The sequence below is a fragment of the Hymenobacter seoulensis genome, assembly GCF_054780535.1.
The window spans coordinates 1,320,564-1,378,234 of record NZ_BAAGWD010000002.1; the positions used below are offsets into that span (position 1 = coordinate 1,320,564).

General features: G+C 56.1%; 47 protein-coding genes (2 of these 47 cut by a window edge). 28 read left to right on the forward strand and 19 right to left on the reverse strand.

Annotated features, from left to right (window positions below):
* On the forward strand, positions 1-509 hold the final stretch of the coding sequence (locus ACYVHC_RS13445) for a dipeptide epimerase (RefSeq protein ID WP_460614244.1). 529 nt of this gene lie to the left of the window's left edge; 509 of the gene's 1,038 nt are visible here — the last part of the coding sequence; its start codon lies beyond the left edge, outside the window; the stop codon is at positions 507-509.
* A 66-nt stretch (positions 510-575) separates the two neighbouring features.
* Here ACYVHC_RS13445 and ACYVHC_RS13450 read toward each other — a convergent pair whose 3' ends face one another.
* On the reverse strand, positions 576-1,154 hold the full coding sequence (locus tag ACYVHC_RS13450; RefSeq protein ID WP_460614245.1) for a DUF6799 domain-containing protein: 579 nt from the start codon (positions 1,152-1,154) through the stop codon (positions 576-578).
* 193 nt (positions 1,155-1,347) lie between these two features.
* On the opposite strand from ACYVHC_RS13450, the gene ACYVHC_RS13455 reads away from it, so the two are divergent.
* On the forward strand, positions 1,348-1,797 hold the full coding sequence (locus ACYVHC_RS13455) for a MarR family winged helix-turn-helix transcriptional regulator (RefSeq protein ID WP_460614246.1): 450 nt from the start codon (positions 1,348-1,350) through the stop codon (positions 1,795-1,797).
* Positions 1,798-1,843: 46 nt separating this feature from the next.
* Entirely contained in the window at positions 1,844-2,491 is a 648-nt protein-coding gene (locus tag ACYVHC_RS13460) for a YceI family protein (protein ID WP_460614247.1), read from the forward strand.
* An 89-nt stretch (positions 2,492-2,580) separates the two neighbouring features.
* Here the strand turns inward: ACYVHC_RS13460 and ACYVHC_RS13465 are convergent, their stop codons facing one another.
* Positions 2,581-3,138, reverse strand: coding sequence for a hypothetical protein (locus tag ACYVHC_RS13465; RefSeq protein WP_460614248.1), 558 nt, complete (start codon positions 3,136-3,138; stop codon positions 2,581-2,583).
* A 263-nt stretch (positions 3,139-3,401) separates the two neighbouring features.
* On the opposite strand from ACYVHC_RS13465, the gene ACYVHC_RS13470 reads away from it, so the two are divergent.
* The 5 genes from ACYVHC_RS13470 (at position 3,402) to ACYVHC_RS13490 (ending at position 9,051) form a co-directional block, all read left to right on the forward strand.
* Complete coding sequence (locus ACYVHC_RS13470) at positions 3,402-3,683, forward strand: ATP-dependent Clp protease adaptor ClpS (RefSeq protein ID WP_460614249.1); 282 nt, start codon at positions 3,402-3,404, stop codon at positions 3,681-3,683.
* A 99-nt stretch (positions 3,684-3,782) separates the two neighbouring features.
* The gene (recR, locus tag ACYVHC_RS13475) at positions 3,783-4,397 is read left to right on the forward strand and encodes a recombination mediator RecR (protein ID WP_460614250.1); all 615 of its coding nucleotides are present in this window, start codon (positions 3,783-3,785) and stop codon (positions 4,395-4,397) included.
* 203 nt (positions 4,398-4,600) lie between these two features.
* Complete coding sequence (locus tag ACYVHC_RS13480; protein WP_460614251.1) at positions 4,601-6,592, forward strand: glycosyltransferase; 1,992 nt, start codon at positions 4,601-4,603, stop codon at positions 6,590-6,592.
* A gap of 89 nt (positions 6,593-6,681) precedes the next feature.
* Positions 6,682-7,902, forward strand: a complete 1,221-nt coding sequence (locus ACYVHC_RS13485; protein WP_460614252.1) for a pyridoxal phosphate-dependent aminotransferase — start codon at positions 6,682-6,684, stop codon at positions 7,900-7,902.
* Between the two features lie 129 nt (positions 7,903-8,031).
* Positions 8,032-9,051, forward strand: coding sequence for a bifunctional heptose 7-phosphate kinase/heptose 1-phosphate adenyltransferase (locus tag ACYVHC_RS13490; protein ID WP_460614254.1), 1,020 nt, complete (start codon positions 8,032-8,034; stop codon positions 9,049-9,051).
* Between the two features lie 69 nt (positions 9,052-9,120).
* On the opposite strand, the gene hemE is transcribed toward ACYVHC_RS13490, so the two are convergent.
* Together hemE and ACYVHC_RS13500 are read right to left on the reverse strand one after the other, a co-directional pair.
* Positions 9,121-10,146, reverse strand: a complete 1,026-nt coding sequence (gene hemE, locus ACYVHC_RS13495) for a uroporphyrinogen decarboxylase (protein WP_460614256.1) — start codon at positions 10,144-10,146, stop codon at positions 9,121-9,123.
* A gap of 549 nt (positions 10,147-10,695) precedes the next feature.
* Entirely contained in the window at positions 10,696-11,322 is a 627-nt protein-coding gene (locus tag ACYVHC_RS13500) for a MarC family protein (RefSeq protein WP_460614257.1), read from the reverse strand.
* A gap of 150 nt (positions 11,323-11,472) precedes the next feature.
* Here ACYVHC_RS13500 and purE point away from each other — a divergent pair, with 150 nt between their 5' ends.
* On the forward strand, positions 11,473-12,030 hold the full coding sequence (purE, locus tag ACYVHC_RS13505) for a 5-(carboxyamino)imidazole ribonucleotide mutase (RefSeq protein ID WP_460614258.1): 558 nt from the start codon (positions 11,473-11,475) through the stop codon (positions 12,028-12,030).
* A 101-nt stretch (positions 12,031-12,131) separates the two neighbouring features.
* On the forward strand, positions 12,132-13,307 hold the full coding sequence (locus ACYVHC_RS13510) for an endonuclease/exonuclease/phosphatase family protein (protein ID WP_460614259.1): 1,176 nt from the start codon (positions 12,132-12,134) through the stop codon (positions 13,305-13,307).
* Here ACYVHC_RS13510 and ACYVHC_RS13515 read toward each other — a convergent pair.
* Positions 13,290-14,441: a flavin-dependent monooxygenase gene (locus ACYVHC_RS13515; RefSeq protein WP_460614260.1), complete on the reverse strand. Its 1,152-nt coding sequence runs from the start codon at positions 14,439-14,441 to the stop codon at positions 13,290-13,292. The genes ACYVHC_RS13510 and ACYVHC_RS13515 overlap by 18 nt on opposite strands.
* Positions 14,442-14,616: 175 nt before the next feature.
* On the opposite strand from ACYVHC_RS13515, the gene ACYVHC_RS13520 reads away from it, so the two are divergent.
* Complete coding sequence (locus tag ACYVHC_RS13520) at positions 14,617-15,045, forward strand: hypothetical protein (protein WP_460614261.1); 429 nt, start codon at positions 14,617-14,619, stop codon at positions 15,043-15,045.
* Positions 15,046-15,150: 105 nt separating this feature from the next.
* On the opposite strand, the gene dnaK is transcribed toward ACYVHC_RS13520, so the two are convergent.
* The 4 genes from dnaK to ACYVHC_RS13540 all read right to left on the reverse strand — a co-directional run bounded on the left by dnaK (position 15,151) and on the right by ACYVHC_RS13540 (position 19,735).
* Positions 15,151-17,091 (reverse strand): Hsp70 family protein, encoded by a 1,941-nt coding sequence (gene dnaK, locus ACYVHC_RS13525; protein WP_460614262.1) that lies wholly within the window; start codon positions 17,089-17,091, stop codon positions 15,151-15,153.
* Between the two features lie 261 nt (positions 17,092-17,352).
* A complete protein-coding gene (locus tag ACYVHC_RS13530) occupies positions 17,353-18,240 on the reverse strand; it encodes an alpha/beta hydrolase (protein WP_460614263.1) in 888 nt (295 codons plus the stop codon).
* A 74-nt stretch (positions 18,241-18,314) separates the two neighbouring features.
* Positions 18,315-19,262, reverse strand: coding sequence for a pseudouridine synthase family protein (locus ACYVHC_RS13535; protein WP_460614264.1), 948 nt, complete (start codon positions 19,260-19,262; stop codon positions 18,315-18,317).
* Positions 19,263-19,330: 68 nt separating this feature from the next.
* Positions 19,331-19,735, reverse strand: coding sequence for a hypothetical protein (locus ACYVHC_RS13540; protein ID WP_460614265.1), 405 nt, complete (start codon positions 19,733-19,735; stop codon positions 19,331-19,333).
* Between the two features lie 223 nt (positions 19,736-19,958).
* Here ACYVHC_RS13540 and ACYVHC_RS13545 point away from each other — a divergent pair, with 223 nt between their 5' ends.
* From ACYVHC_RS13545 to ACYVHC_RS13555, 3 genes are all read left to right on the forward strand, one after another.
* Entirely contained in the window at positions 19,959-21,743 is a 1,785-nt protein-coding gene (locus ACYVHC_RS13545; RefSeq protein ID WP_460614266.1) for a glycoside hydrolase family 10 protein, read from the forward strand.
* A gap of 205 nt (positions 21,744-21,948) precedes the next feature.
* Positions 21,949-23,127 carry an acyltransferase family protein gene (locus ACYVHC_RS13550; RefSeq protein WP_460614267.1) on the forward strand — a complete coding sequence of 393 codons (1,179 nt, stop codon included), beginning with the start codon at positions 21,949-21,951 and terminating at the stop codon, positions 23,125-23,127.
* Positions 23,128-23,184: 57 nt separating this feature from the next.
* Positions 23,185-23,691 (forward strand): DUF2059 domain-containing protein, encoded by a 507-nt coding sequence (locus ACYVHC_RS13555; RefSeq protein WP_460614268.1) that lies wholly within the window; start codon positions 23,185-23,187, stop codon positions 23,689-23,691.
* 104 nt (positions 23,692-23,795) lie between these two features.
* Here ACYVHC_RS13555 and ACYVHC_RS13560 read toward each other — a convergent pair whose 3' ends face one another.
* Positions 23,796-25,421 (reverse strand): 3-(methylthio)propionyl-CoA ligase, encoded by a 1,626-nt coding sequence (locus tag ACYVHC_RS13560; RefSeq protein WP_460614269.1) that lies wholly within the window; start codon positions 25,419-25,421, stop codon positions 23,796-23,798.
* Positions 25,422-25,796: 375 nt separating this feature from the next.
* Here ACYVHC_RS13560 and ACYVHC_RS13565 point away from each other — a divergent pair, with 375 nt between their 5' ends.
* Positions 25,797-29,360: an Ig-like domain-containing protein gene (locus ACYVHC_RS13565; RefSeq protein WP_460614270.1), complete on the forward strand. Its 3,564-nt coding sequence runs from the start codon at positions 25,797-25,799 to the stop codon at positions 29,358-29,360.
* A gap of 548 nt (positions 29,361-29,908) precedes the next feature.
* Positions 29,909-32,650, forward strand: coding sequence for a S8/S53 family peptidase (locus ACYVHC_RS13570; RefSeq protein WP_460614271.1), 2,742 nt, complete (start codon positions 29,909-29,911; stop codon positions 32,648-32,650).
* A gap of 53 nt (positions 32,651-32,703) precedes the next feature.
* Here ACYVHC_RS13570 and ACYVHC_RS13575 read toward each other — a convergent pair whose 3' ends face one another.
* From ACYVHC_RS13575 to ACYVHC_RS13585, 3 genes are all read right to left on the reverse strand, one after another.
* Positions 32,704-35,904, reverse strand: a complete 3,201-nt coding sequence (locus ACYVHC_RS13575; protein WP_460614272.1) for a glycoside hydrolase family 3 N-terminal domain-containing protein — start codon at positions 35,902-35,904, stop codon at positions 32,704-32,706.
* Between the two features lie 233 nt (positions 35,905-36,137).
* Positions 36,138-37,160 carry an alkaline phosphatase D family protein gene (locus ACYVHC_RS13580; protein ID WP_460614273.1) on the reverse strand — a complete coding sequence of 341 codons (1,023 nt, stop codon included), beginning with the start codon at positions 37,158-37,160 and terminating at the stop codon, positions 36,138-36,140.
* Positions 37,161-37,336: 176 nt separating this feature from the next.
* Positions 37,337-38,086 (reverse strand): superoxide dismutase, encoded by a 750-nt coding sequence (locus ACYVHC_RS13585; protein WP_460614274.1) that lies wholly within the window; start codon positions 38,084-38,086, stop codon positions 37,337-37,339.
* 207 nt (positions 38,087-38,293) lie between these two features.
* On the opposite strand from ACYVHC_RS13585, the gene ACYVHC_RS13590 reads away from it, so the two are divergent.
* On the forward strand, positions 38,294-39,583 hold the full coding sequence (locus ACYVHC_RS13590; protein ID WP_460614275.1) for a carboxypeptidase-like regulatory domain-containing protein: 1,290 nt from the start codon (positions 38,294-38,296) through the stop codon (positions 39,581-39,583).
* A gap of 77 nt (positions 39,584-39,660) precedes the next feature.
* Here ACYVHC_RS13590 and ACYVHC_RS13595 read toward each other — a convergent pair whose 3' ends face one another.
* On the reverse strand, positions 39,661-40,377 hold the full coding sequence (locus ACYVHC_RS13595; protein WP_460614276.1) for an SDR family oxidoreductase: 717 nt from the start codon (positions 40,375-40,377) through the stop codon (positions 39,661-39,663).
* Between the two features lie 486 nt (positions 40,378-40,863).
* Here ACYVHC_RS13595 and ACYVHC_RS13600 point away from each other — a divergent pair, with 486 nt between their 5' ends.
* The 3 genes from ACYVHC_RS13600 to ACYVHC_RS13610 all read left to right on the forward strand — a co-directional run bounded on the left by ACYVHC_RS13600 (position 40,864) and on the right by ACYVHC_RS13610 (position 45,037).
* Entirely contained in the window at positions 40,864-42,171 is a 1,308-nt protein-coding gene (locus ACYVHC_RS13600; protein WP_460614277.1) for a hypothetical protein, read from the forward strand.
* A 208-nt stretch (positions 42,172-42,379) separates the two neighbouring features.
* Complete coding sequence (locus ACYVHC_RS13605; protein ID WP_460614278.1) at positions 42,380-44,230, forward strand: DUF885 domain-containing protein; 1,851 nt, start codon at positions 42,380-42,382, stop codon at positions 44,228-44,230.
* A gap of 297 nt (positions 44,231-44,527) precedes the next feature.
* Complete coding sequence (locus ACYVHC_RS13610) at positions 44,528-45,037, forward strand: DUF4126 family protein (protein WP_460614279.1); 510 nt, start codon at positions 44,528-44,530, stop codon at positions 45,035-45,037.
* A gap of 93 nt (positions 45,038-45,130) precedes the next feature.
* Here ACYVHC_RS13610 and ACYVHC_RS13615 read toward each other — a convergent pair whose 3' ends face one another.
* Entirely contained in the window at positions 45,131-45,451 is a 321-nt protein-coding gene (locus tag ACYVHC_RS13615; protein ID WP_460614280.1) for a hypothetical protein, read from the reverse strand.
* Positions 45,452-45,715: 264 nt separating this feature from the next.
* Between ACYVHC_RS13615 and ACYVHC_RS13620 the strand changes: the two genes are divergently transcribed.
* Positions 45,716-46,444, forward strand: a complete 729-nt coding sequence (locus ACYVHC_RS13620) for a Dph6-related ATP pyrophosphatase (RefSeq protein ID WP_460614281.1) — start codon at positions 45,716-45,718, stop codon at positions 46,442-46,444.
* A gap of 6 nt (positions 46,445-46,450) precedes the next feature.
* On the opposite strand, the gene ACYVHC_RS13625 is transcribed toward ACYVHC_RS13620, so the two are convergent.
* Positions 46,451-48,025, reverse strand: coding sequence for a hypothetical protein (locus ACYVHC_RS13625; protein WP_460614282.1), 1,575 nt, complete (start codon positions 48,023-48,025; stop codon positions 46,451-46,453).
* A 412-nt stretch (positions 48,026-48,437) separates the two neighbouring features.
* Here ACYVHC_RS13625 and ACYVHC_RS13630 point away from each other — a divergent pair, with 412 nt between their 5' ends.
* From ACYVHC_RS13630 to ACYVHC_RS13640, 3 genes are all read left to right on the forward strand, one after another.
* On the forward strand, positions 48,438-48,833 hold the full coding sequence (locus ACYVHC_RS13630; protein WP_460614283.1) for a thiol-disulfide oxidoreductase DCC family protein: 396 nt from the start codon (positions 48,438-48,440) through the stop codon (positions 48,831-48,833).
* A gap of 38 nt (positions 48,834-48,871) precedes the next feature.
* Positions 48,872-49,876, forward strand: a complete 1,005-nt coding sequence (locus tag ACYVHC_RS13635; RefSeq protein WP_460614284.1) for an MDR/zinc-dependent alcohol dehydrogenase-like family protein — start codon at positions 48,872-48,874, stop codon at positions 49,874-49,876.
* Positions 49,877-49,987: 111 nt separating this feature from the next.
* Positions 49,988-50,269: a hypothetical protein gene (locus ACYVHC_RS13640; protein ID WP_460614285.1), complete on the forward strand. Its 282-nt coding sequence runs from the start codon at positions 49,988-49,990 to the stop codon at positions 50,267-50,269.
* A 95-nt stretch (positions 50,270-50,364) separates the two neighbouring features.
* Here the strand turns inward: ACYVHC_RS13640 and ACYVHC_RS13645 are convergent, their stop codons facing one another.
* Together ACYVHC_RS13645 and rfaD are read right to left on the reverse strand one after the other, a co-directional pair.
* On the reverse strand, positions 50,365-51,765 hold the full coding sequence (locus ACYVHC_RS13645) for an FAD/NAD(P)-binding protein (RefSeq protein WP_460614286.1): 1,401 nt from the start codon (positions 51,763-51,765) through the stop codon (positions 50,365-50,367).
* A 229-nt stretch (positions 51,766-51,994) separates the two neighbouring features.
* Positions 51,995-52,960, reverse strand: coding sequence for an ADP-glyceromanno-heptose 6-epimerase (rfaD, locus tag ACYVHC_RS13650; protein WP_460614287.1), 966 nt, complete (start codon positions 52,958-52,960; stop codon positions 51,995-51,997).
* 223 nt (positions 52,961-53,183) lie between these two features.
* Here rfaD and ACYVHC_RS13655 point away from each other — a divergent pair, with 223 nt between their 5' ends.
* From ACYVHC_RS13655 to lpxB, 4 genes are all read left to right on the forward strand, one after another.
* Positions 53,184-54,125, forward strand: a complete 942-nt coding sequence (locus ACYVHC_RS13655; RefSeq protein WP_460614288.1) for an ABC transporter substrate-binding protein — start codon at positions 53,184-53,186, stop codon at positions 54,123-54,125.
* Entirely contained in the window at positions 54,122-55,123 is a 1,002-nt protein-coding gene (locus tag ACYVHC_RS13660; protein WP_460614289.1) for a FecCD family ABC transporter permease, read from the forward strand. Before ACYVHC_RS13655 ends, ACYVHC_RS13660 begins: the two co-directional genes overlap by 4 nt.
* A gap of 142 nt (positions 55,124-55,265) precedes the next feature.
* Positions 55,266-55,685: a 6-pyruvoyl trahydropterin synthase family protein gene (locus tag ACYVHC_RS13665; RefSeq protein WP_460614291.1), complete on the forward strand. Its 420-nt coding sequence runs from the start codon at positions 55,266-55,268 to the stop codon at positions 55,683-55,685.
* Between the two features lie 152 nt (positions 55,686-55,837).
* A complete protein-coding gene (lpxB, locus tag ACYVHC_RS13670) occupies positions 55,838-56,947 on the forward strand; it encodes a lipid-A-disaccharide synthase (protein ID WP_460614292.1) in 1,110 nt (369 codons plus the stop codon).
* Between the two features lie 94 nt (positions 56,948-57,041).
* On the opposite strand, the gene clpX is transcribed toward lpxB, so the two are convergent.
* Positions 57,042-57,671 carry the 3' portion of an ATP-dependent Clp protease ATP-binding subunit ClpX gene (gene clpX / locus ACYVHC_RS13675; protein ID WP_460614293.1) on the reverse strand. Its footprint extends 594 nt past the window's final position, so the window shows 630 of its 1,224 coding nt (coding positions 595-1,224); its start codon lies beyond the right edge, outside the window; it ends in the stop codon at positions 57,042-57,044.

Here is a 57,671-nt window from a genome sequence, read left to right on the forward strand (position 1 = left end):
CGGGGCGGCCGCTTATCATTGATGGCAACGAAGCCTGGCCTGATGCCGACAGCTTGCGCTACAGCTGGGAAAGTATTCAGCAATTGCCGGGCCTGCACGTGCGCCTGCTCGAGCAGCCCATGGACGCCGCCTGCCACGATGATTACCGCGCGCTGAAGGGCCAGCTCAACTGCCCCATATTCGCCGACGAATCGGTAACCGATGACGCTGACTTCGCCGCTATTGCCCGGCAGTTTGATGGCGTGAACATGAAGTTGATGAAGGCCGGCGGCTACCTTAATGGGCTGCGCATTCTGCGTGAAACCCGGACTCACGGCCTCCAAACCATGCTCGGTTGCATGGTCGAAACCTCCCTAGGCATCTGGTCGGCGCTGCAGGTGAGTAGCCTTGCTGATGTGTGCGACCTAGATGGCTTTCTGATTGTGCGGGATGAGCCGTTTGGGCTGGTGCGCGAGACGGAAGGCCGGCTGGAAGCCGTAGCGCAAAACAACGAGGTGCCAAACCAATAGTACAAAAGCGCATGTTGGCTTCGTCCTACTGGTTTGGCACCTCGCACGGCGCTTCCGCTTCGCGGATTACTTCAGCTTGGCGTCGATGGCCTGAATTTTCTGGTCAATAGCCGATGTTTCGGTAGGGCTTTTGGCGTTCGAGCTCAGCAAGCTGATTTTTTGGTTCAGCAGCTGAATTTTCTCCGCCATCAGGCTGATTTTGGTGTTCATCTCCGTGAGACGGCTTTCCATGGCAGCCGGGGTAGCGGGGGAGGGGCGCGGGTCGATGTACGTGTCGAACTTAGCCGTGGCGGGCACGGAGTTGTCGCCGCGGGCCTGAGCGGCGCTGGCGGGGGTAGCAAACACAATATCGCCGTTGGGACGCACGTAGTCGCCTTCTTTCAGCGTGGTTTTCTTGCCGCCGGGTAGCTCAACAATGCCGCTTTTGTAATTGATTTTCGTTCCGTTCGATAACAGCACGTTTTTTGTAAGCGGAGTTGGGCGCTTGCCCTGTACCAGCACCACCTCCCCGTTTTGTAACATAAACCGGTCGGAGGGGTTGGTAGCAACGGGGCCGGCTACTGTGGAGCTGGCCGCGGTTTGAGCCGTAGCAGCCGAAGCAGTTAACAAGCTGAAGGCTACGATGGGGAGCAGCAGTTTCTTCATGATAAGTAGGGAAGAGAGAATGAATGCGCTTGCTTACGGTATTTGCGGTGTGGTGTTTACATTTTTCTAATGTGCTCACTCGCAGACCATAGTTAAGGAGGATTATTATTTTTGATCAAATTTTCAGAACTGTGTTGTTACATTAAATGTATGTACATATATTTGCAACGCATTCTGGCATTTCCATATGCTTATGAAGATAGAGGACGAAATCAAACAGCCCGCCTTTAAGGATCAACACCAGAAAGCCTACATCAATCTGGTGTTTACAGCCGGGTGGCTGCAGCTGCGGCAAGGGGCCATGTTTAAGGAATATGGTCTTACACTGCCTCAATTTAACGTTTTGCGCATTCTGCGAGGACAGCACCCTAAGCCGGCTACCGTGAATCTGCTAATTGAGCGAATGCTTGATAAAACCAGCAATGCTTCTCGCATTGTAGATAAGCTGGAAGCCAAAGAGCTGGTTACCCGCAAAGTGTGCCCTAGCAACCGCCGCGCTGTGGATATCCGCATAACTGAGGCGGGCCTGGAGCTGCTGCGCCGCATTGATGCGGTGATGGACGTGCAAAGCAACGGGCTTCATAACCTTACTCCTGAGGAAGCTGCTCAGCTCAGCGACCTACTCGATAAAGTCCGCGACTAGCGGTTACAGATTTTCCCTATTGCCATTTTCTTTTTCGTTAAAACCCATGAAAAAAATCATTCTGCCAGCTCTGCTGGCTGCCTCGCTGCTGGCTGCTCCGGCCTTCGCTCAACAGCCAGCGGTAAAGAAAACCAACGCGGGCACCTCTAAGGCTGCCTCTACCGCCTACAAAGTGCAGCCACAGCTGAGCACGCTGGGTTGGGTAGGCAAAAAAGTAACGGGCCAGCACAACGGCAACGTGCAGATTCAGGGCGGCGACGTGCTGGTGCGTGGTAACCAAATCGTAGGCGGTACTTTCACCGTTGACATGAACTCGCTGAAAGTTGAGGACATCAAGGAGAAAGAGTACAACGATAAGCTGGTGGGCCACCTGCGCTCCGATGACTTCTTCAGCATCGACAAAAACCCAACTTCGACGTTCAAAATCACGAGCCTGGCTCCGCTGAAAGGCGATGCTAACGGCAACAACGCCACTGTTACCGGCGACCTGACCATCAAGGGCATCACCAAGCCTGTTTCGTTCCCCGCTAAAGTAGGTGTGAAAAACGGCGTGGCTTCAGCTAGCGGTACCGCTACCATCGACCGCACGAAGTACGACATCAAGTACGGCTCTAAGTCGTTCTTCGAAAGCATCGGTGACAAAGCCATCATGGATGAGTTCACCATGAGCTTCAACGTAATTGCCAAGAAGTAATTCGCGGCATCGGTACTAGGTGCCGAAACAGTAAAAAGCCCCGTCAACAGCTGTTGGCGGGGCTTTTTGGGTTTAAGCGGAAACGCTACCTAGTCGGGCAGCTCCAACTCCCGGGGTAGCTCAAACTTGAGGCTGCGGCTTTTAGCGCGGGCGTGTAACTGCTGCAAAAAGTCATCAACCTCGGCTTTGTACTCCAGCCACAGGTCTTCGTGCAGGTTCTGCAGAATCAGTTGGGTAGTGCGCGCCGCCAACCGGGCCGTGCTGGTATAGAAACCCGCGTACACGCTCTCAAACTGGCCCGTATAGTTTTCAAAGATGTGGCGTAGCGTGTAGAGGTTCAGATCTACCTCCAGGCGCTTGTCTTTGGTGATGCGGCGGGCGCGGGCTACTTCCTTGGTGGCTTTCTGGAGAGCTTTGGTGAGGCTGCGGTTGAGTAGGCGGCCGGTAGCGCCCACCGAAAACAACTCATGAATCTGATCGGAGGCTTGCTCAAACACGGTTTCGCTGGTCACGTCGGGTAGCAGCTCAAAGCAGAGTGTATCGTAGAGCTCGGCGTCGCGGCGCGCGGCGCGCAGGAGCAGGGCTTCCTTCTCTTTGTCAGACAGGCGTTTGAGGGCGCGCTTGAACTCAGCGGACGGAACAGGCATAAGCAGAAGGGAGGCAAATAGAGCGGAACGGAAGAATAGAACAGGAAAAGTACGTACGGAACGCAAAAATGAACTGACCCGCCAAGTGCAGCGGCCAGGTTCCGCACACTTTAGCAACACAAGAGGCCTAGCAGGCTACCAGCGTATTTTTCAGCTATAATCTTTCCGAAACCGGGAAACGATTCAGCCTTTCAGCGGGTTATACTAGGCCGAGTCAAACTAAGAAATCCGGCTTTCTGCCTGTTTCTCCGTATTTTTGTGCCATGAACACCAATCCACAAATCGAGTACGACGAGGACGTTCTGCTCCTGGAAGAAACCATCGATGTGCGTGACCTGATCGTGTACAATGATGACATCAATACCTTCGACCACGTTATCAAAACGCTGATTGATGTGTGTGGCCACGGGCCGGAGCAGGCAGAGCAGTGCACGCTGCTGATTCATTATAAAGGCCAGTGCACCGTAAAGCACGGCTCTTACGACGAGCTGGCCGGCATGTGCACCGCCATTCACGACCGGGGCATCTCGGCCGATGTTATTTAGTTGTCGGGAGGTAGTTGTTAGGTAGGGGCGTTCCCGTACGCTGCACGCCAACGTCCGTCCTGACAACAGGCAACTAAACACGAACTACTTACAAACTGAATGGAATTTCCTTCCAAACTGATCGAAAACGCGGTTGGCGAGTTGTCGAAGCTGCCGGGGGTAGGCAAAAAAACGGCGTTGCGGCTGGCGTTGCACCTGCTGAAGGCCGAAGCTGATACTACAGCTACGTTGGCGGAGGCCTTGGCCAAAATGCGCTTCGAGATTCGGTACTGTGATACGTGCCACAATATTTCAGATACGCCGGTGTGCAGCATTTGCGCCAACCAGCTCCGCGACCAAAGCACGGTTTGTGTGGTATCGGACATCCGCGACGTAATTGCCATCGAAAATACGGCGCAGTACCAGGGCATGTACCACGTACTGGGCGGCGTGATTTCGCCTATCGAGGGTATCGGGCCTAGTGACCTAACCATTGACTCGTTGGTGGAGCGCGTAACCAAAGACGGTTCGGAAATTCGAGAAGTGATTTTGGCCATCAGCCCCACCATGGAAGGCGACACCACGGCATTCTATCTTTCCCGTAAGCTCCGCGACCTGCCCGAGCTCAACGTCAGCACCATTGCCCGCGGCATCCCGATGGGCGGGGAGCTGGAATACGCCGATGAAATTACCCTGGGCCGCAGCATTGTAGAACGCCAGCGCCAAGCGCGGTAACCGCGCTAAAGCAACCGCAGGCGCATTTTCAGGCTATCTTCGAAACTATTAAGCCCCGAAAAACAATAACCCCCTGATGCTTGTCCGAGTGTCAGGGGGTTATTGTTTTTCGGGGCCTAGTACTTTTGCCAGCTGGTTTGCGTTGCGCCACCTCAACATTAACCGGCACTCTGTGTACCTTTCGTGGTATTTGCCTTTTTCTTGTGCCGCCCACCATTACGCTGTCCGTCGTTATTGTTAACTACAACGTGTGCTTCTTTCTGGAGCAGGCGCTGCTGTCGGTACGGTGGGCTATAGAAAAGTTTGGGCAGCCAGTGGAGGTATTCGTGGTGGATAATAACTCCGTGGATGGCTCGGTAGCCATGGTGCAGGCGCGCTTTCCGGAGGTAATTCTTATCGAGAACAAGGAGAACCTGGGCTTCTCGAAAGCCAATAACCAAGCCCTAGCCCAGGCGCGCGGCCAGTATGTGCTGTTGCTCAACCCCGACACCGTAGTAGAGGAAAACACGTTCCGGTTGTGCTGCGAGTTTATGCAGCAGCACCCTGAGGCCGGTGGGCTAGGGGTGAAGATGCTGGACGGGCAAGGCAAATTTCTGCCCGAGAGCAAGCGCAGTCTGCCCACGCCGTGGGTAGCGTTTTACAAGATTTTCTGGCTTTCTAAGCTGTTTCCGAAGTCGCGGCGGTTTGGGCGCTACCACTTGGGTTTCCTGAGCCCCGAGCAAACGCACGAGGTGGAAGTGCTCAGTGGCGCGTTTATGTTTATGCGCAAAACGGCCCTAGACCAAGTAGGGCTGCTGGATGAAGATTACTTTATGTACGGCGAGGATATTGACCTCTCGTACCGGCTCACGCAGGGCGGCTGGAAAAATTATTACTACCCCGGCACGCGCATCATTCATTACAAAGGCGAAAGCACCCGGCGCACCAGCGTAAATTATGTGTTCGTGTTTTATCGGGCCATGGTGATTTTTGCGCGGAAGCACTTTGCCGCCGAGCAGGCCGGCACGTTTAGCTTCCTGATTAACCTGGCCATCTGGATTCGGGCCGGCGCGGCCATTGTGCAACGCTTGCTGATGCAGGCGGCCCTAGTGCTACTGGATGCGGGCCTGATTTACGCCGGCATGTACTTTCTGAAAACGTACTGGGAGCAAAACCACCGCTACGTAAACGAACCGTACCCGGCCAACTACCTGGAAGTAGCCGTGCCAGTATACATTGCCGTGTGGCTGCTGTCGGCGTTTTTCAGTGGGGCCTACGATAAGCCCACCCGCGCCGGTCGTATTGTGCGCGGGGTGTTTGTGGGCACAGTGCTTATTTCGGCGTTCAGCAACTTTCTCGATGCCTGGCGCTTTTCCAAAGCCCTGATTGTACTAGGGGGCGTGTGGGCTGCAACCGCCCTGTTGTCGCGGCAGCTGGTGTTCAACTTCATTCGCTACCGCAAGTTCAGCCTCTCCACGCATTACCTGAAAAACGTAGCCATTGTAGGCTCTCAGGCCGAAAGCCGGCGGGTGCGGCAGCTACTGGATCAAACCGGCGTACCGGCGCGGGTAATCGGCTACATTGAGCCCAATGAATCGGAAACAACCGCCGGCACGCATCCGGATGATTTACTAGGGGAGGTGCGCCAACTGGATGATATTATCCGCATCTATGGCCTGAACGAGCTGATTTTCTGTGGCCGCGACTTATCGGCCAGCCAGATCATTGAGCTGATGGTAACGCTAAACAGCCAGCCGCCAGTAGCCTACAAAATCCTACCGCAGGGCAGCGAATACATCATTGGCAGCTCGGGCCGCAACTCGCCTGGCAACTATTATGCGCTTGATATCACCCTGAACCTGTTCCGGCCCGCGCAAGTGCGCAACAAGCGCCTGCTCGATATTGGGGTGAGCTTGCTGCTGCTCTTTACCGCGCCTGTCATCATCTGGACGCAGCAACACAAAGCCGGCTTTCTGCGCAACTGCCTGCGCGTGCTCAGCGGCTTCCGCACGTGGGTGGGCCTCCGCTATGCCGCCGACCCAGGCCGTGGTGCTCGCGCCATCATTTCACCTGCTGAAGCAACCCGCACCAAAGCCGCGGCCCTAACTGAACCTACGCGCCGGCGCCTGGAGCTGCTCTATGCCAAGGACTATGCCCCCAGCACCGATATGCGCTTGCTTTTGCGCCGCTTCCGGTGGTTGGGCCGGGAAAGCTAGCTAGCGGGTGCCGCCAGCAAGAGCGAAATTAGCGCGACACTCCGTACCTTCCGCGTACTTTTGCGGCCGTCCCTAACCACCCAATTCCCATGTCTGAAGCTACTGCCCTCGCGCCCCTAATTCTCTCTGATCGTATCAATGCCATGCAGGAGTCGCAGACGATTGCCATGGCCAAAAAAGCCCGTGCGCTGGCCGCCGAGGGCGTAGATGTGATTAGCTTAAGCTTCGGAGAACCTGATTTTCAGACGCCGCAATACATCAAGGACGCCGCCAAGAAAGCGCTGGATGAGGGTTACACCTTCTACACCCCCGTGCCCGGCTACCCCGATCTGCGCCAGGCCATCTGCGACAAGTTTAAGCGCGATAATCACCTCGACTACAAGCCCGAAAACATAGTAGTAAGCACCGGTGCCAAACAGGCCCTGGCCAATGCCGTGTTGAGCCTGGTAAACCCCGGCGACGAGGTGATTGTGTTTTCGCCGTATTGGGTAAGCTACGAAGAGATGGTGCGGCTGGCCGAGGGCACGACGGTACAGCTGATGGGCTCTCTGGAAAACGGCTACAAAGTGACGGCCGCCGAACTGGAAGCCGCCATTACGCCCCGTACCAAGCTGGTTATGTACTCATCCCCCTGCAACCCCACGGGGGCTGTGTTTTCGCGCGAGGAGTTGCAGGCTATTGCCGAGGTAGTGGCTCGCCACCCGCAGGTGTACGTGCTGGCCGACGAGATTTACGAGTACATCAACTTCGTGGGCGAGCACACCAGCCTGGCGCAATTTGAGGAAGTGAAGGACCGCGTAATCACCGTCAACGGCTTCTCGAAAGGCTATGCCATGACGGGCTGGCGCGTGGGCTACTTGGCAGCACGCAAGGAAATTGCCAGCGCCTGCGAGAAAATGCAAAGCCAGATTACCTCGGGCACGTGCTCCATTACGCAGCGTGCGGCTCTGGCCGCCTTGCAAGGTGGTCGCTCCTCCGCCGACGAGATGGTGGCTGCCTACCGCCGCCGCCGCGACCTAGTGTTAGAGCTCGTGAAGTACATTCCCGGCTTCCGCACGCCTACGCCAAGCGGTGCGTTTTACATCTTCCCCGACGTGACGGGCTACTTCGGCAAAACCACCCCGAGCGGCGAGGTAATCAACAGCGCCTCTGACTTGACCATGTTCATGCTCAATGATGCGCACGTAGCGGCCGTAGATGGCGGCGCTTTCGGCGCACCCAACTGCATCCGATTCAGCACGGCCGCCGCCGATGAAAAGCTGCGCGAAGCGTTTATTCGCATCAAAAACAGCCTGGCTAAGCTGGTTTAACCCAAAAAGACACCTAGTGCAGCGCGGACTTTGTAGTTACAGTGCCCCACGTTTGGGCGGCGCTGGTTGCCTGCAAAGTTCGCGCTTGCAGGCTACCTTTGCGGCTTCGTTTACCCTGAATCTGCCGTAATGCCTGCTGCTGCCGTTCTACCTGCTTCCCTACCTGAGTTATTTGCCGCCTTCAACCACCTCACGGTGCTCATTGTGGGTGACGTGATGATGGATGCCTATGTGTGGGGCAAGGCGGCCCGCCTCTCGCCGGAAGCTCCGGTGCCGGTCGTGAACGTGAGTCGTACTGAGCAGCGCTTGGGCGGGGCCGCTAACGTAGCCCTGAACGTTCAGGCCTTGGGCGCAACGCCGCTGCTTTGCGCCGTAATCGGCGATGACCAGGGCGGCGACCAGCTACTAGGGCTGCTCCAGACCTCAGGCCTTTCCGCTGAGGGCATTGTGCGTTCCTCATACCGGCCAACTACCGTGAAGCAGCGCATTCTGGCCCACGGTCAGCAGTTGCTGCGCATCGACTCCGAGGTAGAAACCAACCTAAACCCAACCGAAAACGCCGAGCTTACCGCCCGCTTCGAGCAGTTGCTGAGCAAGGCCGACGTTGTCATTTTCGAGGACTACGACAAGGGGGTACTGAACGAAGCCAGCATTCAGCACTTTATCGGGCTGGCGCGGCACCTCAATATCCCAACTGTAGTCGACCCCAAGAAAAAGAACTTTCTGGCCTATAGTTTCTGCACCCTGTTCAAGCCCAACCTGAAAGAGCTGCGCGAAGGCCTGAAGCTGGAATTTGGCGACACCGATGCCGACCGTCCGCACTTCGAGAATGCCGTAGCCAAACTGCGCGAGCTGCTGGTGCCGGAAATTGTGCTGGTTACGCTCTCGGAGCGCGGGGTATTTGTAGAAAATGGCGCCTTAGAGCGCACCTACATCCCGGCCCATTTGCGCACTATTTCTGATGTATCGGGCGCCGGCGACACCGTTATCAGCATTGCGGCGCTGTGCGTGGCCCTAGGTCTATCGGCGCCGGTAACCGCCGCGCTGGCCAACTTAGGTGGTGGGCTGGTGTGCGAGCAGGTAGGTGTGGTGCCCATTGAAAAGCAGCTGCTTTTGGCCGAGGCTGAAGAGGCCGGTTTGGCATTATAAGCAGGCTAGTACATATAAAAAAAGCGTCCGACTGAACTCAGCCGGACGCTTTTTTTATGGCCAGTACACTTACCGGCGGCTGTGTTCCTTTACTGTTTCAATAAAGACTTTCACGTTATCGGGATTGGTATCAGGGTACACGCCGTGGCCTAGGTTGGCAATGTGGCGGTGCTTGCCAAACTGGTCGAGCATCTGGAGGGTAGCGGCGCGCACCTGGGCCGGAGTACCGTAGAGAGCACATGGGTCGAGGTTGCCTTGCAGGGTTTTGTCGCCTACTAGGGGGCGCACGGTGCGTGGGTCCTGGTTCCAGTCGAGGCCGATGGTGCGGCAGGGCAGCTGGGCAAAGTCCTCCACGGCCCAGAAAGCGCCTTTAGCAAATACAGTTACCGGCACTTCCGGAATAGCCGCGCATATTTCAGCAATGTAGCGCGTGCTAAACTCCTTATAGTGCGCGGGCGGCAGAATGCCGGCCCACGAGTCGAATACCTGAATAATGTTGGCCCCGGCTTGCACCTGGGCGCGCAGGTAGGCAATGGTTGTAGCCGTTATTTTGCGTAGCAGCTCGTGGGCCAGTTCAGGCTCGGTGTAGAGCATGCGGCGGGCTTTGCTGAACGTTTTCGAGCCGTGGCCCTCCACCATATAAGCCAGAATCGTCCAGGGGGCGCCGGCAAAACCGATGAGCGGTACGCGGCCGTTAAGCGCGCGTTTGGTTACCCGAATGGCTTCCAGTACGTAGCCCAGGTGCTCCTCGGGGTCAGCGATGCGCATGCGGGCTACGTCGTGCGCGGTTTTGATAGTTTCAGGGAACAGCGGCCCGCGGGCTTCTATCATCTCGTAGGTCAGGCCCATGGCTTCGGGCACCACCAGAATATCGGAGAAGATGATGGCGGCATCTACATCCAGCGCATCAACGGGCTGAATGGTAACCTCAGCGGCTAGTTCAGGAGTTTCTACCAGTTCCTTGAAGCCACTGAGGCGGGCGCGCAGGGCGCGGTATTCGGGTAGGATGCGGCCAGCCTGGCGCATAAGCCAAACGGGGGTGCGCTCAGTTTCTTCGCCACGGGCGGCACGGAGGAGGAGGTCGTTCTTCAGCATAACTGCCGCAAAGATAGGCCGTCTTGATTTGAGAAATAGTATTGAATCCTATAGGTCAAGGGATAGAAATAGGTCCTTTCATAACATAAGTGACCAAGCGCTTTGGTTCAGATAACCTATTTATCACCCATTCTTGATCTTCCGGTGGATGCTGTTTCCGAATCCTTTGTAAAGCAGCTTCATCCAGCTTTTTATACACGAAACTGATAAAAACATGGGTAAGGGTATCGACCATAATAGTTGTATCCCGAACTAGCTCATTCTTATTATTTGTGACCTTAACTCTATGTAGCCCAGCCTTAGCCAACAAGCTGTATATGTCAGGGTTGTCCGCAATTCCTGTGTAGCGAAAAGTATCTTGTGCTACTACCGTCGTGTCCCACTCTATGCGTAGATCAGTAGCCAACTGCGACTCACTACCGTTCTCAACGTAAAAGCGGACAGGATAAGACTTTATTGGCGCCTCTCGATACGGTAGAGCTGGACTATTACAGCCGTATAGCCAAAGGCATAAGAATAGATAACTGGCTGATTTCATAGCAGAAGCTACTATCGGCTCAACCCTGGAAACAACGCAACAATAGCCGTTGCCAGGAAATTGACGCCAATTGCCAGCGTAATAAAGCCCATGATTCGGGCCAGGGCTGCCATGCCGGGCCGGCCTAGGAAGCGCGTCAGGCGCAACGACGACATGAGGATGATGTAGGCGGCCAGCGCTACCAGCACGAAGCCCAGGGAAATCATGCCCATATCCAGGATGCTGAGCTTCTCGGTAAACAAGCCAATGCACACGGCCATAGAGCCTGGCCCCGACAGCATGGGCATGGCCAGCGGCGTGAAGCTGATATCATCTTTGTGGCGGCTTTCTTCCAGGGTGGCATCCGAAACCTTGGCGCGGTTACCGCCGGGCGTAAGTAAATCGAAGGCGGAGCGCATAAGCAAAATGCCGCCGGCAATGCGCAGGTGATGAATGTTGATGCCGAAAAACCGCAGGACATATTGCCCCGCAAAAAACGATACCAACAGCACCCCAACCATATAAAAACAGGCTCGCAGGCCGGTATTAGCGCGTTCAGCGGGCGAGTCTTCTTCTGTTAGGGTCAGGAACACGGGCATGGCCCCAAATGGGTTCACGACCGAGAAGAGGGTAGTAAAGGTGGCAACGAGAATTTCCATTCGCAGAAAAGCACAGCGGTACTGGGTAAAGGTACGAGCCTTTGAGAATCAGCAAACAGGGAAAATGCTATGTTTATAGGCTCAACCGCCGCTGCGTACGCTCGTAGAAGCCAATCCCGGCCAGGTTAGTCCTGTTTGCTACTCTCTTCCATGCATACCACACTTCCCGCCGCTACCGCGGCCGATGTTCCTGCTCCTCATGATACGCCGCTAGTGGGCATTATTATGGGCTCCCGAACCGATTTGAAAATAATGTCGGCCGCTGCGGAGGTGTTGCAGCAGTTTGGCGTCACCTACGAAATTACCCTGGTTTCGGCCCACCGCACGCCCCATCGGCTGATTGAGTACGCCGAAACGGCGCGCAAACGTGGCATACGGGTACTTATTGCCGGTGGGGGCGGAGCCGCGCATCTGCCCGGCATGGTGGCTTCCCTTACTACGCTGCCCGTGATTGGGGTGCCCATCAACTCCACTACCTCCTTTCACGGCCTCGACTCTATTCTCTCGATGCTGCAGATGCCGGTGGGCGTGCCTGTGGCTACCGTGGCCCTAGATAGTGCCGCCAACGCGGCTGTGCTGGCTACCCAAATTCTGGCCCTGAGCAACGCCCGCCTCACCGATGTGCTGGAAAAGTACCGGACTTCGCTGAAAGATAAAGTTATGCGTACAATTGAGGAGCTTCGTAAAGGTGGTTTCAATGATGATTGAGCCTAGTAGACTGTATCGGAATACTTCTGTTTGACTCTGCCCGCCCCTGATTTTCCACACCCACCTCTCCTCCAGTGCCAGACCTCGACGTTCCCCTTTGGTTGCAATTTGCCCATGGCCTCACGCTGCTGCTGGTAGTGTTGAGCCTGATTGCAACGCTACTACCCCTGCTGCGTGAAACCGCCTGGTGGATTCGGGTTTTCGATTTTCCGCGCCTCCAGATTGTGGGCCTGTTGGCGGTGGTGCTAGGCTTGGGTTTCTTGCTGAAGTGGCACCAGCCGGTAGATGACACGTACCGGGGCCCCATTCTGCTAGGAGTGGTAGCGGTGGCCATCGGGTACCAGGCTTTCCGGATTCTGCCGTACACGCCGGTAGCCAAAAAGCAGGTCGGTGATAGTACCCACAAGGATGGCCGTCGCCACCTGAGCCTGACCATGATGAACGTGCTGCAGTACAACAAGCAAGGCAAAAAGGCCCTGCAGGTGCTCCAGGAAACGAATTCGGACATCATTATGGCAGTGGAAACCGATGCTTGGTGGCTGGAGCAGCTAAAGCCGCTGGAGGAAACGCACCCCTACACCTGCCATGAGCCCTTGGATAATACCTATGGCCTGCTGTTCTTTTCGCGCTTGCCGCTGCAGGGCTGCGAAATAAAGTACCTGCTGGATGATGACGTACCCTCGGTGCATACGCTGGTTGAGCTGCCCGATGGCCAGACCAAGGTGCGGATATATGGGTTGCACCCGAAACCACCAGCACCAGCCGAGTCGAAAACCAGCACTAAGCGCGACGCGGAACTGCTGCTGGTGGGCAAAGCCATCGATAAAAACGATGAGCCCACCATTGTATTCGGGGATATGAACGATGTGGCGTGGTCGCACACGTCGGAGCTGTTTCGCCGCATCAGTGGCCTCATGGACCCACGCGTGGGCCGTGGCCTGCTGCCTACCTTTCACGCCGATTATCACCTGATGCGCTGGCCCCTCGATCATGTATTCGTGTCAGCACATTTCAAAGTAGATGATATGGAGCGCCTGCCGTACGTGGGCTCCGACCACTTTCCTATCTACATTAAGCTCAGCTATGAGCCGCATGACAAGGAGATACAGGAAGAAAACAGCGAACAGGCTGACGCCGATGACCACGAGGAGGCCGTAGAGAAGATTAAGGAAGGCTTTGAGGAAGAAGTAGAAGAAGAGGCTGAGGAGGCCGCCGACGAAAAGCGCAAACAGGAAAAGCTGGTGCAGGCCCGCCAGATGCTAAAGGGCATCATATAGCCACGCCATCTGGCTTCGGCTCACCGCGGCAGGTAGCAGCCGCATCAGGCCGTTGCGCAGGGTAGTAAGCACAGGGTTCTCGAGCTGTCCGACCCGGCCCAATTGCCAGGAGGTTTGTACTACGCGGGTGGTACGCTTCAGGCGGCGCTGCTCAAATTGCAGGAAAGCGGCCGCTACATCGTCAGGGGTTTGCGCTATGCACTGGCCTAGTACTGCCGCGTCTTCAATGGCCATGCCGGCGCCCTGGCCCATATTGGGGGTAGTAGCATGGCCGGCATCCCCGAGGAGCAGCACGCGCCCATACGCTAGGTGCCGTAGCGGCTTCAGGTCCAGAATATCATTCCAGAGCAGCTGATCATCGTGGGTCAGATCCAGTAGTGCCGGAACGGGGGCCTGGAAGCCGGCGAATTCGCGCCGCAAATCTGCCGCCCGATAGGCCTGGTATTTGGGGTTTCGCGGCTTCGCGCTGTTCAGGCAGGCAAACCAGTACACGCGCCCCTGGCCCACGGGTACGTAGCCAAACCGTCGGCCCCGTTCCCCCCACATCTCACACGATTCTCCCGCAGGCAACTGCAGCTCACGGGCATCAACTACGGCTCGCCAGCAGGTGTAGCCAGCATATCGCGGCTCCGTGCTAGGCAAGAGCTGGCGCCGAACCCTCGAGCGAATTCCATCAGCCCCAATTAAGGCATCGGTCATCAAGGAGCTGCCGTCGGCAAAATAGGCCGTGATACCAGCCGCGGAAGTCTCAAAGCGGTCGAATGCGCACCGGAGGCGTACGGTGTCAGTTGGTAAGCCGGCTAGCAGGGCGTGTTGCAGGGCCGCGCGGTGCAGGCCGAGGTTGTCGAAGCCGAGCTGGCTAGTAAATGCCGTAGTATCGGCTGCCTGAAGCAGGCGGCCGTGTTGGTCACGCAGATCAAGGCTTATAACCGGTGCGCCATGCGGCTGCACGGCCTCATGTAAGCCCAGGCTGCTGAGGGCACGCATAGCATTGGCCCCCAGTACTACGCCGGCTCCTACCTCGCGCAACTCCGGAGCCGCTTCCACAACTTGTACTTTGTGGCCCTGCCGGAGCAGGGCGTGGGCTGTGGCTAGCCCCCCAATTCCGGCACCTACAATCAGAAAGTCAGCCATAGTTTGAAGAGTTGGGCAGGGTAGTGGAATAAAGGGATATAACAGGATTATCAATGAAAAAGCGGCTCTACTGTTGGGCTACGTGTATTTTGTGTCATATTATTAGGTAACTAGTATCACATTAGCTGAACTTTGCCTACGTACAGCGTTGTCCTTTCCTCCTGCTCTCCTTTCCATGCCCGGATCTACTACTCAATTTAAATTGCAATTGTACTTTGAGAATCCGTCGGGGCGCTTACTAGAGCATACAGATGGCTATTTGATAGTGCAATATCACCCCGGCAAACGAAATTTTGCTGAGCTGCAAACATTCCTCAACAAAGCGAGCGAACTGTTGCAGCGCCGAAGCTGGCATAAAATCCTCGGCGACCAGCGTGCCATGGCGGCGTTCACGGAAGAGGAGCGCCTCTGGATTACCGAAAACTGGCTTCAGCGCACCTCCATTACTGGCAAGCCCTATTATGGCGCCGTACTGCTCTCGCACGATGTTTTTGCGCGGCTTTCCATGAATCTGGTGATGAATGAAGCGCGCGAATCGAGCCTGATTTACCGCCTGTTTGAGGATGAGGCTGCTGCTATTGCGTGGCTGCGGCAGTTGCCGTAAGTACTAGCCCTAGCGCTGCCTCGAACCGTTGATTAATGCCCAAAAACAAAAAGGCCCGAAGCAATTGCTTCGGGCCTTTTCTGTGCTTCTGAGGCTAGTCAGCAATTACTTGCCTACTTCCTCGTAGTCTACGTCCGTCACGTTGTCGTGCGGCTGGCCTTGCTGGCCATTGCCACCGGGCTGGCCGGCACCACCGAAGGGGTTGCCACCGTCAGCGCCAGGCTGGCCTTCAGCACCACCTGCGGCGTACATCTCCTGCGAAGCAGCCTGCCATGCAGCGTTGATAGCCTCCATCGACGAGTCGATAGCGCTGATGTCTTTGCTCTCGTGTGCCTTCTTGAGGTCCGCCAGGGCATTTTCAACGGCCGTCTTGTTGCCTGCGCTCAGTTTTTCACCGTACTCTTTCAACTGCTTTTCCGTCTGGAAAATCATGGAGTCAGCGGCGTTGATTTTACCGATGCGCTCGGTTTCGGCTTTATCAGCTTCCGCATTGGCGGCAGCTTCATTGCGCATGCGCTCAATATCAGCGTCGGTGAGGCCGGAAGAGGCTTCGATGCGGATTTTCTGCTCTTTGCCCGTGCCTTTGTCTTTGGCCGAAACGTGCAGGATGCCGTTGGCGTCAATGTCAAAGGTTACTTCGATTTGCGGAACACCACGGGGTGCTGGCGGAATCGAGTCGAGGTGGAAGCGGCCGATGGTACGGTTCTGCGAAGCCAGCGGACGCTCGCCCTGCAGTACGTGAATCTCAACCGATGGCTGGTTGTCAGAAGCCGTCGAGAAAGTCTCCGACTTCTTGGTAGGAATGGTCGTGTTCGACTCGATCAGCTTGGTCATCACACCGCCCATCGTTTCGATACCCAGCGAAAGTGGGGTCACGTCGAGCAGGAGCACGTCCTTCACTTCGCCGGTCAGTACACCACCCTGAATGGCAGCGCCCACGGCTACTACTTCGTCGGGGTTAACGCCCTTTGAAGGCTTCTTGCCGAAGAACTTCTCCACTTCCTCCTGAATGCGGGGGATACGAGTTGAGCCACCTACCAAGATTACTTCATCGATGTCAGAAGTGCTCAAGCCAGCGTCTTGCAGCGCCTTTTTGCAGGGCTCCATCGAACGGCGCACGAGGTTATCAGCCAACTGCTCGAACTTCGAGCGGCTCAGCTTTACTACCAAGTGTTTCGGGCCCGAGGCGGTAGCCGTTACGTAGGGCAGGTTAATTTCCGTTTCCGTCGAAGACGACAGCTCTACTTTGGCTTTCTCAGCGGCTTCTTTCAAGCGCTGCAGGGCCATTGCGTCTTTGCGCAGGTCAAGGCCTTCGTTTTCGCTGGCGAACGTTTCCGCCAGGAAGTTGATGATAACTTGGTCGAAGTCGTCGCCACCAAGGTGAGTGTCACCGTTGGTGCTTAGTACTTCAAATACGCCATCACCCAACTCCAGAATCGAGATGTCGAAGGTACCACCACCCAGGTCGTACACGGCAATCTTCTGGTCTTTGTGTTTCTTATCGAGGCCGTAGGCCAGGGCAGCGGCAGTAGGTTCGTTGATGATACGCTTTACGTCGAGGCCGGCAATGGCACCAGCTTCTTTCGTAGCCTGACGCTGCGCGTCGTTGAAGTAAGCAGGAACCGTAATAACGGCTTCCGTTACAGGCTGACCTAGGTAGTCTTCAGCAGTCTGCTTCATTTTCTGAAGCACCATAGCGGAGATTTCCTGGGGCGTGTACTGACGGTCGCCGATTTGTACTGCTACCGTGTTGTTAGAACCGCGCACCAGCTCATAGGAAACGTGCTTCGACTCTTCGGTTACTTCACCGAAGCCGCGGCCCATGAAGCGCTTGATTGACTGCAACGTGTTCTTGGGGTTGGTAATGGCCTGACGCTTAGCGGGGTCACCTACTTTACGTTCGCCTTTACCGTTATCGAGGAACGCCACGATCGAGGGAGTCGTGCGGCGGCCTTCGCTATTCGGAATCACCACCGGCTCGTTGCCTTCCATTACGGCCACGCACGAGTTGGTGGTGCCGAGGTCAATACCGATTATTTTGCCCATGTGAATGGTTGTTATAGAGGAGTTGAGGTGTCAGATACTACATGCGAATTACTCGCACAGGGGGAATTACAAGACGCGTACCAGCCCCAGAAAAGCGGGTTTTTCGTGACAGATTGTCACTTTGGGATACTACACCAGAAGTATTCGCGACGGTCTGGCTTTTACGGGAACTAGTAGGAGAGGATAGCCTGACAGCTGGGCAGCAAGAAAGAATGAGTTTGTGCTGCTAAGTGGTTAGAGGTAGCAAATGCGTTGACGGTTTTAATAAGAGTAGCACCAATCCGCCACTGTCTGTTCCCAGAGTGCCTTATGCTTCCACCAGTAGGGCTCGTGGCCGGACCTAGGAAAATCCTGCCGTCGCTTGGGGCCGCGCAGAGCTGCAAAAACGGCGTCGGTTTCTTGGCGCGTTACGCGTGGGTCGACTTCGCCCCACAGCAGTAAGGTAGGGGTAGTAATCTGGGTGGCATAGCGTGTCGCATCTAGGTCGAAGGCCCAGAAACGGTTCTCGAGGCCGCCCCACAGCACCAAGAGGTTTGCCATTGGGAAGGAGGGCACATGCATGGAGCGGAAGCGGCTTTGAGCCGTTTCGAGCATGCTGCCGTAGGGGCACTCCAGCAGGTTGGCGGTGGGCTTTATGCCAAGCTCGGCTTCAGCCCGCAACGTGGCTACGGCGCCCATAGAGTTAGCATAAATGAATACTAGGCCTGGCCGGCGCTGCAACCACTTGGTAACGGTGGCAACGTCCTCGGCTTCATGGTGCCCTACGGTGCAGACATTGCCTTCCGAGCCACCGTTGCCTGCAAAATCAGTGAGCAGCACATTATAGCCTAACCGACGAAACGTGCTGGCCTCGGTCAGGAGCTTGCTTTTGGAGCTGGTGTAGCCGTGAAAAAGTGCCACCGTACCACGGGCATTGGGCACCGCACTGTACCAACTTTCCAACCGGCCGTTCGGGCTCTGGAGGTAGATGGCGTTGTACGGAAAAGGCGGCCTAGTAACGTTTGCCGGCTTAGGGTTCTTGATGCCCGTGAGCAGCACCCATAGCTTTTGCGGCCCCGAAAGGTGTTCGGGATTGGTGGTGTGCCGGGCAGTTTCAATAGTAAAATGCGTGAAACGCCACGCGTGAAAAGCCGCTACCAAATTGAGCATGAGAAACCCCAACACTATCAGCAACAGGAATTGCCGACGGCGTTGGGGTTTACTGCGAAAAGAAATGCTAGGCATTAACCACGGCCGTTGCGCCCACCACCAGCCGGGCCCAGCTTGCGAGTAGCACCGCCTCGTCCGGCAGGTTTTGGACCGGGCTTGCTACCGGTTTTGCCTGCTGCGCCTTTGCCGCCCGCCGACTTGCTACCGGGGCCTTTGCCGCCGGTTGGCTTGGCATTGAACGTATTTGCTGCGCGGCTTGCGCCGCGGTTACCGGCAGAGCGGCTTTCCGGAGCGCCTTTCTTGGCGCCGCCAGCTGTTCCGCCAAAACCGCCGCGGTTGTAGCCGCCGGTGCTGTTTTGAGCAGGTTTGGCATCGGCAGGCCTGATGCCACCGGGCCAATACTCGGATCCTTTATTGGGCGTTTTGAAGGTGCCGGCTGCGGCCGTTTGGGCCGCCATGTCTTCGGTGAGGGCCTGTACTTCGGCTTTAGTCAGCTCGCGCCACTGGCCGGGCTGCAGGTCTTCTACTTTCAGATCGGCAATGCTGGCGCGTACAAGGCGCAGCGTGGGGTAGCCGACAGCGGCCGTCATTTTGCGCACCTGCCGGTTCATGCCCTGCGAAATCCGGATCTGCACCCAGCTCGTCGGGATGCTGGCCCGAAAACGTACTGGCTTGCTTCGTTCCCACAGCTGCGGTTCCTCTTCCAGCAATACCACCTCAGCAGGGCTCGTATAGCCGGTTTTCAGATCCACGCCGCGGCGCAGATTCTCCAGTGCTTCTTCTGTAGGTACGCCTTCTACCTGTACCCAGTAAGTTTTAGGCACCTTAAAGCGCGGCTCGGAAAGGCGGTGTTGGAGCTGTTTATCGTCGGTGAGCAGCACGAGGCCTTCGGAGTCATAATCCAGACGGCCGACGGGGTAAATATTGGGAATGCTCACGAAATCCTTCAGGGTTTTCCGGCCGGTTTCGTCGGTAAACTGAGTTAGGACTTCGTAGGGCTTGTTGAGTAGAACGTAACGCATGCTACAAAGTACGGCATCTTTCGCCCATCCGTAACTACGGTCAGGCGGGCTTACAAGCCCAAAGGTACCTAGCGTTGCTGCAAACGTTTCTTCCGGATGCTTTCCGCCATAAGCACACGCACCTCTAGGTTAGGGCGTACCACATATTCGCCGCTGTCCTGAATCATGAGGCCATTGCGCATTTCGTCGCGGTAGGCGTGGCGCACTAGGGTTCCGATACGGACGGTGTCAGCGGAGCCTGGAGCCGGCGGGGCCACCGAGCCGTTGATTTGCGCCATCTGGCTCAGGTACAGCAACGAGTCGCGCTTAGTGTACGGGCGGAAGGTAAACTTGCCGGGAAAGTAATTTTTGGGGTCGGAGATGCGGTTTCGCACGAAGTCCTGCACGGCTAGCTCCGCCTGTTGTTCCGTGGTTTTTTTGCAGCTAGCTAGCAGTAGGGTAGCAGGTAGTAAGATCAGAAGGGCGCGGTTCATGCAGATAAAATAGCCTGAAAAATGGGGTAAGATGGGTTGCGCGGCCAACAGGACCTAGTACTGTTTCGGGTTGGCGTGGCTTGAAAACAGATGCCAAACTTAGTGGGCTGGCAATCAGAAAACGGTATTTCCGTTCGGGTTTCGTGCTCTGGCTAGGGTAGTAAACAACACAGCCGCGGAAATAGAGCCGAAACCTGCCCGGCTAATCTGTAATTTTACGCCAATGTTTCGATTATCTGCTGCCTGCCGCTTGCCTGTTGCCCTTCTTTTGCTTGTTCTGTTGCTAGCCCCGTTCAAGGCCGCAACCGCCGCCGATGCGCCGCCAAAGCGCGAGCTGCGCGGCGTCTGGATTGCTACCGTAGAAAATATTGACTGGCCCAGCAGCCGGGCCCTCAGCCCGGAGCAGCAGCGCCGTGAGTATCGCCGCATGCTCGATGAGCACCAGAAAAGCGGAATTAATGCCCTGTTTGTGCAGGTTCGGCCCGCTTCTGATGCGTTTTACCAAAGCAGCCTGGAGCCCTGGAGCAAGTGGCTGACCGGCCAGCAGGGCAAAGCGCCCGCCCCGTTCTACGATCCGCTACCCTTCCTGATTGAAGAAGCCCACAACCGCGGCATGGAGTTCCACGCCTGGTTTAACCCCTACCGGGCCACCATGGATACGGTTACGCGGCGGCTGGCGCCCAACCACCCGTACCGGCAGCACCCGGAGTGGTTTATTCGTTACTCGGGCAAGCTCTTGTATAACCCCGGCCTGCCGGCGGTGCGCAACTACATCAGCCAGGTGATTCTGGACGTGGTGCGCCGCTACGATATTGATGGCGTCCACTTCGACGACTACTTTTATCCGTACCCCGAAGCCGGGCAGGTTATTCACGATGAAGACGCCTTCGCGCGCTTTAACCCCGACCGCCTGCCACTAGCCGCTTGGCGCCGCCAGAACGTGAACACTCTGGTGCGCGACCTGCACGACACCATTCAGCACACCAAGCGCTGGGTGAAATTCGGTATCTCGCCCTTCGGCGTGTGGCGCAACCAAACCTCTGACCCCAACGGCTCAGCCACCAAAGCCTTCCAGGGCTACGACGGCTTATATGCCGATGCGCTGGAGTGGCTGCGCGAAGGCTGGGTTGATTATATATTGCCGCAACTGTACTGGAGCACAGGCTTTAAAGTGGCTCAGTACCCGGTGTTAGTAGAGTGGTGGGCGCGCAATAGCTACGGCCGTCACCTGTACATCGGGCATGGCGCGTACCGGATGCTAGAAAATACCAAATCGGATACCGTGTGGCGCAACCCACGGGAGCTGCCGCGGCAAGTACGCCTGAACCGGACCTTCCCCACAGAAGTAAGTGGGAGCGTGTTCTTTAGCTCAAAGTCCTTGATGGCGAATGCGCTGCATACCACTGACTCGTTGCGGCAGCATGAGTTCCGTTACCCAGCCTTGGTGCCCACTATGCCTTGGCTGGATGCCGTGCCGCCCCGCCCTGCCGAAAACCTCAACATCACCGTTTCGGGAGCCATTAATACGCTTACCTGGCAGCCCAGCCCCGAAGCTGCCGACGGCGACAAAGCCGCCTACTACGGCCTCTACCGCTTCGAGTCCGACCAAACGCCTACCCCCGATGACCCTCGCAACCTACTGGTAGTGCTGCGGCCTCAGCCCGGCCGGGGCCTGGTTTTTGTGGATACCACGGCCCGCGCCGGTCAGGCTTACGCCTATTACCTTACTGCCTTCGACCGCCTGCATAATGAAAGCCGCCCGATATCAGTACGTACTACGGGTCGCGCCGCCGAAATTATAGTGGCCCAAACGGCACCACCTGAGCCGGCTCCTGTTGTGGCATCAGCTCCGGCTCCTAGCCCAACGCCGCCCGCCCGTCCGGTGCCGCGCCCTGTAGTGCCATGGCCAACCCGAGTAGGTAGCGCCACCGGCACTACCACTAAAGTGAAAGTAAAAACTAAGTCCAAGCGTCGCGGCGGCTTCTTCCAACGCATCTTCGGACGGTAAACTCGAAGTAGAAATACTACACATGATATAAAAGCTCCTTTCTTATCACAGAAAGGAGCTTTTTTTACAAAACACTTTCAAATTACTAGCTCTCTTGGTCAGTCAAAGTGTTGTAGGTGTCTTACAGGATAAGTTAAGTAGCTGTGGCCAATAAGTTTTAAGTTTCTGCCACTGTGTGGGTTCGTTAGCTTTCGTATTTTCCCGAATGCAAACCACTACGCAGGCTGCCCAGCATACCACTCATACTACTCCCATCGCAGAAGCATCGCAACCCGGGCGCCTCGTCAGCCTCGATGTATTTCGGGGCATCACCGTCATGGCCATGATTTTGGTGAACAACCCCGGCGACTGGGGCCACATTTATGCGCCGCTGGAGCACGCGCACTGGCACGGCTGTACGCCCACCGACCTGATTTTTCCCTTCTTCCTGTTCATTGTCGGCGTCAGCATTACCTACTCGCTCGATGCTGCCCGCCTCCGGCCCGAAACACACGGCCGCACGATGCTGCGGATTTTAAAGCGGTCGGCCATCCTGTTTGGGCTAGGGCTTTTTTCGGCGTTGTTTCCGGCTTTTGATTTCAGCACGGTGCGTATTCCGGGTGTGTTGGCGCGTATAGCAGTGGTGTTTTTGGTATGTGGCATCCTCTTTCTGAAAACTTCGCGCCGTCAACAGCTCGGGCTGTTGGCGTTGCTGCTGATTACCTACAATGTGCTGCTGCAAGTGGTGCCTGTGCCTGGCTACGGCCCCGCTAACTTGGAGGCCAGCACCAACCTAGGCGCTTGGCTCGACCGCACCCTGCTGGGTGAAGCGCATCTTTGGAAACAAAGCCGCACTTGGGACCCCGAAGGCTTGCTGAGCACTCTGCCAGCCATTGGCACGGGCTTACTTGGCTTGCTGGCCGGTCAATGGCTGCGCCGGAAAGACGTAGAGCCGGCCACCCGAGTAGCCTGGCTGTTTGTGGCCGGAAGTGCTTGCGTACTGCTGGGCCTAATCTGGAACGGCTGGTTTCCCATCAACAAAAGCCTCTGGACGAGCTCCTATGTATTATACAGCGGCGGCCTCGCGCTGGCAACGCTGGCCGGCCTCTACTGGCTTACCGATGTGCAGGGCTACCGCCGCTGGATACTGGCGCCGCTGGTGTTCGGCGTGAATGCCATTACCGTGTTTTTTCTTTCGAGCCTGATTCCGCGCCTGCTGAACATGATACCGGTTACGGGAGCCAACGGGCAGCCAACGGGCCTGCGCAACTGGCTCTACGACACGTTTTTCGTACCATACTTCAGCCCCGTAAACGCTTCCTTGGCTGGCGCGCTGGTATGCGTACTGATCTGGCTGGTAGTGCTGTGGCTGATGTATCGGCGCAACATCATTATTAAGGTTTGAGCCGATAGAGGATCTAGGCGGCGCAGCCTAGTCCGATAATTTCTCGTACTTCGGGAGATGAAAAACTTCCTGATGTTGGCTGCGGTGCTGGCCTTGGTCACCCCGGCTGCTACCGCCCAAACTTCTGGCGCCACTACCAGCACGGCCGCGCCGCTTTCGGCCGGACAGCGCAAAGCTGCTGAAGACTTGTTGGCGGCCACCGACTCTGAAAAGAACCTGGCCACTACCATCGACCGGATGCTGACCTCCCAAATGGAGCAGAACCCGGGAATGAAAGTAGTGGAGCCGGAAATGCGTGCTTATCTCAACAAGTACATGAGCTGGTCCTCGATGAAGGAGGATATGGTGCAGCTCTACGCTCGCGAATTCAGTGAGAAAGAGCTTAAGGAACTAGCCAAGTTCTACCGTACCCCAACGGGGCGCAAAACCATCACCAAAATGCCCGAGCTGATGCAGGCCGGCATGGAAATAGGGCAGAAGCGTATGCAAGAGCACATGCCTGAGCTTCAGCAAGCCATTGCCGAAAAAATGAAGACACAGTCGCCAACACCCGACGTGAAATAGGATCCTGCGGGAACGCTAAGAAAGCGGGCGGTTTATCGTGTTGCTGGCCCTAGGTCCGGCAATACAATAAACCGCCCGCTTTCGCGTTATAATGCTTGTAGGTTTTAAGTGAACTCGTACCCCTCGAAATCTAGTCGGAGCTTGGTTTTAAGCAGTTTGCCGGTAGCCGTGTGAGGCAGCTGCTCCACAAATTCTACAGCCTCCGGAATCCACCAGCGGGCTACTTTTCCTTCATAGAAAGCGAGCAGCTCCTCGGCGCTGATGTCCGTTTCCTGCTTGCGCACCACTACCAGCAGGGGCCGCTCGCTCCATTTGGGGTGCGGTACGCCAATCACGGCCGCTTCCGCCACCGCCGGATGCCCTACGGCCAGGTTTTCGAGCTCAATGCTGGAAATCCACTCGCCACCCGATTTGATGACGTCCTTGCTGCGGTCCGTGATTTGCATGAAACCGTCTGGGTCGATGGTGGCTACGTCGCCGGTCCGGAACCAGCCGCTTCGGGTTAGCTCGCCGGGGTGCTCGGCTCTGAAATAGTCGGCCACAATGAAAGGCCCGCGCACCAGCAAATCGCCGAATGCCGCGCCATCGTGGGGCAGCTCGCTGCCTTCGTCGTCCACAATCTTCATATCCACCCCGAAAATAGAGCGGCCCTGCTTGGTCTGGATAGCAAACTGTTCGTCGGGGCTGAGGCTGAGCTGTTGGGGCTTTAGGGTGCACACGGTGCCTAGGGGCGAGGTTTCCGTCATGCCCCAGGCGTGCCGAATTACTACCCCCAATTCTTCATCAAAGGCCTTCAGCAGCGCTGGTGGGCAGGAGGCCCCGCCCACAATCATTTGCCTGAGGGTAGAAAAACGCAGCTTTTTCTCCCGCATAAACGTCAGCAGGCCAAACCAAATGGTAGGCACGCCGGCCGTAAACGTTACGCCTTCTTGCTCATACAGCTCATATAGGCTGGCCGCATCAAGGCCGGGGCCGGGCATCACGAGCTTGCAGCCATTCATGGGCGCCGCATACGGAATACCCCAAGCATTAACATGGAACATGGGCACCACCGGCAATACCACGTCGCGGGCGGAGCAGTTGAAGCCATCGGGCAGGGAGGCGGCGTAGGTGTGCAGCAGCGTGGAGCGGTGCGAGTACAACACGCCCTTAGGCTGATCGGTAGTGCCGGAGGTGTAGCAAAGCGAGGAGGCCGTATTTTCATCGAATACGGGCCACTCATACGCGCTGTTCTGGGCCGACAGCAGGTCTTCGTAACAGCGCAAGTCGGGTAGGGTAGTGGCTTCCGGCATGTGGGCTCGGCCGGTCATCAGAATCCAGCTTTCTACTGTGGGGCAGCTAGGGGCAAGCTTTTCCACGAGTGGCAAAAACGTCAGGTCGAAAAATATGAGTCGGTCTTCGGCGTGGTTGATGATGTACACCAACTGCTCGAAAAACAGCCTAGGGTTAATGGTGTGGCAAACCGCTCCCATGCCCGAAATGCCGAAATACAGTTCGAAGTGTCGGTGCGTGTTCCAGGCCAACGTGCCCACCCGGTCGCCATTCCGGATGCCTAACTCCGTAAGCCCATTGGCCAGTTGCTTACTACGCTGATGAGCGGCGGCATACGTGTAGCGGTGCATGCCGCCCTCCGGGAGCCGCGACACAATTTCAGTATCAGAATGCCACTTGGCGGCGTGTTCCAGCAGCCCCGCAATACGCAGGGGTTCGTTCATCATGAGGCCTAGCATAGCAACAGAACAGGTTGGAGTGGGAAGTTGCGGATTAAGCTACCGAAAAACCGAGGGTATTCCTTGCCAGGCCACCTATAACAAGCGCGACACTTGCTTCTTGGTAATTTATCGGGCTGCTTCAGTTACTGGTTACCCAACCATAACATTCTAGCCACATGATTAATGATCGTATTTTGTATTATTTCATGTATTTACATATTTATATTTTTATTATATATAGGAATTAATCAACATAATATAATGGTAATACGAACTAATGAAGCATTTAATGGCATACTAAACTCTACCCTGATAAATTTGGCTTAGGCATTTACAGTAGTATTATGTTAATGCTTTATAGTGATGATTTGTACAAGTACTTGATCTGTTTACATGAAAACAACCTTACGATTATTAGGCGCTTTTTGGGCGCTGCTGCCCTTAGGGGCACAAGCACAGGGGGAATGCGGGGCAGCCTCTAACACATTTAATTTTACCACCGCCGCTGCGCAAGATTGGAAGACCCGGTCGGCTAGTGTGGGCGTTACCACATTTACTACCAGTGGATTTAGCCCCACCGGCAACGTTGCAACCTTTGCAACGGTTGGCACTTCGGGAATCAGGTGGGCAGCTGATTATGGTAATCAAACCAACAACACGTCTTCGGTTACCATCACGTTTAGCCGCGCGGTGTCCAACCTCAAGATTGTTGTGAATGGCATTGACCGGAATAGTCAGTCAGGAAACCAAAACGATTATCAGGATGCGGTAACGTTCAATGGCTACACCTCGGATGTGGTAGCTCCTGGCAATCTGATTTCTTTGGCTTCGGCAAATATTGCTCGGCCCACCCGCCTAACCGTGGCTGGTAATACGGTGAGTGACCAGTCAGCGAACAATCAGGGAACCGGAGCCACAACCGTTACCTTTCCGAGCGCAGTTAAAAAGCTGGTTCTTACTTTCGCTAATACGCAAACGGCCGATAATAATCCTGGCAGTCAGGAGGTGGCTATTGCCTCGCTCTCTTGGTGCAAGCTAACGCCTACGGCGGCGAATGATGCCCTGACCGCCTCCTACACTGCAAGCCCAACAATTGATGTAGCTGCCAACGATGCGGCAGATGGCAGCTTCTCGCTGGACTTAAACCCAGCCACCACCGCCATTGATGCAGCTTACACTGACGCGAACGGAATTACGTACAGCGCTTCGGCAGCCGGGGAGATAGTAGTAACTAACTCCAGCAAGTTTGTAGGAAACGCGGTGCTCCCGTATGGTTTCGTTGACAACGCGAATCAGAAGGCAACGGCTAACCTCAGCCTTACGCTGACCAATGCCGCTCCCGTAGGAGCTGATTATCAAGTAACGCGCTCTTACAACACCACTACGGCCATCAATCTGCTGCAAAATGTTACGGATGCAGATGGGGTAGCTACCATATCAGGAGCAACTCTAGACCTTAACCCTGCTCTGGAGCGTCGGCAGGCTACCTACACTATTGCCAACCAAGGCACGTTTACGGTAGATGATAATGGCCTCGTGACATTTGCGGCCAGCAATGGCTTTGTTGGTACTAGTACCCTAGCATATACCATTCAGGATGAGAAAGGGCTGGTGTCAGCTCCGAAGCAGCTGAGACTGGCTACAACGAGTGTGGCCCCAGTGGCCGTGAATGATGCGGCTACCCGCTCTAACACGGCTCGCTCAGTTATCTATATTCTGAGCAATGACACGGACGCCGACAACGATATTGATCCGGCTACGGTAGACTTAAACCCTGCCACTACCGCCCGCGAGACGAGCTTTACGGATGGCAGCAAGGGCACGTACACAGTTGATGAATTCGGCCTGATTTCATTTGCGGCTCAAGGTACCTACACGGGCACCAGCACACTCTCCTACATTGTTCGAGACGCCAAGGGCAATGCTTCTAACGCCGCTACCCTCACGCTCACGGTGGTTCAGACGCTGGCAAACAACGACTCGAACGTAACACCGAGAAACAACGCTGTGTCAGGTAACGTCCTGATCAACGACAACAACCGAGTTGGTACTAACCTAACGGTAGCTACTACAGCGGTTACGGCTCCCACAAAAGGCAGCGTAACCATCTCAGAGGATGGTAACTATACCTACACGCCGAATACTAACTATGTAGGAAATGACTCTTTCGTATATCGGGTAAGCGATGGCGGCCTGTCGTCGGTAGCGACGGTAAATATAACCGTGTACGACCCGGCAGTAGCCTGCACCCAGGCTACCGGCCCCAACCTGCTGAAAAATCCGGGCTTTGAACTAGGCAACACGGGCTTTCAAACCGACTATATATATGTTGCCAACCAAAGCGGTGTTACCAATGAACTGGTTCCGGAGGGTCTGTACGCAGTAGGTACCAGCGCCGCCGACTACCACCCGAACTTTGCCCAGACGGGTAGGAGTGGGAACTTCCTGATGATCAATGGCAGCAACACCATTAAGAAGCTGTACTCGCAGACGATTAAGGTGGAGCCTGGCAAGTACTACAACTTCTCGGCGTGGGTAAACAACATTCTGGCTAACACTACCACTACTACCGCCGACGACCCGGTATTTGGTTTCGTAATCAACGGGGTGGCTACCTCCGAAATTACCTCCATTCCGGAGGCGCCTAACTCCTGGGTAAAGCTCAGCGACATCTGGTTCTCGGGTACCAACACCACAGCTACCTTCGAAATCGTAAACGTATCGATTGTACAAGGCGGCAACGACATGGGCATTGATGATGTGTACTTTGGGACTTGCAACGAGGCACCCAAGGCGCAAGACGACCTTGTGCTAGTGCCTTCTATCGTGCCTACTACTTTCTCGGCTCTCGATAACGACATTGACGATGGCGGCATTGAGGGCAACAGCTTACTGCTATTCAGCTCGAAAGCAGCTACCGGCAACGGGGCCAAGTCTATCGATAAAGCGGAAGGAAAGTTTAACGCAGATGCCGCTACTGGCAGAATTACCTTTACGCCCGCTAGCGGCTTTACAGGCTCTACTAGCATTGCCTACAAAGGAAAAGACGCCGCCAATGCTGAAAGCACGGTGGCTGCTATCACGGTGCGGGTAGGCCCCATCACGGCCGACGACAGCCAGGATATGTCAGGCAGCCGCGTGGCTACGCTTGATGTCGTTTCCAACGACCAAGACGTAGATGGCGTGGACCCTGCTACCGTGGATCTGGACCCTGCTACCCCTGAGCAGGACGTAAACCGCGTGGTGCCTAACGTGGGGGTATACCGGGTGAACAGCGCGGGTGTAGTCACCTTCACGCCCGTTGCCACGTTTGCCGGCACTACCACTATCCAGTACAGCGTGCGAGATTTTGTGGGGGCACCTTCCAGCCCCTCTACCATTTCCGTGAAGTTGTCGCAGCCGTTGCCTGTTGAGCTCACGCAGTTTGATGCCGTAGCCAAGCAGGATGATGCTCTGGTAACCTGGACGACTATCATGGAGAAAAACAGCGACCATTTTGACATCGAGCGTTCCGTAGATGGTCGTTCGTTCAGCAAGGTGGGTACGGTAAAAGGCCAGGGCTCTACCACCCAGGAGCACCGCTACCGCTTCATTGACGGTAAAGCCCGCCTGGTAGGGGCGCTGCTGTACTACCGTCTGCGTCAGGTAGATACTGATGGTACTTTCCAGTATTCCTCGGTAAAGACCGTAAAATTCGCTGAGCAGCTTCCCACTTCCTACACGGTAGGGTTGGTGCCGAACCCCACCCTAGGCAGCACCGCCCTGGACCTGAGCAGCCTGCCCGCCGGTACTTATACAGTTGATATTATTGATGTAACGGGCCGTGTGCTCCAGGTTGGCAAGGCCACTGGTGGAGCACTCTCTGCGCTGGATGTGCAGCAGTTTGCCAAGGGTGTTTACATCATTAAGGTGCACAACGCCGCCATCAGCATCACGCAGCGGCTGGTGAAAGAATAAGCTAGCGCAGAGTAATCAGCGATACAAAAAGCCCGTCAGATGATTCTGGCGGGCTTTTCTTGTTTTAACCGGCAGGGTTCACTGGTCAATCGGGGCTAGGAGGATTACTAGGCAACTGAAACTCCAAAAGCTACTGTTCAGGTGCTTGAGGATGTTGTACTGTTGACTTGTACAAAATTGGGCTTATACAGAAGGTGATCAATGAGATTCATATAGAAGCTGTTAGCGAAGTTGCAGCGGTTCAGCTTATCCTGGTTAAGTTGTATATAGAGTTAAGAATAAGGTTGAATTATTGAAATAATTGCATGTAACGGATGTTATAATGATTAATGTGATAATATATGGACATAATAATTGCGAGAATTGTTAAAAAAGTTAAAACCACGGGCAGAGGGTTTAGCGTAGATATGGCGCTGCCACAGGTATAGTAGACTCGGAGTAAACTGCTCTTGCTCCCGATAGTACTCTGCCGATAGATGAGCGCCTGAGCAGAGGAGCCGCATCAGCAGCACGCCAAACTTCTTTCTTACCCTCCCTTCCACAACCTTATGAAGAAACTTTTAGTGGTCTTCGCTTTCGCTAGTGTGTCAGCCGGAAGCGCATTTGGTCAGGCAACCATTGATCCGGCCTTGCAGGCTGCCTTCAAAAACAGCCCCGTAGCGCAGGTTGTCGTAACATTTAAGGGCAACGGAGCGCCATTGCTTTCGCAAATTGGTTTGTTGCGCAGTCTGGGCATAACGCAGGGCATTACATTTCAGGCCGTGCCGGTTGCCGGCGTACTTGCTACCGCAGCCCAGGTAAATGCCCTCGCCAAGAATCCTGAGGTTAAATCACTGTATTTCAATAAAAAGCTAACGTACTACAACTACAACGATACACACCTGACCGGAGTAAAACGCCTGCGGGTAGATCAGGAAATGACGGCCCGCAACAAAGGAATTCCGGTATCGGGACGCGGCATTGGGGTGCTCATTAACGACAGCGGCGTGGATGGTACGCACGAGGACATTAAGTTTGGAACTCACCTAGTACAGAACACGCTTGGTAGCACCAACCTCAATGCCTTGAGCGCGTTGCTGCCCGTAACCTACCTAGAAGGAGTAGCGAATACCGACACCAACTCGGGCCACGGCACGCACTGCGCAGGCACCGTAGGCGGTACCGGCTCCAAGTCGAACGGCAAATACGAGGGCGTAGCTCCCGGGGCATCCTTGCTTGGCTACGGCTCCGGTGGTGCCCTGTTGGTGCTTGATGCCATTGGTGGCTTCGATTACGCGCTTACGCACCAGTACCAGTATAACATTCGGGTGGTAAGCAACTCTTTTGGCTCTAGCGGTGGTTTCGACCCCAACGACCCAATTAACGTGGTGACCAAGAAGGTGTATGACCGCGGTATGGTGGTTGTGTTTGCGGCCGGCAATGAAGGCCCGGGCGCCGATACGCACAACCCTTACGCCATTGCCCCCTGGACCATCTCGGTGGGTGCCGGTGACAAGGATGGAAAACTAGCCGACTTCTCGTCGCGTGGGGTGCGCAATGAGGGAGGCACGTTCTCGGTAGATGGCCAAACCTGGACGTTTAAAAATGAGCCGGTTATTGTAGCACCTGGAGTAGATGTAGTTTCAACGCGGGCCATAGCGCCGGTGTCGTCGTTAGGCACTCAAATGGACGTAGAGCTGCTGCAACCTGCTGAGGTTCCGTTTTATACCCATATGAGCGGTACTTCTATGGCTACGCCGCACGTAGCTGGGGTAGTGGCGCTTATGCTGGAAGCGAACCCAGCGTTGGCACCAGCCCAGGTGAAGCAGCTAATTCAGGAAACGGCTACCAACATGCCCGGCCGCGAAACGTGGGAAGTGGGCTCTGGCTACATCAACGCCTATGCGGCCGTAGACAAAGCCTTTCGAGGCTCTGCCTTTGGCTCGACGGTGAATGCCAGTCGCCGCTTCAACAGCAGCGTGAATTCGCAGAGCACTACTGAAACCTACTCCATCAACTACAACCCGGCGCTGGCGGCCAGCAACCAGACCACCTTTGCGGTGGCATCGGGCACCAACAGCCTGGAGGCTAAAATTATGGCCGGTGGTATTTCGGGGCTGAGCGGTAATGCTCTTAACCTGATTCTGATTGATCCGAATGGCGTGGAGCATCGCTCGGGCATTCCGGCGGCTTTTGCCCTGTACCAGGATCGGAGCGTAGCCGTTGGCTCGCCTGTTGCCGGAACCTGGACGCTTAAGGTAGACGGGTTGAATGGTGTGGCTATTCCGGAAACCGTAACGGCTTCTCTCACCAAACTTACAGTAAGCGGAACCACAGGCCTGCTGGATATTGCAGGGCACCCGGCCGAAGCATCTATTAAAGCTGCCGTAAACAGCCGCCTGATGGATGGCCTGAGCAACGGTTTTAAGCCCGATCAAAACCTGACGCGCTTGCAGCTGGCTGACTACCTCATGATGGGCCAGGGCATCCGGCAACTGCTGCCAACCACGGGCGCCCGCTCTTTCTCCGACGTATCAACTGTTGCCGACATTTTGCTAACGGAATCTGTGGTAGCTAAAGGTGCCGCCCTGCGCGACCGTTTTCATCAGTACAATGGGGTAATGCTACCGAGCGCGCCGGGTACGTTCTCGCCGAGCGGGGTAGTTGATCGGGCGGCGCTGGCCTATTCGTTGGTGCAGGGCCTGGGCTTCCAGCAGAATGCCCTGGAGCGTAATGGCAAGCCCGTAACGGTGCAGGCCGCCGGCAAAACGCTGGTGGTAGAGGATGCCGGTACCATTCCGGCTGGTCTCGAAGGCTACGTGAGTGTTGCCCTGGAACTGGGGCTGATTAACGCCTACTACACCCTAACGCAGGGCCCCAACGACCTGGAGCCTGTGCTGCACGCCACTTTCAAGCCCGCTCAGCGCGTAACCCGGGCCGATTTTGCCGTTATCGTAACGCGCACCTTCACGCAGTGGGAAGCCCTGACGCAGCCGGCTACGCAGGCCCGCGGCACGGCCGCTACTACTGCACCAGCTACTAGCCTGGCTACGCTCAGCAAAGAGGTTGCCGCTTACCCAAACCCGTTCTCGGGCCGCACCACCATCAGCTACAGTCTCCCACAAGAGGGCGCCGTAACGGTGGAAGTGTACAACGTGCTGGGACGTAAAGTGAAAACCCTGGTTGACGGGGCACAGTCGGCGGGTAGCCATCAGGTTGAGTTTGATGGCAGCAGCCTGTCGCGCGGTACGTACCTGTTTAAAGTGAAAACTGGCAACCAAGTGTCTTCGCAGCGCCTAGTATTGCAATAAGCTTCGGTTTGATAGTCACACAAAAAAGCCCCGGCCAGTTGGCCGGGGCTTTTTTAATTCTCTTGAGGCACGGTGCTTTCCACGGCTTGTTTTCGGGGCTGCCGGATGCTCTCTAACGCTACCTGTAAGACACCGGTGCGCACACTCACCTCGGTGATTTTGTTGTTGCGGCGCGTGGGGTTTACGCGGTTGGTGAGCACAATACAGGTCAACTCTTCCTTGGGGTCAACCCAAAAGTAGGTGCCCGTAAAGCCGGTGTGGCCATAGCTGAGCTGCGACACGCTTTTGGCTGAGTTTAGGGCCGGGTTGGTTGCGGGCCTATCGAAGCCTAGGGCGCGGCGGTTATCGGGGCAGAACTGGCATTTGGTGTACTCAGCTACAGTTTCGGGCTTGAAAAGCTGCTGCCCGCCATACTTGCCATTCCAGGCGTAGAGCTGCACCAGTTTTGCTACGTCGTTGGCATTGCCGAACAGGCCCGCGTGGCCCGAGAGGCCCCCAAGCAAAGCAGCACCTTCATCGTGCACCGTGCCGTGCAGCTGGCCGTGACGGAACAGGGAGTCGTACTCGGTGGGCGTAATGCGGCTGCGGGGAAAGCGGCGGGTGGGGTTGTAGCCGAGGGTACTAGCGCCCAGCGGCCGGTAGATTTCGTCCGTCACGAACTGGTCCAGCGACTTGCCCGTGGCCGACTTGATAAAGCGCGGATACATGATAAACGACAAATCGGAGTACACATAGCCCGGCTTCTCGTTCAGCGGCGACTCGGCAATGGCTTTGGTAAGGCGCTCTGGGAAATCTTTGCGGGCCCACAAGTTAGGGCCGGCGGGCAGCGGGAACCGAGCCGAGGAATCGGGGCGGAAGAAGCGGCGGTTTAGCTCCGAAGGTAGGGTAGCAGAAACCTCCTTGGCATCGGGGCTTTTACCCAGTAGCGCGTTAAAAATACCGCGGGGCTTGGTGTAGTCTTTCCAGAATGGTATCCAGGCTTTCAGGCGGGCTTGGTGCGTGAGCACATCGCGCAGCTTCAGGTCCTGCTTGTTGGTGCCTTGGAACTCCGGGAACAGCTGCCCTAGGGTCATGTCGGGCGAAAACTTGCCGGCCTCCTGAAGCTTCATCAGGGCGGGCAGTGCCGCGGTTACTTTCGTTAGAGAAGCCAAATCATAAAGGTCGGTGTTGCGGACAGGGCGGCTGGGCTTGCCAGCCTGGGCTGGTGAGTTCTGGAAAGAGTGCGTGCCGTAGCTTTTGCGCAGCACTACCACCCCGCGCCGGGCAATAACCACCTCGCCCCCAGGAAATGCTCGGGCGGTCACGGCGCCGTTCATAATAGAGTCGACGCGGGCCTCCAGGTTATTGTTCATGCCCACGGCCTCCGGAAAGCTGTAGCGTAGCCGCATGCCACCCTGCGTTGCTAGCCCCGTGCCGTAGCTAAACCGATCAGAAACCGTAACGGGCAATTTTCCGCTAGCCGAAACGCCGCCAAAAATAACTTCGGCGGCTACTTCCTGGGCGTTTCTGCTTTCCTGGTAAGCTAGTACCACGGCATCGGCGCGCTCCAGGTCCCGAACTTTGGCCACGGCATATGCATTGCCAAATACCGTTGCCACCATCCTCTGGCCTTTGCTGCCCAGCTCACGCAGCAGCACATTGGTTTCAGGCGTTACGCCGAAGTTAGTGGCTGGCAGGCGGCCTAGGTTATTGAGGCCCACCAGCACCGTATTGTAGGCTTTCAGCGTCTCGCGCATGCTCGTTAGCTCATCCATGCTCGCGGTGGCCGACAGCCAAAAGTGGCGCACCGGCGCGTAATCAGCCACCATGCGCTGAAAATCGGTGGTGTCTTTGGTGCCGATTGTGAGGGTAGCCAGGCGCAAGGTATCGAGGCGCTGCAGGGGTAGCAGGGTTTTCTGGTTGCGCAGCACCGTCATGCTCAGCTCCGTGAGGTGCTGGCTCAGGTACTGAGCGTGGGGCGTGTTCAGGTCGGCCGTGATGTTCTTGAGTTCAATTGGTCGGTACTTGTTCAGGCCTGCCCATTCCTTGAGGGCTAGTAATTTGCGGCAACGGGCGTCCAGGTCTTCCTGGCTCAGCTCGCCGCGGTTGATGGCCGCGCGCACCATTTGCAGGGCCAGCGGAATATTCTTTGAGAATTCCAGCACATCGTTGCCGGCAATGAGCGCGCGCAGGTCGGCATCACCGGGAGGATACTTGCTGATGACGCCCTTCATGTTCATGGCATCGGTGAAAATGATGCCCTCAAAACCTAGCTTCTGCTTCAGCAAGCCCTGGATGATGGGTTTCGATAGAGTGCTAGGCATGCCGGTGGTGTCAAGGGCCGGAATGTTGAGGTGCGCCACCATCATGCCGCCAATACCGCGCTCCATCAGGCTTTTGAAGGGGAACAGCTCCAGCGTATCGATACGCTTTTTGTCAATGCGGAGGAGGGGCAGGGCCAGGTGCGAGTCGGTGTCGGTGTCGCCGTGGCCGGGAAAATGTTTGGCTACGGCCAGCACGCCTGCATCCTGCATGCCCTTCATGTAGAGGTAGCTTTTCTCGGTTACGTTTTCGCGGTTTTCGCTCCAGCTGCGGTACCCGATGACGGGGTTAGCGGCGTTGTTATTCACATCCACCACCGGCGCGAAATTAACGTGCATGCCCAGCCGCTTAAACTGCGCGGCCACTTCCGTACCCATATCATAGAGCAGCTGGTTTTCCCGGATGCCGCCTAGGCTCATCTGAAACGGAAAGCGTTGCACGCTATCTAGGCGCATGCCCACGCCCCATTCGGCATCCATAGCCACCAGCAGCGGTACTTTGCTTTGGCTTTGGTAGCGGTTCAGGAGCTTACTCTGGCGCACCGGCCCGCCCTGAAAGAAAATCAAGCCGCCAATGCCGTACTGCTGAATCAGGGCCGATACGGAGTCTTCATCAATACGCTTACGGTTGGAGTACGCGGCCACCATAAAGAGCTGGGCCACGCGCTGGTCGGGCGTCAGGGTTTTCATCACCGAGTCAACCCACCGCGACTGAGCAAGCTGCGGTGCAAATGGCACAGGCAGGTTACGGGTTTTTGCAACGGGTGCCGGCTTTTTGGCGGTTGCGGGCTTGGGGGCAGCTAATGCTTTCTTCGGGGCAGTTGGGCGCCGAGATGCTGAAACGGCAGTTTTCTTTTTGGTGGGTAGCTTTTTGCGGCGCTGGGCCGTACCATCGGTGGCGCTTAGCAGCGCTAGTAGCAGCCACAAAAGCGAGAGGAGACGAGGGAAAGACAAAGGAAGTCGCGGCAAGTGAAATGGGTAAGATGCGAATTTAGGTGAAACACGGAGCATAGAACGCATGAGGGCAACGGGTAATCCTCGAAGCGGTTTCGGAAGGAACGTTCTGCTGCGCTGGCCGAAGCATCTCGCTCGTATCGTTGAATTAGCGTTACAGCGTCAGCAGGCAAGATGCTTCGGCGCGTTGACTTCGGAAAACGACCTAGCCTTCGGTTGAGTTTAGTGCCTAGCTATTTACCCAGCTCAATTTCTTCCGTGTAAAACGTCTTGCCTTCATCGCCGCGCAATGAGGCCGTCACGAAAAGCTTGCGACCCTGCTGCCGGAACCGGAACAGCGCGTAATTCAGCTGGTTCACGAGCGGGCTGACGCGGTATTGGTTGGGCTCGGAAGTATTGTGCGTGGCCGTGTGCGTGAGGCCGCTGGAGGTTATTTCGTACACGGGGTACGGCACGCCGGGCACTGGCACCTTGGAAATCTCACCAATATGCCGGTCGCCGCTGATGAGCACGACGCCTTTGGGCCTAGTGGAAGCTAATAACTCCAGAAAGCGCTGCCGGGCCACCGGAAAATTAGCCCACTTCTCAAAACGGTGCTCCTGGGGCAAAAACTGAATACCCGAGGCAATAAGGTGAGCATCGGCATCGGAATTCTGGAGCTGCTCCCGGAGCCACTGCCACTGTGCTTCGCCAAGCACGTCGCCGGTGGGGTTGGGGTGGTATACCAGAGCCGAGTCGCGGAAGAGCTTGTCCTGAAAATACCGGTCATCAAGCAGAAGTACCTTGATTTTCTTGCGGCCTGCTTTGTAGGTGTATGAGGTATAGATGCCTTCTTGTTGGCGGCGCGCACTGCCCGCGGGCTCCTCCAGGAAATCAAGGGCTAGTTGCTGGTTTTGGGCTTTGAAGGGGTAGCTTTTGTCGCCGTCGTTGCGGCCGTAGTCGTGGTCGTCCCAGGTGCCAATTACGGTAGTGCCTTGCTCGCGGAGTGCGCGGTAGCCGGGCTGATTAAACTGGGCCGTGTACTTGGCGCGCAGTACGTTGGGGTCATCAGAGTCGCCGTATATATTGTCGCCCAGCCAGATCCACACGTTAGGCTTCTCCCGGGCAATATCGTCCCAGAGTGGTTGTGGCAAATCGTGGCGGTTGCACGAGCCGAAAGCAATGCGCAGCTCTTTTTTGGTTTGTTGCGCCGCGGCTGGTGGCGAAGTAAGCAGTAGGGTTGCGGCCGCCACTAGCCAGCAAAAGGTCGTTTTCATGGTACAAAGATGCCTTATAGGGCCTTCGGGCTGCGTTAAGGCTAGTAATTACCTGTTGAGTTTGCGCAGAAAGCTGTTTTGCCGCTGTATAACAGCTTCTACTCCTATACAAACAAAAAACCGCTCCCGGAGTGCCAGGAGCGGTTTTCAATCAGAGGTTTAACCAACCCGGGGAGCTAGCTTTTGCTGGCTTCATCGAAGCGGCGGCCTACCTCCGTCCAGTTTACTACGTTCCAGAACGCCTTCACGTAGTCAGGACGTTTGTTCTGGTACTTGAGGTAGTAGGCGTGTTCCCACACATCAAGGCCCAATAGTGGTGTGCCGTGCTGAATGCCGGCCACATCCATCAACGGGTTGTCTTGGTTTGGAGTGGAAGTAATAGCGAGTTTGCCCGCCTTCTTATCGTGAATCAGCCACGCCCAGCCCGAGCCGAAGCGACCGGTAGCGGCCTTGGTAAACTCTTCCGTAAACTTCTCATACGAGCCGAAGTCCTTGGTGATGGCCGTAGCCAACGCGCCGCTGGGCTTGCCGCCACCTTTCGCCGACAGAATCTGCCAGAAGAAAGAGTGGTTCCAGTGCCCGCCGGCGTTGTTGCGGATGGCATCGGGTTGCTTGCTGGCCGAGGCTAGCAACTGCGCCAGGCTCAGCTTTTCTTCGGGCTTGCCTACCACCGCTTCGTTGAGCTTCGATACGTAGGTTTTGTGGTGCGCATCATGATGGATTTCCATCGTTTTGGCATCAATATGGGGCTCCAGCGCATTGAAAGCATAGGGCAGGGCGGGTAGCGTAAATGGGCCATCGGCCATAGGAGTGGCCCGGGCTTCGCGGAGTAGCTTTTCTTCGTGAGCGGCAGCCAGGAGGGCGGGGCTTACAAGGGCACCCACCATGGTAAGCACGCCATTTTTCAGGAAATCTCGCTTCAGCATGACAGTAGGAGAGGAGGAAAAGTGGAAGGACAGATTGCCGGCCAAACGCTGGCGGTATGCCCTAAGGTACATTACTTACCTACATTAAGGCATTCCAGTTGCGTTTGCGGGCTACTTTTGTGCAGGTGGGCACGGTTTTGGGTCGGGCCTGCGTTAGGTAGAAGCGCTCTGCCTGCTTTGTCTTTTCCGCTGCTTATTTCTGTACCGATGCTTGATCTTCTGGCCGTAGCCTCTCCACGACTTTCTTTGAGCCGTTTTCCGCTTGCGTATGTGTTGCTAGCCCTGTTGCTAAGCGTAACCCAGTTCAGCCAAGCCCAGGTGCAACTGCGCGGCACTGTGCGCGACAAAGACACTAAAGAAGCGTTGCCTTTTGCCAGTGTGGCCGTGCCCGGCACTAGCAACGGTACTACCACCAACCTCGAAGGCGAGTTTACCATTACGGTGGCCAAGCTGCCCGTAGTATTATTAGTTTCGGAGTTGAGCCACGTGCGCGACACAGTGCGGGTAACTTCCGGCGCCGATGCCCTAACGGTAGCCTTGGCCCCTGCTACGGTGGTGCTGCCCGAAGTGAAAGTAGGCAGCTATGCCTATCAGCTCGTTGACCGGGCCTACCGCAACCTGCAGCGCAACTACCGCCGCCCCTACTATGGCAAGGCCTTTTACCGCCAGATAACTCGCATCGATAATGCGCCTACGGAGCTGCAGGAAGTAGTCTGGAACGTAAAGTCGAACCCAGCCCGCATTGAGGGGACCACGGTGGCCCAGGGCCGCTATGCCGCGCGCCCGGCTCTCACCAACTTCAGCAACTTCTCTATTTATACCCGCTCCTTTGGCCTCTTTGATCCGCGCCAGGACAGCACTAGATCTCTGGCGCTGCTCAGCCCGAATGTGGAGAAAAACTACCTGCTAGAGCTGGTTGGTATTGTGGGCCAAGACTCAACAGGAGGAGTAGCCGAAATCAAGTTTGAAACCCGCCCTGAACTGACCAAATACCGCTCGCAAGGCACCATTTGGGTGGATATCGACAGCTACCAGGTGATGCGCTACCACATGACGACTCCCAACTTCACGGCGGCTTCCAACAACCCCAAGCAGAAGTACCGCAACCCCAAGCTGGATATTGAAATGACCTTTCAAGATGGTGAAGCGACCATTGCGCCGCTGGAACTCATGAAAGCCAGCCTGACCGCCGAGTTGGTAGAGCCCGGCAAGCCTACCGCTAACATCAACGTGTCGTCGTTTACCTTTTTCTTCGAGCAGGATACCAAGCCTACTGGCATTCGCTATGCCCCCGTGAGTGTGGATGACCGCGACCTGGATGCTATCAAGGCCAAGCCTTACGATCCGGAGTTCTGGGCCAACAACCCAGTCGTAAAACGCACTCCCGCCGAAGACGAAGTAATTGCTGCTTTCGAGCAGAAAGGAGCCTTCGGGACCATGGTGAAGAAAGCCGCTCCCAAAGCCGATGTCCGGATTCGGGACGGCCGGATAGAGTAGCCGACTCAGAAACAGAAAAAGGCCTGCATATGCAGGCCTTTTTCTGTTTTACTAGGTACTTAAGCGGCCGGAACTGCCTAGGGGTTGGTGCTCCACATGCCGGCTTCCTTGATAAAGATGCGGCGGTTGAGCTTCAGCTGCGAAACGATGAACTCGGCTAAGTCCTCGGGCTGCATTACCTTTTCGGGGTTACCATCGGTGAGGTTATTGCCGATGGCCAGCTCCGTAGCCACCGTGCTGGGCGTAAGCGCCGAAACCCGGATGTTTTGCTTGCGCACTTCCTGCATCAACGACTCTGTGAGGCCCAGGATGGCAAACTTAGAGGCACTGTAGGCGCTAGTAGTAGCGGCGCCGCGCTGGCCCGCCGTGGAGGCAATATTGATGATATCGCCGGTTTCGCGCGCAATCATCTGGGGTAGCACGGCCCGGGTGGTATAGTACGTACCCATCAGGTTTACCTGAATAATCTTTTCCCACTCGGCGGGGTCCATGTCTACTAGCTTGGCAAACGTGCCAATGCCGGCGTTATTCATCAGAATATCAAGGCTGCCTAGCGTGCTGAGAGCTTGGTCAACTGCCGCTTCTACGGCCGCCCGGTCGGCTACATCGGCTACCAGCGTAACGGCCTTCACGCCCAAGGCTTCAATTTCCTGCGCTACCTCACGCAGCTGGCTTTCCGTGCGAGCCAGTAGGGCCACGTTCACGCCTTCTTTGGCCAGAGCCAAGGCTATTGCCCGTCCGATACCTTTGCCAGCGCCTGTTATCAGCGCATTTTTACCTGTAAGTGCTTCCATGTTTCAAGTTGTATAACCGAAGTATCGCTGTATAACTCCGAAAAGTGATTTCGGTTATAGCGGTGCTTCCAACTTAATGCTATGGTTAGCACATCAGGCTTTAGATATTTCGTTGAGTAGCCATACCTGCCCTGAAGCTGCTAGGGTGGTATCCTCTTTAAACCAGTTATCAGATGTTATCAGGCCCTACTTACTGTAATTTTTGGGTATATATAAAGATTTTTTTGGCCTATTGCCTGTTGAGGCTATTGTATATTAGTTAAAATATATGTAATAAAAATTATAAAAAATATGTCCAAAAAACGTATAGATAAACAATGGCAGTGAAAAAATAATATATGACGACAGGCAAATAAATGATAATAGTTATATTTATATAAATCAATAAACTGCCTAGGGTCTGTCTGTAGTAGGCATCACAATGTAAGGATAATCGTACAAATGCCCAGTATTGAGCACTACTGTTTGGCATTAAATACGAATCCAATGAAAACGAATATACTCTCTTTTGTCCTGTTTTTGACTGGCACCTTAGGCGGTCTTTCTCAAACTCAGGCCCAGGTCAGGTTTGTCTCGACAAGTGAAGGCAACTGGAACAACCCAGCTATTTGGGAAGTAGATGGCGTGGCCGGCACCCAGCGCTACCCCGGCGATTCCAAAAGCAGCTCCGATGAGATTGTAGTTATTGGGTCGGCGGTGAAGCTAACCCAGAACTACGCCGTAACCGGTAAGGCCGGAATGCTCACCATCACGGAAAACGGTTCGCTTACTGAAGACCAGGCGGGCCGCAAGCTGGACTTTGGCAGCCAGAGCGGCCCCGATCAGCTTCGGCTGGTGACGGACGGACCGCTGACGGTTTCATCGTTGAACTTCTACAAAGCCGACGCCGATATTAATGCTCCGCTAGAAGCGGCCTGCAGCATCATGCTGGCTAACCAATCGACGCTGAACGTGGAAAGCCGCGTGAGCATAGAAGGCAACCTCGTGCTGATGCAGGGTAACAACAGCATCACGAATGAGTCGGGTACGGTAGAGGGCACAGGCGAACTGGCTATTGAGGGCTGCGTGATGACCCGCGGCAACGGGGCCGGCCTGGTAAAAGGCTTGTTTGATGCCGGCCTGAAGGTGTGCATTAAAGGCCAAAGCTCCGACTGTGGCATTGCCGAACTTCAGAACATAGATTGCAACTCCTATGCTCTGGAAGCCATTACGGTAAATGGCTGCGCCGGCCCGCTGCCAGTTCAGCTGGTAAGCTTTGATGGCCGCTTGCAAGGCAACCGTGTGCAACTCAACTGGAGCACCGCCGCCGAGCTACAGTCAGCCAGCTTCACGGTGCAGCGCTCCGCTGATGGCAAGTCGTTTGAGGATGTAGCTACCGTACGCGCCGCTGGCACCAGCACTTCGGTGCGCAACTACACGGCTACGGATGCTAGCCCTCGCCAAGGCGTGAACTACTACCGCCTCCGCCAGACTGACCTCGATGGAACGACGGCTTACTCGCAGGTGGTGCCGGTAGAGGTGAGCAGCGCCCGCCTAGCCCAGCAGGCAATGTCAGTGTACGGTAATCAGTCGGTGATGAACATTGACATGCAGATTGGCGGCGTTTGCCAAAGCATTAGAATTATGGATAACATGGGCCGAGTGCTGCGCACGGAGCAGCTGCCCGCCGGCACTACCGGTGCCTTTAGCCGCCAGGTAACCCTAGGCCAGCAAGCTCCCGGTGGTGTCTATATTGTGCAGGCCTTCACCAGTGAGGGAACCGTAAGCCAGCGGGTACTGCTGCGCAACGAGTAGACACTGCTTCCGGAACCGAATTACAAAAGCCTGACCATCGGAAAGCCTATTTCCGACGGTCAGGCTTTTTGATACTAGGCCCGTATTGCCTTCCAAGTGTTATAAACAGCAAATTCTTGGGGCAGAAGAGCAATGCAAAGGCCGAGCGTGCTTGGGGTTTGGCCGTGGGGCGTTACCTTCCGGCTTCACACCAAACTTTCTCCGGTTAATGAAACGAATTGCCCTGACCGGCCTGCTAGCCGGGGCCCTACTGGCTAGCTGCAACCAGCAAAAAGACTCCAACGCTACCACCGACAACGCTGTCATGACCTTTGAAAAGGTGAAGGACCTGCCTTCCTTGTTTGACGCGTATTGGGAAGAAAACAGCCGGTTGTTTCCGCTGGAGGCCACTGCCCAAGGCGACAACCGATACAACGACCAGCTGCCCAACGACGGCACCCGCCAGTTTCGGGAGCAACTGCGGGCGTTTTACCAGAAGTACCTGACGCGGCTGCAGAAATTCGACCGGTCAGACTTGTCGGCTAATGATAAAATCAGCTACGATATATTCCGCTACGACCTGGAAAACAAGCTGGAAGGCCTTAAGCTGAACACCTGGATGATACCGTACCAGCAGTTTTGGGGCCTCCCGATTAGCATGGGTCAGTATGGCTCCGGGGAAGGTGTGCAGCCCTTCAAAACCGCCAAAGACTACGACAACTGGCTAGGCCGCGTGAAAGGCTTTAGCGTGTGGGCCGATACGGCCATCAGCAACTTTCGGGCGGGCATGAAGGCTGGGGTGGTATTGCCACGGACCTTGGTGGTGAAAATGATTCCGCAAATGCGGGCCATGGAAACCCAGGATCCTACTACCAGCTTGTTCTACGGCCCTATTACCCGCCTGCCCAACGACATATCGGACGCCGACAAAACCCGCCTGACCGCGGCGTACAAACAAGCCATTGCCGAGAACCTGGTGCCCACCTACCGCAAGCTCGCCGACTTCCTGGAGAAGGAATACTTGCCCAAATCCCGGCCTAGTACGGGTATTTCAGCTATTCCGGGCGGGCCTGAAATCTATAAGTATTACGTTAAAACCTGGACGACCACTTCTAAAACCCCCGAGGAAATCTACCAGACGGGCAAAGCGGAAGTAGCGCGCATTCGGGGTGAGATGGAGAAGGTAAAAGCGCAGGTTGGCTTCAAAGGCGACTTGAAAGCCTTCTTCCAAAGCCTGAAAACCGACCCGAAGCTGATGCCTTATAAGAAGCCGGAGGAGGTGCTGGATGCTTTCCGGGCTATTCAGGCCAAGATTGAACCAAACCTGAAGAAGATGTTTGGGCGCACGCCCAAAACGCCGTTCGAGATTCGGCAGACGGAGGCGTTCCGGGCCGCATCCGCTTCGGCGGAATATAACGCGGGCAGCCCCGATGGCTCGCGGCCAGGTGTTTTCTACATCCCGATTGTAGATGCCACTACGTTCAACGTCACGTCGGGCATGGAGTCGTTGTTTTTGCATGAGGCCATTCCAGGCCACCATTACCAGACATCGCTGCAGCAAGAAAACACCGATATGCCGAAATTCCGGCGCTTTGCCTGGTACGGCGCCATGGGCGAAGGGTGGGCACTGTATGCTGAAAGCCTGGGCAAAGAGCTTGGCCTCTACACCGACCCGTACCAGTACATGGGTGCCCTAGGCGACGAAATGCACCGGGCCGTGCGCTTGGTGGTGGATGTAGGCATGCACACCAAAAACATGACTCGTGAGGAGGCCATCAAATACATGATGGCCAACGAAGCCATCAGTGAGGAGGGTGCTACCGCGGAAATTGAGCGCTACATGGCTATTCCGGGCCAGGCACTGAGCTACAAAATTGGGGCCCTGAAAATCCGGGAGCTGCGCCAGAAGTACGAAAAGCAGTTGGGCCCGCACAATGACAAGCTGCGTGAGCAGTATGCCGGCCAGCACCGCGCCCACTTCCGCCTCAGCGACTTCCACGACGAGCTTCTGAAGGATGGCGTGATGCCACTGGATGTGCTGGAGCGCAAAATGGACACTTGGGCCGCCAGCCAGAAATAAGCATGTACTACCCCTTTCCACAACGGCAACCCCTCGGGTTGCCGTTGTGGCATCTGGCGGTTTTGCTTAGGGTTTGATCCAAGCTAGAGGCTAGGGAATAGAGCTGAAGTGGAAGTAGCCTAAGAACAGCATGACGCTCTACGACAAGTTGCCCGATAGACATGCTTAGCTATAAACGGCTGTACTGGCAGGAAGCAGGCGAAAAACGCTTGATCTAAAATATCCGACCATTCCGGAGCAGGGCCCGTTAAAAGAGCAAGACATTCTGAGCTTCATCTAGCGCATTCCTTTTCAACTATGAGCAAACATCTTTGGCAAACCGTTGGCCTTGGCGCCCTCGCCGGCTTCCGGAGCATGACGGCGCCCGCGTTGTTGAGCAGCAATCTGCTCACCTACCGGCCCCAAATACTTAAAGGTTCCCTGTTACGGTATCTGCAAAAGCCTCTGGTGGCCCACGGCCTCAAGCTGATGGCGGCTGGCGAAATGGTAGGCGACAAGCTGCCTCAGACCCCCAACCGCATTGCGGCCCCTATACTTTTGGGCCGGGTGGCTTCCGGGGCACTAGTAGGGGCTACACTCTATAAAATTAACCACGGCAAAACGCTGCACGGCGCATTGCTAGGTAGCGCAGCGGCAGTAGCAGCTACATATCTGAGCTTTTTCCTGCGCCAAAAGGCCGATAAGGTGACGGGCCTGCCCGATGGCATTGTGGGTGGGTTGGAGGACATATTGACCCTAGGCAGCGGTCTGCTGCTTACCAAAGGTACCCACGCCGGCGAACCAGAATCGCGCCGCTGGGCACTGTAAGCAGCTATCAGATTGCCGCCCCATCAAATCAAAAGGCCCTCAGGAAGTATCCTGAGGGCCTTTTTAGTTCGGGTAGCTAAGAAAGCTGAGCGGTTACTGCTCGCGGGTGCTGGCGTTGGCCTCCGAGTTATTAGAGGGAGCAGCAGTAGCCGGCGAGTTAGCGTCTTTCGGGGCGCCTTCCATGGCCGCGTCCACTGACTTTTTCTGATCGACTGGCGAACCGGTACCGATGGGCGTGTAGGCCTCGTCGCCGCCGCTAATGCTGTCGCGGTTGGTGTCCGTTGCGTTTGCCGGCTTTCCCTGTGTAAAGTCCTGGCTGGTTTGCGGGTCTCTTCCGGGAGTGTTGTTATAATCGCAGGCCGTGAGGGCAGAAAGCAGACCGCCGGTTAGCAGTAAAGCAAAAGAGCGTTTCATAGGGGAAAGGTGTAGGTAAGAGAAATCCGAGTGTTAGGTAAGGTTAGTCTCAGCGGCATTCCGGTAAGCAGCTCCACGCACCGGTTGGGCAGGTGTGGCGGCCTAGTACTTGCCCTGTAACTTGGTTTCAGAAACGAGCCTACCTAGTAGCCACTGGAAGGCAACCTAGTTAAGCGGCTAAAACCGTGCTCTAGGCAAACGTGCACAGCGCGGCTGCGGTTGCGTTGGAGCTTGTTTGTGCTGGGAGGCGGCCTACCTTTGGATATGTCTGTTTCTGCCCTGATGAACTGGAGCGGTGGCAAAGATTCGGCCCTGGCCCTTTACCACGCCCTCCGCCTTCCTAATCTTTCCGTTACCAATTTACTCACCAGCGTAAACGCGCACTATGGTCGGGTGTCGATGCATGGCGTGCGAATAGCGTTGCTGGAAGAGCAGGCTCAGCGCATTGGGCTACCCCTCACGCTGCTGGAGCTGCCCGAAATGCCCGATATGGCAATCTATGAGCAGCGCCTGCAAGCTACCCTAGCCCCATTGCTGGCCCAAGGTGTGCAGCAATCCATCTTTGGGGATATTCACCTCGAGGATTTGCGCCAGTACCGCGAGCAGCAATTAGCCAGTATAGGCATGCAGGCCGCATTCCCACTCTGGCAGCGCCCCAACGCCGATATACTGCGCGAGTATCTTGATCTGGGCTTTCAAGCCGTAGTGGTGTGCGTGAATGAGAAGTTCCTCGACCAAAGCTTCTGCGGCCGCCTGCTCGATGAGCAGTTTCTGCGCGACTTGCCACCCGGCGTTGACTCCTGCGGAGAAAACGGCGAGTACCATACCTTCGTTTTTGATGCGCCATACTTCAGCAGCCCCATTCCCTTTGAGCGTGGGGAGCTAGTACGCCGCACCTACCAAGCGCCCGCCAGCAGCCCAGCCGCCGAGCAAACAACAGACAGCCCTTTCGATACCGGCTTTTGGTACTGCGACTTGCTGCCTCACTCGTGATGCGGTTTACTTGTTTTCTGAGCTAGTGTCGTCTTCCGCCTCTGCGTCAGTGGCTTCATCCGCGGTAGCCGGGGCCTCAGGTGCGCAGGAGCAGAGCACTTCTTTGGTAGGGCGCACGGTTCGGTAGTCAGGTTGCGTCACCTCTTTCATGTACACCACATCCAGCTGGCGCAGGCGCGGGTGGCTGGGGTCTTCTTCCCAAATGCGGCGCAGGTAGTTGCAGTAGTAGGGGCGCATATAGCCGTTCGAAACAAACAGGTAGTTCTCAGCATACTTGCGCCACCTATCATTTTTGAACAGCGACACTACCGACGCGGGCTTTTGGTAGCTGGTCGGCGCACCGTTGCGGTTCAGGTCGAGGTGCCGGCCATCTTCGGTGGTGCCATCCAGAATGTACCAGCCATCGTCTTTGAAAACGGTAGGCGCGAACATGCCCCAGTGCTGATCGACGCGCACTAGGTAGCCTAGCCACCGCAACGGCTGCTGCATGGTCCAGCGTGGGCTCACAATGCTGTCGAGGTTCCACCAGCACACGTACAGCAGCACACCTACCACTAGCCCGTCGCGCAGGGCCCGGAGCAAGCGCCGCAGCCCTGAAGAAACTTCCACGGCCGTTTGTAGCTGGATGGTAGTAGTGCCGCGCCACAAGGCCACTTTCGCCCAGATGGGGGCTAGCCGTGCTACCAGCCGCTGCACCGGAGGCACCAGCCGTTGCTCCAGCCAGTTCATGCTCGCCGCCGGCCACAGCCCCATCACCGACACGATATTGATCAGGAAAAACAACCCTACAAACAGCGTGAGGCTGATACCAATATGGAAGCCGATGATAACGCCGATGAACACCCAGCGCCACCACGGCACCCGAAACGGGATAAACAGCGCGAACGGAATCAGGAGCTCGGTGTAGAAGGAGGCAAAGGTTAGGAAGCGCAGCAGCTCGGGGTACGGATAAATCAGGCGCCCGCCGGGCATCAAAATCTGGTCGAGGCTCAGGGCGTAGTAGAGAGCAGTGCCGTCAATGCGCCATTCGGGGCCACTTTTCAGCATGGCAGCGCACCAATACACCAACGCCAGCTGCACCATATAGGCCACCGTGGCCGCACTGAAATAGGAATAGCTGCTGGGAGCGGGCCGGGAGCGGGCATCAAGGGAGTACACGCGCCCCCAAGGCAAAAAGAACCCCCAAAACAGCAGCATCCGTAGCAAATCGTCGCCGCCCTGCAGAATCATTTGGTTGCGGTTTTGCACTGATATTAGCATGAGCCAGGACAGGAACGTGGCGAGGCGCGCGTGGTAGCCCAGCAGCAAGGCCACAGCCACGACCGCCTGCACCAGAAACAGCACGGCCTGCACCTGCCACAACCCACTGCTGTTGTGCAACGAAAACTGGTACGGGTTCCAGCTGTACTGAAACAGCACGTGCAGGGGCATCACGCCCATATTGGAGTAGTGTGCCTCCAGATCAGTGGCCCGAATGCCGATGTCGAGCAGCAGAATGGCAGCCACGCAAGCCCGCAGTAAGGCCAGCGCCCGCAAGTCAAGTACGAAAGGGCGGCGAAGCAACGCCAGTAAGTGCAGCATACCTAGCAGGGGTAGCAGGAATAGGTATCGGAAAGAGGCAAGGTTTCTTGGCTGGAGTGGCCTAGTTAGCGTTGTGTTTCGGCGCCAGCCAACTCCCTGCTACTCGGTATCGGATACAGTAAGAACGTAGATTTTTTCATTGCCAGACCGAATAAGTGTGCCTTGAGGTAAAATTTTTGCCTTTCCATACGCAAGTCCTGCCATTTTTGCTGAACGCATCCGGCGCATATCCGGCTGGCTACCTACTAGGTCGGCTAGGCGCCTCAACCTCTGATGTCGCTACGGTTGAGGTGCTGCAAGAGCAAGCGGCCGGAAATGGCTACTAAACATTGGCCTTAGGCGGAGGGTTTGGCCTTAAAAGTACCCTAGCCGCACCAGCTTACGTAGGAAGCGGTTCTTACTCCCTCTGCTTATGCCTGCTACCATACTTTTCGATGGCGTCTGTAATCTGTGCAATGGCTTTGTGCAGTTTGTGCTCCGGCACGACCCGGAAGAGTATTTTCGCTTTAGCTCCCTACAGTCGGAGGCCGCGGCCGCTTTGCTGGCAGCCCACGGCAGCGCCCCGGTGCTGGAGCCGGAAACGGTGATGCTCATTGAGAACGGCAAGGTGTACACGCATTCAGAGGCAGCCTTGCGCATCTTGCGCCGCTTGAGCGGGCCGTGGTCGTGGCTGTATGCCTGCATGGTGGTGCCGCGGGTGTTGCGCGATGCCGTGTACCGCATCGTGGCCCGCAACCGCTACCGGTGGTTTGGCCGCCAAGATGCCTGCTGGCTGCCAACGCCGGAGCTGGCCGCCCGCTTTCTGTAACTTTCCACCTCCAGATTTCCACCCTACTTATCTACTATATGCAAGCACTCGTGCTCGAAGGAATTGGCCAGAAAGCGGCCCTGCAGCAGGTTCCCACCCCACAGCCCGGCCCTGGCCAGGTACAGGTGCAGCTGCACGCCGCCGCCCTCAACCACCGCGACGTCTGGATTCAGAAGGGCCAGTACGCTGGCCTGAAGTTCCCCATTATTCTGGGCTCCGATGGGGCAGGCGTAGTATCGGCGGTGGGGGAAGGGGTAGAAGCCGGCCTGCTGCACCAGGAAGTGCTGATCAACCCAGGCCAGCAGTGGGGCAACAACCCCAATGCCCAGGGCCGCGACTTCCAGATACTAGGGCTGCCGCAGGACGGAACCTTCGCTGAGTTTGTATGCGTGCCCGCCCAATACGTGCATAAAAAGCCCGCGCATCTGAGTTTTGAGCAAGCCGCGGCGCTGCCTTTGGGCGGCGTTACGGCGTACCGGGCGGCTTTCACGCGCGCCAACCTGCAGCCCGGCGAGCGGGTGCTGATAAGCGGGGTAGGTGGCGGCGTAGCGCTGCTGGCCCTCCAGATGGCCGTAGCCATTGGCGCTGAGGTGTGGGTGACATCCAGCTCGGAGGAAAAAATTGCCAAAGCTGTAGAGCTAGGCGCCAAAGGCGGCATCAGCTACAAAACGGAAAAGTGGCCCGCTACGCTTACCAAGCAGGCTGGCGGAGGCTTTGATGTACTAATTGACAGCGCCGCCGGCCCCGGTTTCAACGACCTGGTGGACGCGGCTGTACCCGGAGGGCGCATTGTGTTCTACGGCGCTACGCAGGGCGACATTCCAGACATGGCCGCCCGAAAAATTTTCTGGAAGCAGCTGTCGGTGCTCGGCTCCACGATGGGAACCGAGGCCGATTTCAATGCCATGGTGGCCTTTGTTGAGCAGCGTAAACTTGTGCCCGTGATTGACGAAGTTTTTCCGCTGGCTGATGCTGAACAGGCGCTACGCCGCATGGACGACGGCCTGCAGTTTGGTAAGCTTGTTTTGTCTGTAAAGGGCTGATAATCAATGGTGATAATATCGGTAAAATAGTAAAAAAAGCCGCTGATTTCGGAATGAAAAGAGGCCTCGTTCTGTTACATTACCGACAACTGATACTAGCCCTACTGCCTGATGAAAACGCCTGCTGAATACCTGAATTGCCCCGTTTTTGAGCTGACTTACCCTACCGGCGAAGCTGCTGAATCAGTACCGGTAGTAGCGTATAACGATGCCGTAAATGCCGTGGAAGCTGCCTTGGCCGACGCGGAGAAATACAAATACTTGCTGATGCGGGCGCTACGTCGTTCCGCTGCTCAAAACCAGACCGCGTATCCGGCTATGGCCATGCTGCCACTAGCTGAGGAAACCCCTGAAACCCAAGTGTGGCCGTTGTATCCCGATATGGCCGCGTAATACTGATAGACAATGGCTTACAAGAAAGCCGCCCCTGATCAGGGGCGGCTTTCTTGCTTTTAATCGGTTGGAATGAAGGCCGAGTACCAGTGAGGTTACTGGATTGCGCGCATTCGGGAGCCTAGCTCCTGGGCTAGTGCTGCTACCTGCATCCGTAGTTCAGGTACGGCCGTCGACTCGAAGAAAGCAGGGCGCCTGCTAGGCCCTAGGGTAAACAAAAGTGGTGAGGCTGCTCCGGTGGCATTCAGCAAAGCGCCGTGTTCATCCGTCTGGATGCCCAACCGCAAGGTATCGGGCTGCAGATGGCCGCTTTCGCGCAGGCTTATTACGGCCGGGTTGGCAGTGCGGCTGTAGTCCAGCAAAGGTCCTGTGCAGGTGATGACGTGCTGAGCGCTTAGGCGGCGCTCCGGCGCACTGCCCGATTGGATAACGACAGAAAAGCCGGACTCTGTTACCTCAATGTGTTGAACGCGCCCTTTTTCCTGGTGTAAGAGGCCTTCATGAAACATTTGCTGCACAGTAGCGGCACTCTGGGGCGGGCACCGGTGCCGTATCACCGACCAGAACCCCGCCAGATGCCGAAGAAAACGGTCCTGCTCTACCAAAGGCCAGGCTGCCCATATGTGGCCCAGATCAGGGCGCATAGAGTCAATAACGGCCCGCCAGTCGAGGCCCTGTTCCTTGGCTGTTTGCACGTGGCGGCGCACTACCCGCACTACCTCGCCTACACTGCCCAGGCCAGCCAGCTCCGAGGCATAAAAACTCGGGTAAGCGCCCGTTGGTTTCGTGTGCTCTCTCGGCCACCGGCCATGGCCCGAAACCACTGTAATGGTTCCTTGGTGACCATCGGCCCGGAGGCCCATCAGCATATCAACGGCAGTCAGGCCCGTACCAATTATCAGGACGGTGTCATCGGTTCTGATGGTTTCAAGTGCGCCCGGAGCCCAGGGGTTGCCGTGGTAGTTAGGGTGGGTGAGGTAACTTAAATCGGAGCGGGTGGGGGGCAGGGGCGGAAAGTTGCCCAAGGCCAGCACCACATAGTCGCTTATAATTTCCTCATTATTAGAAAGGCGCACCGTAGCCGAAGTGCCATCAGCCGCTACCCGCACCGACTTGGCCACGTAATTGTGCCAGTGGCACCGGATGCCATTTGGCGAGGGCCACTGCAACACCTGCCCGATGAGTTGCTGCAGATACCGGCCGTAGGTTTGGCGCGAGCAGAACTCGCTGGGGCACTGCGGCTGGTTGGTGGCGCGCAGCCAGTTGATAAAGTGGTCTGGCTGATCAGGAAATGCACTTAAATTCTGGCTCCGGACGTTCAACAGGTACTCGGCGCGGCGAGCCGTGTACGCAGTGCCGGGCCCAGGCACCAAGCGCGGCTCTACTAGGTGTACATCACAGGCAAAGGGCCGGCTACCCGCCAGGCGGGCCAACTGCACTGCCAGCATGGATCCGCAGAAGCCGCCGCCCAGAATCGTTATGGTTTTTCGTTGCACCAGCCTGCGGGTAGAATAGAAATGGGGAGGAGAAGTAAGCTGTAAGTACGCCAGATAAAGCTAATTCTGCCAGATTTTATTCTTATGCTCTGTTTTCGGCTTTGGCCCTCTGGAACACCGGTTGGTTGCAGCCAGAAAAGACGCCTTGCTCCGGCAAAAGCAGAACAAGGCGTTGTAATTCTAGGGCTTGCTAGGGTCCGGAAGGGCATCAAACCTCCCTGAGCCAACTTTAATAATAGAGGTTAGGCACTAAGTAGTTGCGCACGTAATCGGTAATCCCGTCTTCCAGCTTCGTAAAAGGCCGGTCGTAGCCGATGGCGCGCAGCTTGCTCATGTCGGCCTCCGTGAAGTACTGATAGGTGTCGCGGATATCCTCGGGCGTGTCGCGGAAGTGAATGTCGGCGGTGCGGTCGAGGGCCGCGAAGGTGCTCAGGGTAAGGTCGAGGAAAGTGCGCGCCTCGCCGGTTCCCAGGTTGTAAATACCGGAGTTGCGGCGGGTCTGCATCAGGAAAAAGCACACTTCCACTACGTCCTTCACGTACACAAAGTCGCGTTGCTGCTCGCCATCAGCATAGTCGGGGTTGTGCGAGCGGAACAAGGTCATGGAGCCCGTTTCCTGAATCTGGCGGAAGGCGTGCAAAATCACCGAGGCCATACGGCCCTTGTGGTATTCATTGGGGCCGTAGACGTTGAAAAACTTTAGCCCAGCCCAGAAAAACGGCTTTTCCGGCTGCTGCACAGCCCAGTTATCGAAGTCGTTTTTGGAGTCGCCGTAGGGGTTTAGCGGCCGGAGCAGGGGTAGCAGGGCATCATCATCGGAGTAGCCCAGCGTGCCGGAGCCGTAGGTGGCGGCTGAAGACGCATATACCAGTGGCAATTGGTAGCGGCAGCAGGCCTGCCACATTTGCTTGGAGTACTCCAGGTTCAGCACATTCAGTACGTCTCGGTTCTGCTCCGTGGTATCGGTGCGGGCACCCAGGTGGAAAATAAACTCCACCTGCTCGTGATTGGCCTCAAGCCAGGTGAAAAACTCTTCCCGGTCCACGTATTCGCGCAGGTGCTTGCCCTTTAGGTTGGCTAGCTTACGCTCCGAGGTGAAGTTATCAACCACCACGATATCGTTAAAATTGGCGGCATTAAGGCGGGTAACAAGACAGCTGGCAATAAAGCCGGCAGCTCCGGTGACGACGATCATAGGGCAGAAAGTTTGAATCAAAGGTAAAGCACTCCGGCGGCTGATTGCGTGCGGCGGCTGGTTTTTATACGCGGGGCCAGCTTAAATGCAAGGTTCAGGTTGCAGTAAGAACAGTTGCCGGCCGGTGTTGGTCTAGTAGCTGGGCGTTGAAATCTAGTGGACTGCGCATATTAATACGTGGGGTGGCGCGTATGGCTACCCGCCGCGCTTTACCTTTGATGCCATGCTTCGTTTGCTTTCTTTCTGCTCCCAAGCGCTGGTTTTGGCCGTGCTGGCGCCGCTGGTAGCCTGCCAGCCCGATAAGGCGACATCGACTACTAGCCCTACGGCGTCCGCCACCTCTCCCCAGCAGCTTCAGGATGACTTAGGCCGCCCGCTCACGATACCGGCCAACCCTCGGCGCATTATGGCCCTGGCCGCTTCTATGACGGAAATGCTGTACGCCGTAGCCGACACCAGCACCATCATCGGGCGCACCGAGCATTGCGATTTTCCCGCCGCAGTAGTCTCTAAGCCCGTTGTTACTACCTACCCCCTCGACTTTGAACGCCTGGTAGCGCTGCACCCCGATGTTATTTTTACTACCGATGGCATCACGTCCTTGGCTGATGCGGCGCGACTCCAAGAGCTGGGCATTCCGGTGTATTATCAGCGCTATAACACCGTAGAGGACTTATTTCAGGGCCTCCAAACCCTGGGGTGGATTCTGGGCCGCAAGCCACAGGCCCAGCGGGTGGTGGACTCGTTGCGCACGGAGCTAACCCACGTTACTAGCCCCAAACCAGCCGGCAGGGCGCCGCGCGTGCTGGCCATTACCTGGCACGACCCCATTTATGTGTACGGCCAGAATACGCTGTTTACGGATAAAATTAAGCTAGCTGGCGGCCAAAATGCCGTGCAGGAAAAGTTTGCGCAACCCTACCCAGCGCTCAGCCGCGAGTATATACTCAAGCTCAACCCGGATATTCTGATTGGAGGCCGATTTGGCAAGATGGATAGCACATTTTTCAAGCTCTACCCCGAGCTCAAGCGCATCCGGGCCTATCAAACCCGGCAGGTCTATGACGTGACAGATAACCTCATGTCGAGGCCCACGCCGCGGGTAGTACAGGCCGTGCGGGAATTGCGGGCATTGGTGGAAGGGGCGCAACCCGCTGCACAATGAACCGCCCGGCTTGGCCCTGGTTGCTAGCTAGTGGACTCCTGATGGTGGCCTTGCTAGCCGTGGGCCTGCGCATTGGCAGCTACCAAACCGATTACGACCTCATCCTGAAGGCCCTGCTGCAGTATGATTCCCGTGACCCCGCCCAAGTAGTGCTGGTAGAGCTCCGCCTGCCCCGGCTTCTCTTGGCCCTGGTGGCGGGCGCGGGCCTGGCCGTGAGTGGCTACCTCATGCAGGCCATGGTCAACAACCCTCTCGCTGATCCTTACCTGCTCGGTACTGCCTCCGGCGGCGCGCTGGGTGCCATTCTGGTTTTTGCCTATGTGCCGGCGCTTACGGTAGCGGGCATCTATGCGCCGCCGCTGGCAGCACTGGTGGGCGCGTTGGGCGCTACACTGATGGTAGTGGTGCTAGGCAGCCGAAGAGGACGAATTCTGCCAACACAGCTGCTGCTGGCTGGGGTAGCAGTGGGCTCGTTGGCTACTGCATTAGGCGGTTTGCTCACCTACCTGGCTGCTACCGAGGAAAAACTTCGCTCTATTTCGTTCTGGTCTATGGGCGGATTTGAAAAAGCGAGCTGGACTGTACTGCCGTATCCGGCCGGGGCCTTGCTGCTCGGGATGGGGGTAGTAAGCCTGCGCCGCAACGATCTGAATTTGCTGCTCCTAGGCGAGGAGCGTGCCACCGCCCTAGGCCTCGACGTAGCCCAAACCCGCTGGTTTCTGCTGCTCACGGCCTCTCTGCTGACGGGTTGTGTAGTGGCGTTATGCGGGCCCGTGGGATTTGTAGGGCTAGTGGTGCCGCACATCACGCGCTGGGTACTAGGCACCGTCGGGCGCGGAAACCTGCTGTTCTGTGCCCTGCTTGGCGGCAACTTCCTGCTGTTCTGCGACCTGCTGGCCCGCGTGCTGTATCCGCCGGCTGGCCTGCCGGTCGGCCTCATCACGGCCCTGTTTGGCGTACCGTTCTTCGTATATTTGCTGCGAAAACAAGGGTCTTAGGTTTTCAAAACCCCGAAGTCAACCAAACCGGGCGCCTTCCGGCTTGTTCGATAGCACTGTATCTGAACCCTGGTTTCGTCCGGCGTAGTTCGCCTCCAAGCATTCACGACGCCAAGACCCCTAGTCCTTTAGTCTTTAGAAAATGGTTTACATCAGCCGACAGGAACACTTCAACGCGGCACACAAGCTCTACAATCCCACCTGGAGTGAGGAGCGCAACCGCGAAGTCTTCGGCCCCTGCGCCAACGCCAACTGGCATGGCCACAACTACGACCTCATTGTGACGGTGAAAGGCAAGCCCGACCCCGAAACGGGCTTTGTCATCGACCTAAAGCAACTCAGCACGGTTATTCGTACCCACGTGGTGGATCAGGTAGATCATAAAAACCTGAACCTCGATGTGCCCTTCATGCTCGGTCAATTGGCCAGCACCGAAAACCTAGTTATTGCCTTCTGGAACATTTTGAAGCCGGAAATTGAGGGCATCTCCACGGCGAAGCTGCACAGCATCAAACTCTACGAAACGCCTCGCAACTTCGTAGAATACTTCGGCGAGGAGTAGGTGATTAGTATAAAGTAAAAGCGAGTTGCTGAGCGAAGTCAAAGCATCTCGCTTGCTAACCTTGCCAAAGTAAATCATACGATTATTCGAGCGAGATGCTTCGGCTGCGCTCAGCATGACGTTCTGAGAAGGCGTATTTGTATAGGAACCCCATGAAGTACTACCTGATAGCTGGCGAGCGTTCCGGCGACTTTCACGCCGCCAACCTGATGCGCGAGCTGCGCCAACAGGACCCAGAAGCTGAATTCCGCTTTTGGGGCGGCGACATGATGCAGGAGGCCGGCGGCGAGCTGGTGCGCCACTACCAGGAAATGGCCATCATGGGTTTTTGGGAAGCGGCCACCAGCATCCTGAAGTTTCGCGGCTACCTAAAGGAATGTCAGCAAGATTTGCTTGCCTACAAGCCCGATGTTGTCATCCTGGTTGACTACGCGGGCTTTAACATGCGCATTGCCAAGTTCGCGAAGGCAAGCGGCCTGAAGGTGTTCTACTACATCTCCCCAAAAATCTGGGCTTGGAACCAGAGCCGGGTACACAAGGTGAAAGCCCTCGTGGACAAGATGTTCGTGATTCTACCTTTCGAGGAAGAGTTCTACCAGCGCTTCGAGTACAAAGTAGACTACATTGGCAACCCAACTTCTGATGCCGTAGCCGAACACCAGAAGTCGGAGGATTTCTATGAGCGCAACAACCTCGATCCGCTTCGGCCCATTATTGCCGTGCTACCTGGCTCACGCAAGCAGGAAATAGAGGAAATGCTCTACGAGATGGTAGCCATTCTGCCACCTTTCCTCGATTATCAGTTCATCGTGGCCGGCGTCGATAACCTCGACCGGAATTACTACGCCAACTTCGAGCGTAACAACGTCCGTATCCTCTTCAACCAAACCTACGATCTGCTAGCCCACGCCACCGCAGCTCTCGTTACCAGTGGCACCGCTACCCTCGAAACGGCTCTGTTTGATGTGCCACAGGTTGTGTGCTACCGTACCAGCGCGGTTTCTTACGCCATCAGCAAGGCCGTAATTAAGGTTTCCTACATTTCCTTGGTTAACCTTATTGCCGGCCGCGAGGTAGTAAAAGAGCTGATTCAAAGCGACTTTAATGCCCGCAACTTGGTTGTAGAACTCAAGAAAATCACCGCCGACGAAGCCTTCATAGCCAAGCAAAAAGCTGGCTACGCCGAAATTCGCGAGAAACTAGGCCAGCAAAAGTCCGCTGAAAAGGCTGCGAAGCTGATGGTGGGGTATTTGAAAGGATAAGCAGTTACCAAATACAGCGCTAAAAAGCCCGAGGGTTGGGAGTCAACTTACTCCCAGCCCTCGGGCTTTTTAGCGCTTTGGTCTGAACGAATGCCTACGCGGCCCTCAGTTGCTTCAGCGCCGTCTGCTCAAATTTGCTGCGGGCATACTCTTCATCGATTACCAACTCTTTCACTCCTTCTTCCGACGGCATATCGAACATGGCATCGGTCATGATGGCTTCGCAGATGCTTCGGAGGCCGCGGGCACCTAGACGATACTCGTCGGCTTTCACCACAATGTACTCCAGGGCGCCTTCCGAGAAGCTCAGCTGAATATCCTCCATGTCGAAGAGGCGCTGGTATTGCTTCACGATAGAGTTCTTAGGCTCCGTCAGGATTTTGCGCAGGGTAGCGTGGTCAAGGGGGTTCAAGTGCGTAAGCACGGGTAGGCGGCCAATCAGCTCAGGGATGAGGCCGAAAGCTTTCAGATCTTGCGCCGTTACGTAGCGCAGGAAGTTATCCGTGTCTACCTTTTCCTCCAGCTGGGTTTTGGCAAAGCCAATCGGCTTGGTGTTCAGGCGGTTTTTGATGATGCGCTCAATACCTACAAAGGCGCCGCCACAGATGAAGAGGATGTTCTCGGTGTTGACCGTAATCATCTTTTGCTCGGGGTGCTTGCGGCCACCGTGTGGGGGCACGTTTACGGTAGTGCCTTCCAGTAGCTTCAGCATTGCCTGCTGCAC

What these genes read in the sequence shown, in the direction of transcription:
- ACYVHC_RS13605 (WP_460614278.1), top strand. Translation starts at nt 42,380, where the DNA reads ATGAAACGAATTGCCCTGACCGGCCTGCTAGCCGGGGCCCTACTGGCT.
- ACYVHC_RS13550 (WP_460614267.1), top strand. Translation starts at nt 21,949, where the DNA reads ATGCAAACCACTACGCAGGCTGCCCAGCATACCACTCATACTACTCCC.
- ACYVHC_RS13520 (WP_460614261.1), top strand. Translation starts at nt 14,617, where the DNA reads ATGCCCGGATCTACTACTCAATTTAAATTGCAATTGTACTTTGAGAAT.
- ACYVHC_RS13455 (WP_460614246.1), top strand. Translation starts at nt 1,348, where the DNA reads ATGAAGATAGAGGACGAAATCAAACAGCCCGCCTTTAAGGATCAACAC.
- lpxB (WP_460614292.1), top strand. Translation starts at nt 55,838, where the DNA reads ATGAAGTACTACCTGATAGCTGGCGAGCGTTCCGGCGACTTTCACGCC.
- ACYVHC_RS13540 (WP_460614265.1), bottom strand. Translation starts at nt 19,735, where the DNA reads ATGAACCGCGCCCTTCTGATCTTACTACCTGCTACCCTACTGCTAGCT.
- ACYVHC_RS13640 (WP_460614285.1), top strand. Translation starts at nt 49,988, where the DNA reads ATGAAAACGCCTGCTGAATACCTGAATTGCCCCGTTTTTGAGCTGACT.
- ACYVHC_RS13635 (WP_460614284.1), top strand. Translation starts at nt 48,872, where the DNA reads ATGCAAGCACTCGTGCTCGAAGGAATTGGCCAGAAAGCGGCCCTGCAG.
- ACYVHC_RS13460 (WP_460614247.1), top strand. Translation starts at nt 1,844, where the DNA reads ATGAAAAAAATCATTCTGCCAGCTCTGCTGGCTGCCTCGCTGCTGGCT.
- ACYVHC_RS13580 (WP_460614273.1), bottom strand. Translation starts at nt 37,160, where the DNA reads ATGAAAACGACCTTTTGCTGGCTAGTGGCGGCCGCAACCCTACTGCTT.
- ACYVHC_RS13515 (WP_460614260.1), bottom strand. Translation starts at nt 14,441, where the DNA reads ATGGCTGACTTTCTGATTGTAGGTGCCGGAATTGGGGGGCTAGCCACA.
- ACYVHC_RS13450 (WP_460614245.1), bottom strand. Translation starts at nt 1,154, where the DNA reads ATGAAGAAACTGCTGCTCCCCATCGTAGCCTTCAGCTTGTTAACTGCT.
- ACYVHC_RS13560 (WP_460614269.1), bottom strand. Translation starts at nt 25,421, where the DNA reads ATGCTAGGCCTCATGATGAACGAACCCCTGCGTATTGCGGGGCTGCTG.
- ACYVHC_RS13630 (WP_460614283.1), top strand. Translation starts at nt 48,438, where the DNA reads ATGCCTGCTACCATACTTTTCGATGGCGTCTGTAATCTGTGCAATGGC.
- ACYVHC_RS13470 (WP_460614249.1), top strand. Translation starts at nt 3,402, where the DNA reads ATGAACACCAATCCACAAATCGAGTACGACGAGGACGTTCTGCTCCTG.
- ACYVHC_RS13655 (WP_460614288.1), top strand. Translation starts at nt 53,184, where the DNA reads ATGCTTCGTTTGCTTTCTTTCTGCTCCCAAGCGCTGGTTTTGGCCGTG.
- ACYVHC_RS13535 (WP_460614264.1), bottom strand. Translation starts at nt 19,262, where the DNA reads ATGCGTTACGTTCTACTCAACAAGCCCTACGAAGTCCTAACTCAGTTT.
- rfaD (WP_460614287.1), bottom strand. Translation starts at nt 52,960, where the DNA reads ATGATCGTCGTCACCGGAGCTGCCGGCTTTATTGCCAGCTGTCTTGTT.
- ACYVHC_RS13665 (WP_460614291.1), top strand. Translation starts at nt 55,266, where the DNA reads ATGGTTTACATCAGCCGACAGGAACACTTCAACGCGGCACACAAGCTC.
- ACYVHC_RS13660 (WP_460614289.1), top strand. Translation starts at nt 54,122, where the DNA reads ATGAACCGCCCGGCTTGGCCCTGGTTGCTAGCTAGTGGACTCCTGATG.
- recR (WP_460614250.1), top strand. Translation starts at nt 3,783, where the DNA reads ATGGAATTTCCTTCCAAACTGATCGAAAACGCGGTTGGCGAGTTGTCG.
- ACYVHC_RS13620 (WP_460614281.1), top strand. Translation starts at nt 45,716, where the DNA reads ATGTCTGTTTCTGCCCTGATGAACTGGAGCGGTGGCAAAGATTCGGCC.
- ACYVHC_RS13490 (WP_460614254.1), top strand. Translation starts at nt 8,032, where the DNA reads ATGCCTGCTGCTGCCGTTCTACCTGCTTCCCTACCTGAGTTATTTGCC.
- ACYVHC_RS13500 (WP_460614257.1), bottom strand. Translation starts at nt 11,322, where the DNA reads ATGGAAATTCTCGTTGCCACCTTTACTACCCTCTTCTCGGTCGTGAAC.
- ACYVHC_RS13610 (WP_460614279.1), top strand. Translation starts at nt 44,528, where the DNA reads ATGAGCAAACATCTTTGGCAAACCGTTGGCCTTGGCGCCCTCGCCGGC.
- ACYVHC_RS13465 (WP_460614248.1), bottom strand. Translation starts at nt 3,138, where the DNA reads ATGCCTGTTCCGTCCGCTGAGTTCAAGCGCGCCCTCAAACGCCTGTCT.
- ACYVHC_RS13570 (WP_460614271.1), top strand. Translation starts at nt 29,909, where the DNA reads ATGAAGAAACTTTTAGTGGTCTTCGCTTTCGCTAGTGTGTCAGCCGGA.
- hemE (WP_460614256.1), bottom strand. Translation starts at nt 10,146, where the DNA reads ATGCTGAAGAACGACCTCCTCCTCCGTGCCGCCCGTGGCGAAGAAACT.
- ACYVHC_RS13615 (WP_460614280.1), bottom strand. Translation starts at nt 45,451, where the DNA reads ATGAAACGCTCTTTTGCTTTACTGCTAACCGGCGGTCTGCTTTCTGCC.
- ACYVHC_RS13555 (WP_460614268.1), top strand. Translation starts at nt 23,185, where the DNA reads ATGAAAAACTTCCTGATGTTGGCTGCGGTGCTGGCCTTGGTCACCCCG.
- ACYVHC_RS13530 (WP_460614263.1), bottom strand. Translation starts at nt 18,240, where the DNA reads ATGCTCAATTTGGTAGCGGCTTTTCACGCGTGGCGTTTCACGCATTTT.
- ACYVHC_RS13600 (WP_460614277.1), top strand. Translation starts at nt 40,864, where the DNA reads ATGAAAACGAATATACTCTCTTTTGTCCTGTTTTTGACTGGCACCTTA.
- ACYVHC_RS13565 (WP_460614270.1), top strand. Translation starts at nt 25,797, where the DNA reads ATGAAAACAACCTTACGATTATTAGGCGCTTTTTGGGCGCTGCTGCCC.
- ACYVHC_RS13485 (WP_460614252.1), top strand. Translation starts at nt 6,682, where the DNA reads ATGTCTGAAGCTACTGCCCTCGCGCCCCTAATTCTCTCTGATCGTATC.
- dnaK (WP_460614262.1), bottom strand. Translation starts at nt 17,091, where the DNA reads ATGGGCAAAATAATCGGTATTGACCTCGGCACCACCAACTCGTGCGTG.
- ACYVHC_RS13595 (WP_460614276.1), bottom strand. Translation starts at nt 40,377, where the DNA reads ATGGAAGCACTTACAGGTAAAAATGCGCTGATAACAGGCGCTGGCAAA.
- ACYVHC_RS13585 (WP_460614274.1), bottom strand. Translation starts at nt 38,086, where the DNA reads ATGCTGAAGCGAGATTTCCTGAAAAATGGCGTGCTTACCATGGTGGGT.
- ACYVHC_RS13625 (WP_460614282.1), bottom strand. Translation starts at nt 48,025, where the DNA reads ATGCTGCACTTACTGGCGTTGCTTCGCCGCCCTTTCGTACTTGACTTG.
- ACYVHC_RS13590 (WP_460614275.1), top strand. Translation starts at nt 38,294, where the DNA reads ATGCTTGATCTTCTGGCCGTAGCCTCTCCACGACTTTCTTTGAGCCGT.
- purE (WP_460614258.1), top strand. Translation starts at nt 11,473, where the DNA reads ATGCATACCACACTTCCCGCCGCTACCGCGGCCGATGTTCCTGCTCCT.
- ACYVHC_RS13545 (WP_460614266.1), top strand. Translation starts at nt 19,959, where the DNA reads ATGTTTCGATTATCTGCTGCCTGCCGCTTGCCTGTTGCCCTTCTTTTG.